A 55,588-nucleotide genomic window follows, 5' to 3' on the forward strand; every position below is an offset into this window, starting at 1 on the left:
CCGGGCAGGCTGCCCAGCGGGGTCAGCGCGCGCTGCGCCTCACCGGCCTTGGCGACCTGCATCCGGGCCAGGTTGGCCAGCTGCCGGCCGGGGCCGCACTCGACGAGCGCCCAGGTGCCCTCGGCGAGCAGCGTCGCCACGCACGCGCCGAAGCGGACCGGGCGGCGCAGGTGCGCGGCCCAGTACGCCGGGTCGGTGGCCTGTGCCTCGGTGATCCAGGTGCCGGTCACGTTGGAGACGAACGGCACCGCCGGGGCGCGCAGCGGCACGGTGGCCATCAGCGCGGTGAACTCGTCCAGGATCGGGTCCATCATCGGCGAGTGGAACGCGTGCGAGGTGCGCAGCACCTTCGACTTGTTCTTGCCGCCGAGGCTCGCCGCGAACTCCTCCACGAGCGCCGTCTCACCGGCGACCACGCAGGTGCCGGGGCCGTTGACGGTGGCCACCGACAGGCCCTCGGGCAGCTTGCCGGTCACCTCCGACTCGTCGAGCGTGACCGCCAGCATCGAACCGGCGGGCAGGGAGTGCATGAGCCGGCCCCGGGCGGCCACCACGCGGAGCGCGTCGGCGAGGTCGAGCACCCCGGCGACCGTCGCGGCCACGTACTCGCCGATGGAGTGGCCGATCATCGCGGCCGGGGTGACCCCGGCGGCCCGCCAGGCGGCGGCGAGGGCGTACTCGACGGTGAACAGGGCGGGCTGGGTGTAGCGGGTCTGCGTGAGCTTGTCCGCCGCCTCCGGGTCGCGGCCCAGGATCAGGTCGCGGATGTCCAGGCCCAGCTCGGGGCGGAGCAGCTCGGCGCACTCGTCGACGGCGGCGGCGTACGCGGTGTCCTGCGCGTACAGCTCGGCGCCCATCCCGGCGTACTGCGAGCCCTGACCGCTGAACAGGAACGCCACCCGGGGTGCGGCGCCCTCGGCGGCACCCCGGTGGCCCTTGCGCCGCTCGCGCAGCGCGGCGGCGGCGGACGCCGGGTCACCGGCGACGACGGCGGCGCGGTGGGCGTACACCTGGCGGCCGACACGCAGCGTGTGCGCCACGTCGGCGAGCGCCACGTCGCTGCCGCTCTCCAGGTGGTCGGCGAGCCGCCGCACGGCGGTGTCCAGCGCGGTCGGGGTCTTCGCCGACACCTGGAGCAGCTGCGCCGGGCGGGCCGGCGGCTCGGGCCGGCCGGCGGCCGGGGCCTCCTCCAGCACCACGTGCGCGTTGGTGCCACCGATGCCGAAGGAGCTGACGCCGGCGCGGCGCGGTCCGCCGTCGGTGTCCCACTTGGTCAGCGTGTTCGCCACGTAGAACGGGGTGTCGGCGAAGTCGATGGCCGGGTTCGGCGACTCGTAGTTGATGGTCGGCGGGATCAGCCCGTGTTCCATCGCCAGCACCGTCTTGATCACGCTGACGATGCCGGAGGGCTGGCTGAGGTGGCCGATGTTCGACTTCACCGAGCCGATGCCGCACCAGCCGCGCTCGTCGGTGTCCTTGGTGTAGACGGCGGACAGCGCGGCGACCTCGATCGGGTCGCCGAGCGCGGTGCCGGTGCCGTGCGCCTCGACGTAGCTGATGCTGCGCGGGTCGACGCCGGCCAGCTCGACGGCCTGGGCGACGGCCTCCATCTGCCCGTCGATGCTGGGGGCGGTGAAGCCGACCTTCCCGGCGCCGTCGTTGTTGATGGCGTTGCCGAGCACTACCGCGCGGATGGTGTCGCCGTCGGCGATCGCGTCGGAGAGCCGCTTGAGCAGCGTCACGCCGACGCCGCTGCCCCACACCGTGCCGTTCGCTCCGGCGTCGAACGGCCGGCACCGCCCGTCGGGCGAGGTGAAGCCGTCCATGCCGAGGTAGCCGACGTGCGGCAGCTCGATGTTGACACCGCCGGCCAGGGCCATGTCGCACTCGCCGTTGCGCAGCGCCTCGCAGGCCAGGTGGAACGCGACGAGCGAGGTCGAGCAGGCGGTGTGCACGGTCATGCTGGGCCCGCGCAGGTCCAGCCGGTACGACACGTTCGTGGCCACGTAGTTCGGCGAGTTCCCGGTGGCCAGCGAGACCGCGCCGTGCGGGTTCCCGCCGACGCGCTTGTTGCGGTACACGTTGCGGTGCAGGTACGTGTTGCCGCCGGTGCCGGCGTACACGCCCACCGCGCCGTCGTAGCGGCCCGGGTCGTAGCCGGCGTTCTGCAGGGCGGTGTAGCAGGTCTCCAGGAACAGCCGGTGCTGCGGGTCGGTGATCTCGGCCTCGCGGGCGGTCATCCCGAACAGGCCGGCGTCGAACTCGTCGTAGCCGTCCACCAGCGGGGCACGGTTGACCCACCCCGGGTCGTCGACCTCCTGCGGCTGGGCGCCGCGGGCGAGCTGCTCCTCGCGGGTCAGTTCGGTCGTCGACTCCACGCCGTCGACCAGGTTGCGCCAGAACTCGTCGACGTCGGCCGCGCCGGGCAGGCGGGCGGCGAGCCCGACGATGGCGATGGGCTCGACGCCGTCGTCGGCGGGAATGTCGTTCTGCATGGGGGTTCCTTCATTCACAAGGGATCGCGTCACGGGTGAGGTCGGCGTGGTGGCGGGGTGCGGCGGGCGCGTCCCCGCCGGGCGGCGGCGCGCATCGCGGCGCGGGCCAGTTCCGGCCGGTCGGCGGCCCCGTCGAGGCTGGCGGCGAGCGCCCGCACGGTCGGGTGGCGGAACAGGTCGAGCATGGTGATCGAGCGGCCGGTGGCCTCGGTGAGGCGGGCGTGCACGGCGGCCAGGGCCATCGAGTGGCCGCCGATGTCGAAGAAGTTGTCGCTCACGCCGACCGCGTCGCGGCCGAGCACGTCCCGCCAGATCCCGGCGATCAGCTCCTCGGTCGCGGTGAGCGCGTCCGACCCGGCGGGCAGCGGCGCGCGGGCCGGTTCGGCGGTGGCGACGCTCATCGCGCCGAGCGCCGCGACCCGTACCGCCGGGCGGGGCAGCTCGGGCGCGACCTCGGCGGCCGGGGCGTCCGGGTCGGCGGCGAGCGCGCCGACCAGGGCGGCCAGGTCGGTCAGGAGCGCTTCGATCCGGTCGCCGGTGAACAGGTCCGGGTTGTGCACCACCTCGACGCCGGCCCGCCCGTCGCGCTCCACCACGTAGACGGTCAGGTCGAACGGCGACCCGGGCTTGGGCACCGGCACCGGCTCGACGGCCAGGCCGGTCAGCGTCAGCCGGGGCGCGACGAAGTTGAGCACGTTGAACAGCACCTGCACCAGCGGGGCGCGGGAGGTGTCCCGGCCCACGCCGAGCGCCTCGACGATGCGTTCCAGTGGCGCGCCCGGGTGGGCGGTGACCTCGTGCAGCTCGGCGGCGGCCCGGTCGACCTGCTCGGCGAAGCTCGCGCCGCCGGAGCGGACCCGCACCGGCACGGTGTCGATGAAGAACCCGATCACCTCGTCGAACGCGGCCAGCCGCCGGTCCGCGACGATCGCGCCGAGCACGTGCTCGTCGTCGCCGGTGACCCGCCGCAGCAGCTCGCCGAACGCGGCCAGCAGCACCGCCGCGACAGTCGTGCCGCGCCGGCCGGCCAGGTCGCGTACGGCCCGGTCGGCGGTCTCGTCCAGCCGCACCGCGGCCTCCGCGCCGGCGTACGTCTGCACGGCCGGGCGGGGACGGTCGCGGGGCAGGTCCAGCACCGTGGGCGCACCGGCCAGGTGCGCGGCCCACCAGGCCAGGTCCGTCTCGCCCCGGCGCCGGTCCCGGTCGGCGCGCCACACCGCGTAGTCGGCGTACGTGGCGGGCAGCGGCGGGCGGCCCGGCACGGACCGGCCGAGCGCGCGGGCGTACGCGAGCGCCAGCTCGTCGTAGAGCAGCGCCTCCGACCAGCCGTCGAAGACCGCGTGGTGCACAGTCACCGCGAGCACGTGCTCCTCGGCGGCGAGCCGGTACACGGCCACCTGCCAGGGCGGCCCGGTGGCCAGGTCGAACGCGTGCCCGGCGCCGGCCGCGAGCATGCCGGCCAGTTCGGCGTCCGGGTCGGCGGCGCCGGTCAGGTCGACCACCGGCACCGCCACGTCGGTGGGTTCCTCGCGGACCGCGTACGGCACGCCGCCGTTCTGCGGTATGCGCCAGCGCAGCACGTCGTGCCGTTCCGCGACGGCCCGCAGCGCGGCACCGAGCGCGGTGACGTCCAGCGGCCCGCGCAGCTGGTGCGCGACGGCGATGTTGTACGGCGCGCTGGACGGGGCGAGCTGGTCCATGAACCACAGCCGCCGCTGCGGCGGGGACAGCGTCGGCGGGTTGCCGGTGGTGAGCCCGTCGGCGTCGGCGGGGTCGGCGGCGCGGACCCGGTCCACGAGCGCGGCGAACGTGCGGTCGGCGAACAGCACCCGGGTGTCGACCTGCCGGCCCAGCTCGGCGCGCAGCGCGGCGACCAGCCGCATCGCGGCGATGGAGTTGCCGCCGGCGGCGAGGAAGTCGCTGTCCGGGGCGGGCGCGGCGCCGAGCAGCCGGGTCCAGACGCGCCGGACCGCCGCCGTCACCGGGTCGTCGTCGCCGGGCGCGTCGGCGACGGCGGCCGGGGCGGTCGCGGCCAGCTCGCGCAGCGCCGGCCGGTCCAGCTTGCCGGTGGTCGCGCTGACCGGCAGCGCGTCCAGCCGCACCGTCCGGGCCGGCAGCATCGCGGTGGTCAGCCGCGTCGCCGCGTACGCCCGCAGCTCGTCATCGTCCGGCGCGCCGGCCGGGGTGAGGAACGCGACCAGCTCGGCGCCGGCCGGGCCGGGCACCGCCTCCACCGCGACGCGCTCGACGCCGGGGCAGGCGGCCAGCACCGCCTCGATCTCGCCCAGCTCGATGCGCTGGCCGCGCACCTTCACCTGCCGGTCGGCGCGGCCGAGGTAGACGATCCGGCCGTCCGGGCCCTGCCGGACCAGGTCACCGGTGCGGTAGAGCCGCTCGCCGGGTGCCCCGCCGAACGGGTCGGGCACGAACCGCTCGGCGGTCAGGCCGGGCCGGTTCAGGTAGCCGTCGGCCAGGCCGGGCCCGCCGATCAGCAGCTCGCCGGTCTCCCCCGCCGGCACCGGACACAGGTCGGCGTCGACCACGTACGCCCGGTGGTTGGGCAGCGGCCGGCCGATCGGCATCGGGTCGGTGTCGACCGGGGTGAGGTCGCAGGTGACCGCCAGCACGGTGGTCTCGGTCGGGCCGTAGCCGTTGAGGAACCGGCGGCCCGGCGCCCAGCGGGCGACCAGTTCGGCCGGGACCGCCTCGCCGCCGCAGAGCAGCACCCGCCACGACGGGAACCCGGCCGGGTCCAGCAGCGACAGCACGGTCGGGGTGATGAAGCCCCAGGTGACCTCGTGTTCGGCGACGAACCGGGCCAGCCGTACCGGGTCGGCCCGGTCGTCGGCGCCGAGCAGCTGCACCGCGCCGCCGAGCGTGAGCGGCACGAACAGGTCCATGGTGGCCGCGTCGAAGCCGAGCGAGGCGATGCCGAGGCTGCGCACCGAGGCGTCGGCGCCGGTCAGCGCGCTCACTCCGGTGACGAACTCGACCGCGTTGCGGTGGGTGGTCAGCACGCCCTTCGGGCGGCCGGTGGAGCCGGAGGTGAACAGCACGTACGCCGGATCGCCGGGTCGGGCGGGGCAGGGTGCGAGCGGGGCCGGGCCGGGCAGGCCGAGCGCCGTCACGCCGGGCTCGTCGCCGAACTCGGCCGCCGCCGCGTCGCCGACCACCACGCGGACGCCCGCGTCGCGGGCGATCCCGCGCAGCCGGGCCCGGGGGCCGCCCGGCTCCAGCGGCACGTACGCGGCGCCGGCGAGCAGCACGCCGACGACTGTGACCACCAGGTCGGGGGTGCGCGCGCCGCACACGCCGGCCCGGTCGCCCGGGCCGACGCCGTGCTCACGCAGCGCGGCGGCCACCCCGGCGGCCCGGTTGACGAGCTGCCGGTAGGTGAGCCGGGTGTCCCACTGGCGCACCGCCACCGCGTCCGGGGTGCGGGCCGCCTGCGCGGTGATCAGGTCGGCCAGGGTGGCGTCCGGCCACGGCAGGTCCGGGCCGTGGACGGCGCTGACGGTCAGGGTGTCGGTCACCGGAGTGCTCCAAGGTGCTCGGCCGGGTCGGTGATCTGGAGGCGCAGTTCGCTGACGTAACCGCGGCCCCGGGCGTCGGGCACCCACGCCTCGGTGGGTGCGGGCAGCAGTTCGGAGACCACCACCGGCACGTCCGGGCCGGTGCGCAGCGCGGCGTCGACCATCGCGCACAGCGACTGCGCGTACAGCGGGCCGGTCAGGTCCACGTAGCAGGGTTTGATCTCGGTGCCGACCTTGACGAACACCCGCTCGGGCAGGCCGGTCCCGGCGCGCCAGCGGCGTACCGCCAGGTAGCGGGCGGTCTCGTCGGCGTGGCCGCCCAGCCCGCACGCCCCGGCCGTGGTGCGCCAGGTACGCCGGGCCACGACCAGCCGGTCGATGGTGATGCGGGGGGTGTACGCGGCGGCGCCGAGCAGCTTGAACGCGTCGAGCAGCAGCGAGCCGAGCAGCGTGGCGAAGACCTCCATCAGCGGCCAGCGGGCGCCGTCGGGGAAGACCGCGGTGAGCTGGTCACCGGTGCGCTCGACCAGCACTGCGGTGGCCGGGACCAGGCGGTCCACGTCGGCGCCGTGCGCGGTGTCGATGCCGAGCTGGCGGTCCGCCGGGCCGGTCAGCGCGTACGTGGTGCGGGTGGTGCGGCGGGGGAAGCTGTCCGGCCAGAGCACCCGCAGCCGGACCGGACCCAGGTCGGCGTCGAGGTCGGCGCGCAGCGCGGCCGGGTCCGGGTGGAACGGGCTGAGCACCGCGCTGTCGAAGGCGACCGAGGCGGGGTGCAGCTCGCCGAGCACCAGCAGGAAGTCGCCGCGCTCGACAGCCTCCGGCGAGGCGGCGCTGAGCTGCACGTCGGGGTTGTGCAGCCGGGCCGACGGCCAGCCGGGCCGCGTCGCCGGGAACAGTTCCCGGGCCCGCTCGGTCAGGTCCGCGGCGCGTAGCCGCAGCTCCGCCTGCCCCTCGGGCAGGTCGGCCAGGCCGAACAGCTCGGCCCAGCGCGCGGTGAGCGTGGCGCCGGCCCGGCCGATCGGGCCGTCCGGGGCGACGAGCGTGCCCTGGGCCAGCAGCCACAGGTCGGCGAGCCGCACCGGGCCGTCGGCGGCCAGTTCCTCGTGCAGTTCGGTGAAGAGTTCGCCGCAGCGGGCGGCCACCTCGCCGGTGAACCAGCGGGCGGTACGCAGCACCACCGCCATCGGCTCGGCGAGCGCGTCGATGACCGCCGACCCGATCCGGAACTCCAGGTCGCGGGCGGTCTCCTCGTAGCAGACGGTGCGGGCGGCGTACATCTGCCCGCTGTGCCGGGTGGCCGGGCGCCCGGTGACGGCGGTGAACCCGGCGTTGAGCGCGGCGAGCGCGGCGCCGAGCCGGTCCGGGTCGCCAGCCGCGGCGGCCACCTCGTCGCGGGCGGCGCGCAGCCGGCCGAACTCGGCCGCCGTGGCGGCGCGGACCGGCTCGTCGCCGATCGCGGCGATCCGCGCTTCGAGCACCCGCTCGGCGTCCGGCGCGATCGGCAGGTTCGCGCCCCAGCTGAGCCGGCCGCGCTCGACCCAGCGGTCGAGCAGCAGGTAGACGTCGTCGGCGCCGTGTACCTCGCCGGCGTCGCACAGGCGCTGCGCCAGTTCCACAGCGGGCGTCCGCCCGTCGCAGGCGCTGAGCACCAGCGCCTCGACCGGGGTCAGCGCGATCGGCGGGTGCAGCGGCCAGCGCAGTTCCCGCCCGGCGACGGTCAGGTGCGGTTGCAGGGCGGGTGCCCACCAGCGGCGCACCGCGAGGTCGTCGGCGAGCCGGTCGGCGTACGCGATGAGCGCCCACGCCTCGAAGTACACCCGCCGCCGGTGCACCAGCGCGTCGCCGGGCACGGTGTGCACCCCGCGGAGGGAGGTCTCGAACGTGCCCCAGCAGACCGGGCCGAAGAAGCCGATGGTCTCGGCCTTGCCGCAGTAGCGCTGCCAGTAGCGCAGCAGGCTCAGCTCGCGCTTGCGGCGGCGCACGTTGCGGACCTGCGGGTCGGTGCGCAGCAGCCCGTCCAGCGCGATCAGCATGTCCGGGTTCTGCCAGGTGACCGCCTCGCGCAGCAGCGGGTCGGCGGCCAGCTCACCGGCTACCGCGGAGGACTCGGCGAACGCCTCGGCCAGCGCCTTGCCGAACACCTCGGCGCCGGTGTCGCCGGCGAGCAGCGCGTCCGCGGCGGCGGCGCAGTCCGGCGCGGCGAACCGGTCCAGCCCGGCGGCCGGGAACCCGGCGGTACGCAGCACCACGTCCCGCCACACCGACCAGCCGGTGTCGCCCAGGGGCAGCAGGTGGCTCACCGGTGGTCCTCCCGCCCGGCGTCGGTGATGTGCAGGCGCAGCTCGCTGAAGTAGCGGCGGCCCGCCCCGTCGGGCACCCACGCCTGCTCCGGTGCGGGCAGCATCTCGCTGACCGTAAACGACACGTCGTCGCCGCCGTCGACCCGGGCGGCGCGCACCATCGCGCACAGCGTGGTGGCGAACGCCGGCGCGGACAGGTCCACGAAGCACGGCTTGGTCTCGGTGCCGAACTTGACGTACACCTGCTCGGGCAGGCCGAGGCGGCGCCGCCAGTCCCGGACGGCGAGGAAGCGGTCCCGCTCGCCGTTGGGCACGGCGAGGCCGCTCTCGCCCACTGTGGTCCGCCACGTCTGCCGGGCCAGCACCAGCCGGTCCACGGTGATCCGGGGCGTGTACGGCGCGGCGGCGACCAGCTTGAACCCGTCCACGGCGTGCGCGCTGAGCGGCTCGGCGAAGATCTCGACGAGCGGCCAGCGCTGACCGTCCGAGGCGGTGGCGACCAGTTCGCCGTCCACCTCGTCGACGACGAGGTCGACGGTGGGCAGCACGCGGGCCGGGTCGGCGCCCGGCGCGTCGAGGAACGCCAGGTGCCGGTCGGCCGGGCCGGTCAGCGACTCGGCGGTACGGCTGGTCCGCCGCGGCCAGTCGGCCGGGAACAGCAGCCGGACCCGCCGCTGCCCCATGTCCACCGCGAGCGCGTCGCGCAGCCGCTCCACGTCCGGGTGCGACGGAGTGAACACCGCGCAGTCGAACGACGACCAGGCGGCGTGCAGCTCGCCGAGCACCACCGTGTAGTCGCCGCGCCGCAGCGCTTCCGCGTCGGTGGCGCAGATCTGCAGGTCGGGGCTGTGCATGGCGGCGTTCGACCACTCGGGCCCCTCGCCGGGGAACACCGCGTTGATCCGGCCGGCGAGGTCGGCCGCGCGCAGCCGTACGTCGGTGGTGCCGGCGGGCAGCGTGTCCAGGCCGAACAGTCCGGCCCAGCGGGTGGCGAAGTCCGCCGCCACCGCGTCGACCGGCCGCTCCCCGTCGCCCCAGAACATGCCCTGGGCCAGGAACCACAGGTCGGCCAGCGGCACCGGGGCACCGGACTCGGCGCGCAGCTCCTCGTACAGGCCGCGCAGCACGTCGAGGTAGGCGCGGGCGAGCGCGTTGGCCAGCCAGCGGGCGGCACGCAGCAGCACGTCCAGCGGGGCGGCCAGCTCGGACAGCAGCGGCGCGCCGAACACCACGTCGAGGTCGCGGGCGCTGTCCTCGTAGCAGACCGTGCGGCCGGCGTACATCTGCCCGGCCCGGCGTACCGCGGGCACGCCGGTCAGCTCGGTGAACGTGGCGTCGAGCGCGTCCAGGGCGGTCCGCAGCCGGTCCGCGTCACCGGCCGCGACGGCGACGTCGTCGCGGGCGGCACGCAGCCGGTCGAACCCGGCGCGGGCGGCGGCGCGGGCCGGCTCGTCGCCGATCGCGTCGATCCGGTCGGCCAGTACCCGCTCGGCGTCCGGGCTCACCGGCAGGGCCGCGTCCCAGGTGATCAGTTCCCGCTCGACCAGCCGGTCGAGCAGCGCGTAGCCGTCCTCCGGGCGGCGCAGCCCGATCGCCGGGTCGGCGACCAGGTCGGCGGCGCCGCGCCGGCCGTCGGCCGCGCGCAGCAGGGCGGCCTCCACCGGGGTCAGCGTCAGCGGCGGCCGGCCGGGCCGCAGCACGTCGCGGTCCCGGACCGCCAGGTGGGCCCGCAGCATCGGCGGCCACCACCGGCGTACGGCCAGGTCCGCGCCGAGCCGTTCGGCGTACGCGGACAGCGCCCACGACTCGAACCACACCCAGCGCCGCCGGGTCAGGCTGTCGCCGGGGTTGACCCGGGCAACCTCCGGCTGCGCGGGATCGACAGTGACCCAGCAGCTGGGGCCGAAGAAGCCGACGGTCTCGTTCTTGCCGCAGTAGCGCTGCCAGTACTTCAGCAGCGCCCGTTCCCGGTCGCGTCGGCGCACGTTGCGGGCCGCGTCGGCGCCGCCGCGCACCAGCCCGTCGAACGCCACCAGCGCGCCCCGGTTCTGCCAGGTGACCGCCTCGCGCAGCAGCGGATCGGCGGCCAGCTCGCTGAACCGCTGCGCGCCGGCACGCAGCGCCTCCTCGAACTCCTTTGTGAACCGGTCCTCATCCGCGCCGGTGGTCAGCAGCTCGTCGGCCGCGGCGGCGGCCCGGGGCGCGGCGAACAGCTCCAGCCCGTCGGCCGGGAAGCCGGTGGTCCGCAGCACCGCGTCGCGCCACACCGACCAGCCGGTGTCGCCGAGCGGAACCCGGTGCGCGGCGCCGGCGGTCCCGCGGCCGGCGGCGCGCACCGGGTCCGGACCCGCGTCCGGCGTGCCGGGGCGGGTGTCGGTGGGCGCGGCGGTCAGGTCGGCCCGGATCAGCGCGGCCAGCTCGGTCAGCCGGTCGTGCAGGAAGAAGTGCCCGCCGTCCAGCTCGTGCAGGGTGAACCCGGCAGCGGTGTGCTCGGCCCAGGCGGCGCTCTGCTCCCGGCTGACCGCCCGGTCGGTGCGGCCGGCGAACACGACGATCGGCACCGGCAGCGGCTCGCCGGGGACGTGGCGGTAGTCGTCGACCCGGCCGAAGTCGGCGCGTAGCAGCGGCAGCAGCAGCTCCACCAGCTCCGGGTGGTCGAGCAGCTCGGCGGGCAGGCCGCCGCCCTCGCCGAGGCGGCGCAGCAGCTCGTCGTCGCCGGCCCGGGACAGCCCGTCGAACGGGCCGGGCGTGGCGACGTGCGGGGCGCGGGCGCCGCCGACGTAGAGCCGCAGCGGCAGCGGGCGGCCGGTACGGCGCAGCTCGCGGACCACGTCGAAGCCGAGCCGTCCGCCCATCGAGTGGCCGTAGATCGCGTACGGGCGGTCGGCGCGGGAGGCGATGGCGTCGGCGACCTCGGCGACGCTGAAGCGCGGGTCCTCGGTGATCCGGTTCTCCCGGCCGGGCAGTTGCACCGGCACCACGTCGACGCTCGCACCGAACTCGGCCGCCCAGCGCCGGAACGCGCTGGCGCCCGCTCCGGCGTAGGGCAGGCAGAACAACCGCACCGGCGCCTCGGGTCGGCTTCCGGCGGAGACGAACCAGTTCACCGCGGACCTTTCTGCACGGGGTCGATCCAGTGCCGGCGGCGCTGGAACGGGTAGGTGGGCAGTCCGGTGCGCCGGACCGTGCCCTCGGGGTGCAGCGCGTGCCAGTCGACGTCGCGCCCGGCGACCCACTCGGCTGCCGTCTCGCGCAGCGGGCCGCCGTCACCGGCGATGCGGGCGCCGGTGTCCAGCAGCACGTCCAGCGCGGTCAGCGCGGCCGGCAGGTCGGCGGCGATCACCGCCGCGCGGTGGGCGAACGCCCGCCGGCCCAGCGCCAGCGTGGCGGCCACGTCGGACAGTGCCGGGGCGACCCCGGCCAGGTGGCCGCGCAGGCGGGCGAGCGCGGCCCGCAGCGCCGCCGGGGTACGCGCGGAGACCGGCAGCAGCCACGGTCCCTCGCCGGGCGGGTCGGCCGGTTCGGCGGGCGGCGGCTGTTCCACCACGACGTGCGCGTTGGTGCCGCCCAGGCCGAACGCGCTGACCCCGGCGACCCGGCGCGCGTCGTCCGGCCAGTCCCGCGCCTTGGTGGGCACGTAGAACGGCCCGGCGGCCAGGTCGATCTCCGGGTGCGGGCGGGTGAAGTGCAGGTTCGGCGGGATCACCCCGTGCCGGACGGCGAGCACCGTCTTGATCAGCCCGGCGATGCCGGCCGCGGCGTCGAGGTGACCGATGTTGGTCTTCACCGAGCCGAGCGCTGTGGACTCGGCGGGCGCGGCGCCCGCGTACACCTCGTGCAGCGCGGCCACCTCGATGGCGTCGCCCAGTGGCGTACCGCTGCCGTGGCCCTCGACGAAGCGGACCTCGCCGGGCGCGACCTCGGCGGTGGCGAGCGCGCCCGCGACGGCGGCGGCCTGTCCGGCCGGGCCGGGCACCGCGAAGCCGGCCCGGTCCGGGCCGTCGTTGGTGACCGCCCAGCCGGGCAGGATCGCGTAGATGCGGTCGCCGTCGGCCTGCGCGTCGGCGAGCCGGCGCAACGCCACCACGCCCGCGCCGGAGCCGAACCCGGAACCGGCGGCGCCCTCGTCGTAGGCGCGGCACCGGCCGTCGGGCGAGGCGAGCCCGCCCGGCGTGGCGCGGTGCCGGGGCCACATCACCGTGGAACCGCCGGCCAGCGCCAGGTCGCACTGGTAGTCGGCGAGGCTCTGCGCGGCCACGCACACCGCGACGAGCGAGCTGGAACAGGCGCTCTGCACGGCCATCGCCGGGCCGGTCAGGCCGAGCCGGTAGGCCACCTGACCGGGCAGGTGGTCGGTGAACTGGCGGCCGACGAGCCGGGCCTCCCAGTCGTCCGGGTCGACGTCGCCGACCACCGCCGGGTTGTCCATGAGGTGGAACAGGAAGTAGCGGTTGGCCGAGGTGGCGGCGTAGACGCCGACCAGCCCGGGGAAGCGCTCCGGGTCGTGCCCGGCGTCCTCCAGCGCCTCCCAGGCGGTCTCCAGGAACAGCCGGTGCTGCGGGTCGGTACGGGCCGCCTCGTCGGCGGCGAAGCCGAAGAACTCGGCGTCGAAGTCGGCCACCCCGTCGAGCCGGCCGGCGGCGCGGACGTGCCGGGGGTCGGCGCGCAGGCCGGGGCCGACGCCGAGCGCGGCCAGCTCCTCGTCGGTGTGGTCGTGCACCGAGTCGACGCCGGTGCACAGGTTCCACCAGAACGTCGCCACGTCGGGCGCGCCGGGGAAGCGCCCGGCGACGCCGACCACGGCGATCTCGTCGCCGGTGTACTCGCGGGCGGCGCGCACCGGCGCGGCGGGCGCGGGCAGCACCGGGGCGCGGACCGCCTCGGGCGGGGCGTCCAGCAGCGCCGCCTGGGCGGCGACGGTCGGGTGGTCGAACAGGCGCAGCATCGGCAGGCGTACGCCGAACCGCTCGGCGAGGCGCTGCTGCACCTGGCCCAGCAGCAGCGACTGCCCGCCGACGTCGAAGAAGCTGGCGGTGCGGGCGACCGCGTCGCGGCCGAGCACCGCGCACCAGATGTCGTGCACGGCGCGTTCGGTGTCGGTGGCCGGTGCCTCCTCGGCCGGCACCTCGGTCACCGGGCCGGGCAACGCCCGCTCGTCGACCTTGCCGGTGACGGTGAGCGGGAACTCGTCGACCACCACCACCGCTCGGGGCACGGCGTAGTCGGGCAGCGCGGCGGTCAGCGCCGCGCGCAGCGCCGCCGGGTCGGGGCGGGCACCGGCCGGCCGGGCGTACGCGAGCAGTTCGCCGTCGCGCACGATGGCGCGGACGCCCGCGACGCCGGGCTGGGCGGACAGCACGGCTTCGATCTCGGTCAGCTCGACCCGGTGGCCGCGCACCTTGACCTGCCGGTCGAGCCGGCCGAGGCAGACCAGTTCCCCGCCGGGCAGCAGCCGGCCCAGGTCACCGGTGCGGTACGACCGCAGCCCGTCGGCGTTGACGCCGAACCGGTCGCTGTCCTGGTTGAGGTAGCCGGGGGCGAGGTGGCGGCTGCGGACCACGATCTCGCCGGTGTCCGGGGCGAGGTCCAGGCGGTAGCCGGGGAACGCGACGCCCACCGGCAGCGGCCCGCGGGCGTCCGGGTCCACCTCGGACAGCGGCTGCACGTGCCGGGCGGCGAACGTCATCTCGGTCGCGCCGTAGCCGTTCACGAGCACGCACTCGGGGGCGAACCGGTCCCGGCCGCGGGCCGCGTCGGCCCAGGTGGCCTGCTCGCCGCCGAGCAGCACCGCCCGCACCGTGGGCAGCCGGCGCGCGCCGAGCGTGTCGAGCAGGAAGCGGTACACGGTGGGCGTGCAGTGCAGCACCGTGGCGCGGTGCCGGTCGAGCTGCTCGACGGCGTACGCGAGCCCCTGACGGCGCAGGTCGACCGGGACGACGGCGGCGCCGGTGAGCAGCGCCGGGTAGAGGTCGGGGATGGCGGCGTCGAAGCTGAACGACGCGAGCAGGCTGAGCCGGTCGTCGGGCCCGACACCGAGCGCGGCGATCTGGTTGTCGACGACGTGGGCCAGGTTGCGGTGGGTCTGCCCGACCGCCTTGGGCACGCCGGTGGAGCCGGAGGTGAACAGCACGTACGCGAGCGCGTCCGGGTCGGCCGCGACCGGGTGCAGCGGCGCCGGCGGCACCTCGTCCAGCGGGACGACCGGCCGCTCGCCGGCCAGTGTGGACGCCAGGTCGCGGTGCTCGGCGGCGCAGGCCACTGCGGTGACGCCGGCGGCGTCGACCATGTGGCGCAGCCGGGCGACCGGGAAGCCCGGATCCAGCGGCACGTACGCGCATCCGGTCGCGAGGGCGCCGAGCATCGCCGCCACGGTCGGTGCACCGTGTGCGGTGAGCAGCGCGATCCGGTCTCCGGCGCGCAGGCCCGCGGCGGCGAACACGGCAGCGTGCCCGCCGGCCGCCCCGGCCAGCTCGGTGTAGGTGACCTCGTGGGTCTCACCGAGAAGTGCCGGACGTCCGCCGTGTACCGCCGTGATCGCGCCGAAACGATTGATGATCATCGTCTCTGCCATGTCAGGATGCGGGTCGCGCTCCACAGAGGGCAGGCAGGCAGCAATCGACGAATGTGATCATTGATCCCCCCCAGGACTTCACATTGGAAGCAGAATATGGCTCGATTCCTGCGCCGGAAGAGCGGCGACGAGGCTCGAGCCGAAGAGGGGACGGCACCTTGGAACCTCGGACGGAGGAATTCGTCCGATCATCCCTCTAGCGCGTAGACGATTTACAGCGTAGGTGACCGGCGACAAGTTATTTTACGGTGAAAATACTTCCAGGCCGTGGAATCTTCGCCGCAGACGGCCTCGGTGCCGCAGCTCGACCCGGGTCGCGGGGAGCCTGCTCAGACATCGTACGGCGGTCGCGGGATGGGGTCCACCATGGCGTCGAAGCCCTTCGGGAGCTGCGCGACGAGGTCGTGGAACTCCCCCACCGTCACCGTGTCACGCAGGGTGGCGAGCACCGCGACGGCACCCACCTCGGCGACCGCCGGGTCCACCGCCGCGCGTTCGGCCACCCGGTACAGGAAGTCGACAGCGCCACCCGTGGTGGCGGTGCCGGCGGGCTCCAGATAGCCGCCCACGTCGTCCGGCAGCTGCGCGGCCAGGTCCGTCGCCTCGTCCGCGGTGATCCGGTCGGCGAGGGTCTGCAACACGGCACGGGACACCGTCGCGGCCTCGTCGGCGGGCAACTCGGCCCGCCGCGCCACCGCCTCGACGAACAGGGGGAACCGCATCCCACCCCTCCCCTCGCCGGCGGCGGGCACCACGCCCACCCCGCTCGGCCCCGGCGGGTACCCGCCGGCGCCCCGGCCAAACGCCCCCGGCCACGACGAGCGGCGGCAGTACCACGAACCGGGGGTAGCATCCGCCCATGGCCCCCGTCACCACCCACCCCGGTGCCTGCCCGCTGGACTGCCCGGACACCTGCGTCTGGCAGCTCACGGTGGAGGACGGCCGGGCCGTCGCGCTGCGCGGCGACCGCGACCACCCGTTCACCAGGGGCGCGCTCTGCGGCAAGGTGAACCGCTACCTGGACGCGGTGAACGGGCCGGACCGGCTCACCACGCCCTGGGTCCGCACCGGCCCGAAGGGCGCCGGCCGGGTCGCGTACCGGCCGGCGAGCTGGGACGAGGCAGTCGAGCGGGTGGCCGCCGGACTGCGTGCGAGCATCGAACTCCACGGCCCGGAGTCGGTGCTGCCCTACTACTTCGCCGGCACGATGGGCCTGGTCCAGGGCTGGACCATGGGGCCCCGGCTCTTCGCCCACCTGGGCGCGTCCCGGCTGGACACCACCATCTGCACGGCGGCGGCACGGGCGGCGCTGCGCTCGCTCTACGGTGCCTCGGTCGGCTTCGAACCGGAGTCGATCGTCGAGGCGAACCTGATCGTCCTCTGGGGCGCCAACCCGCTCGTCACCAACCTGCATCTGTGGCCGTTCGTGCAGCAGGCCCGCGAGCGCGGCGCGTACGTGGTGACGATCGACCCGCTGCGCACCGAGACGGCGGCCCGCAGCGACGAGCACGTCGCGCCGCTACCCGGCACCGACGCGGCGCTCGCGCTCGGGCTGATGCGGCACGTCCGCGACGCCGGGGCGGCCGACGAGGAGTGGCTGGCCGCGCACACCACCGGCTGGCCGGAACTGCGCGCCCGGCTCGACGACTGGCCGGTGGAACGCGCCGCCGCCGAGTGCGGCCTGCCCGCCGGGACGATCCGCCGCCTCGGCGACCGGATCGCCACCACCCGGCCGACAGCGGTACGGGTCGGGCTGGGCCTGCAACGCCACCACGGCGCCGGGCAGGCGATCCGGGCGATCTGCGCGTTGCCGCTGGTCACCGGCGACTTCCGGTACCCCGGCGGCGGTGCCCTGGTCACCACCAGCGGCCACCACCCGGTCGACAACGGCCCGGTGATCCGGCCGGCCGGCATGCCCGCCCCGCCGGCCCGGTCGCTGAACATGAGCCGGCTGGCCGCCGTGCTCACCGGGGAGGCCGACCCGCCCGTCACCTCACTCGTGGTGTTCGACGCCAACCCGGCGGCGACCGCCCCGGACCAGGCCCGGCTGCTGACCGGGCTCGGCCGCGCCGACCTGTTCACCGTGGTGCTGGAGCAGCGCTGGACCGACACCTGCGACTACGCCGACGTGGTGCTCCCGGCCACCATGCAGCCCGAGCACCTGGACCTCCAGACGTCCTACGGGCACCACTACACGACGCTGAACCTGCCGGTCACCCGCGCGCCGGGCGAGGCGCTGCCGAACACCGAGATCTTCCGGCGGATCGCCGCCGCGCTCGGGATCGACCACCCGGCGTTCTCCGACAGCGACGAGGACCTGGCCCGGCAGTTGCTGGCCGGCGCCCCGATCACGTACGAGGAACTGCGCGAGCGCACGTACGCCCGGCTCACCGGCGTGCCGGTGGGTTCCGCGCCGTACGCCCAGGGTGGTTTCCCCACAGCGGATGGGCGGGCCCGGCTGCACGATCCGGCGCTGGCCGCGCTCGGGGTGGACCCGCTGCCCGGGTACACGCCACCGGCCGAGGCGGCCGACCCGGAGCTGGCCCGCCGGTTCCCGCTGACGCTGCTCACCCCGGCCAACCGCTACCTGATGAACTCCACGTTCGCGTCGCTGCCGTGGCACACCCGCCGCGCCGGGCCGCCCCGGGTGCACCTGCACCCGGCCGACGCGGCGGAGCGCGGGCTCGCCGACGGCGACGCGGTACGCGTGCACAACGACAGGGGCGCGTTCCTCGCCGCGGTGGCGGTGGACGAGGCGGCCCGGCCCGGGCTGGCGTTCACGTACAAGGCGTACTGGGCGCGGCGCAGCCCGGGGCGGTCCACTGTCAACGCGGTCACCGGCGTCCGGGACACCGACCTGGGCGAGGCGCCCACGTTCCACGACTGCCGGGTGGAGGTCGAGCCGGTGCCGGCCGGCCTGCTGACCGCCGAGCCGCCCCTCGACGAGGTCGCGGAGCCCGTCGCGGCTGGGTGATTCGGGACCTCCGGCCCCCTGACCTGGTCTTTGCGCCCCTGCTCCGGCCCGTCGCCGCCGCCTAGCGTCGGAGGCGGACAACAGGGAGGTTCGCCATGCGTACGTGGCAGGTGCAGGACGTGATGACCAGGGACGTGGCGTCGGTACGGGAGGGCACGGAGTACCGGGAGATCGTCGACGTGCTGACCGACCGGCACGTCACGGCGGCACCGGTGGTGGACGAGACCCGCCGGGTGCTGGGCGTGGTGTCCGAGGCGGACCTGATGTACAAGGTGGAGTTCCTGGGACAGCCCCGGGAGCGGCGGATCCTGCCGGACCGGCACCGCCGCGAGGCGCGGGCGAAGGCCGGCGCGACGCTCGCCGCCGACCTGATGACCGCTCCCCCGGTCACCATCACCCCGGACGCCACGATCGTCGAGGCGGCCCGGCTGATGGACGCGCGTGGCGTGAAACGCCTGCCGGTGGTGAACGACCTCGGCCGGCTGGTCGGGATCGTCACCCGCGGCGACCTGCTCAAGGTGCACCTGCGCCCGGACGCCGGCGTCCGGCGGGACGTGGTCGAGGAGGTGCTGTGGCGCAGCCTCGGCGTCCGCGACGGCGTGGTGGACGTGACAGTGGACCGGGGCGTGGTGACGCTCACCGGCCAGGTGGAGCGCCGGTCCACCGCGCAGCTCGCGGTGCGGCTGGCCCGGCAGGTCAGCGGCGTGGTCGAGGTGGTCGACGCGCTCGGCTACGCGATCGACGATTCGCCGATGTCGGCGCTGCGCACCGGCGGCGGCACCCCGGCCGGCATCGCCTGAGCCCTGACGGCCCGGTGGGCGCCGGCATAACCGGCGCCCACCGCCGTCACTCCTGGGCGAGCGCGTCCAGCACCAGCGCGGCGGTCCAGCTGAACGCCGGTGAGCCGAGACCGGCGCCGGTGTCCGGGTGGAAATACTCGTGGCAGCCGGCCCGGTCGACCAGGTCGAGCAGCGACTCGCGCAGCCCGGCGGCCAGGTCGGCCCGGCGGTGGGTACGCAGCCCCTGCCAGAGCAACCACCCGGTGTTGATCCAGCTCGGGCCGCGCCAGTAGCGCAGCGGCTCGAAGTCCGGCGCGGTGCGGTCGTACGTGGGCAGCGGCCGGTCCATCCGGGCGGCCAGCCCGAAGCGCGGCGAGCACGCCTCGGCCAGCAGCGCCGACACCTGCGCGGCGGGCAGTTCGGGCAGCGCCAGCGGCATCAGCCCGAGCACGGTCCGGGCCGGCACGAGCCGGTCCGCGCGCACGTCGCGGGGACGGAACGTGCCGGCCACCGGATCCCAGAGGCGGCTGACGAGCGCCTCGGTGATCCGGGCGCCCCGGTCGCGGTGCGGTCCCGGGTCGGCGCCGATCACCGCGGCGATGCGCGCGAGGGCGTACTCGGAGACGCCGAGCGCGGCGTTGACCAGCGGGCACTCCACCAGGAACGGGTGCCGGCCGAGCAGTCCCTCGTCCCGGTAGCGGCCGGCCCGGTAGCTCTCCACCAGCGCGACGTAGCGCGCGTAGTCCAGGTCGGTGGGGCGCTGCGCCGCGTCGGCGTGCGCGGTGTCGTGCCGGCGGTACGCGCGCATCACCGCCTCGTCGGCGGGCACGCCGGCCAGTGGCGCGTCCCAGGCGGGGCTGTTGTCCAGCCCGGACTCCCACGGGTGCACGATCGACGCCAGTCCGCCGCCCCCGGCGTCGCGCCGACCGGTCAGGTAGCGCTGCTGCGCGACCAGCCTCGGATAGAGCCGCCGCAGCGCGGCCACCGACGCCTCGCCGGGCGCGCGGCGGTGCACCAGCCAGGCGGCCGGAGCGTGCACCGGCGGCTGGACGATCCCGGAGGTGGCTCGGGCCGGCGAGCCGTCGGCGCGGGCCGAGTCCCAGAACTGCGGCCCGGGAAAGTACGGCCCGGCGCGCGAGGCCGGGTTGAACACGATGTGCGGCACCCGCCCGTCGACCCACTGCGCGGCGAACAACGTGCGCAGTTCCCGCCAGGCCCGGTCCGGGCGGACGTGGGCCAGGCCGATCGCGATGAACGCCGAGTCCCAGCTCCACTGGTGCGGGTAGAGCGTGCGCGACGGGACGGTGTGGTCGTGTTCCCAGTTGGCGTCCAGGGTGGCCAGCGCGAGGCGGCGCAGCCGGGCGTGGCGGTCGGCGTCGGCGCGTACCCCGGTGGTCAGCGTCATGCGGCGGCCCGCCGGGGACGGGCCTGGGCCAGCGCTGTGGCGGCCTGGCGCAGCGCGGCGACCGGCTCGCCGCGCAGCCGGCACTCCAGCGCCAGCCAGCCGGTGTAGCCGATCGCGTCGAGCGTGGCCAGCAGCGCGCCCCAGTCCAGGTGCCCGGCGCCGGGCTGGTGCCGGTTGGAGTCGCTGACCTGGACGTGCCCGAGGTACGGCGCGGCGGCGCGCAGCGCGGCGTGCGGGTCGTCCTCCTCGATGTTCATGTGGTAGGTGTCGGCGGCGACCCGCAGCGCCGGTGACCCGACCGCGCGGCACAGCTCGACCGCCTGGTCGAGCCGGTTGACCATGTGGTCCTCGTACCGGTTGAGCGGTTCCAGGAACAGGGTGACCCCCTCGGCGCGGGCGTGCCCGGCCAGCTCGCCCAGGGCGTCGACGAGCACCCGCCGGTCGTCGTCGGCCGAGCGTGGCGGGTCGAACGGGGGCAGCCGGCGGGAGAACATGCCCCAGGCGGCAGGGGTCATCGCACCGACGCCGCCCAGTTCGGCGATCACCGAGAGCTGGGAGCGCAGGTTGTCCACCGCGTCGCGGGAGCGGCCCGGGTCGAAGTCGCCGATGAAGTGGTCCATCTCGACACAGACGGTCGGCACGACCACGCCGGCGGCGCGGGCGCGGCGCAGCTCCGGCAGCCGCCGGGCCAGCGCGAGGTCGCCCCGCCCGCGCAGCTCGATGCCCTGGTAGCCGAGGGAGACGGCGAGGGCGTACTTCCGGGTCAGGTCGGTGCCGGGAAGCAGCTGCTCCTGGCAGGCAAGCGGAATGTCCATCAGAACCTCAGCACCACTTGGAGGACGTCACCGTCACCGCGGTCGAGCAACGCCAGGGCGTCGGCCACCGCGCCCGCGTCGACGACGTGGCTCACCAGCGGCAGCGGGTCGACGCTGCCCTCGGCCACCAGGTCCATGAAGGTGTGTGCGATCCGCGTCCCGGACCACCGGCCGGCCGTGCCGGGTGCCGGATCGGACCCGGAGACCTGGGCGGCCACGAGCTGGATCCGGTTGTGGTGGAACTCCTCGCCGAGTTCCAGCCCGTGGGCGTACCCCTGGTAGAAGCCGGCCGCGACGACGCGCCCGGCGTGCGCGGTGGCGCGGATCGCCTCGTGCAGCGCCGGGTACGACCCGGACAGCTCCAGGCAGACGTCGGCACCCCGGCCGTCGGTGGCGGCCCGCAGCGCGGCGGCGGGCGAGTCGGCGGCGGCGTCGACCACCCGGCGCGCGCCGAGCCGCACGGCGTGCGCGAGCCGGCCCGGCATCCGGTCGACGGCGACCACGCGGGCGCCGGAGAGCGCGGCCAGACGCGTGCCGAGCAGCCCGATCACGCCCTGCCCGAACACGCCCACCCAGTCGCCCAGGTGCAGGTCACCGGCGAGTACGGCGGTCAGCGCGATGGCGCCGGGCCGGGCGAACACGGCGGCGAGCGGGTCGAGGCCGGACGGCAGCGGGTGCGCCGCCGTCGCGGGGAGCACCGCCTCGGCGCGGTGCCCCCAGATGCCCCAGACGAGCTGGCCGGGCCACCGCCCGGCCACGTCGGGGGCGACCTCGACGATCTCGCCGACCTCCTCGTATCCGAAGCCCACCACCGGGTACGCGGGTGTGGCCTGGCGGGGGACGAACATGCGGCTGCCGGCGTCCCAGTCCTTGCGCAGGCGCGGGTTGCTGCCCCGGTAGAGCGTCAGCTCGGTGCCGGCGGAGATGCCCGAGTAGCGGGTGCGGACGCGGACCTGGCCCGGACCGAGCCGGTCCGTGGGGCAGGGCTCCAGGCGTACGTGCCGGGGCCCGGCCAGAGAGACAACCCAGTTACTCATGGCGTCGCTCCGAAGAAAGTGCCGACCTCGATTCTAACCCAAAAAATGGGCATATGTGATTACATTGATGAATCGATGGGTATTGGCGGAAAGCCGTACTCTTTCGAGAGGAGTGCCACCGATGTCATCACCCTCCACACGGCGGCTCGCACTAGGCCTGATCCTGGCACTGGCCGGGACCGGCGTGGCCGCATGCAGCGACGACGGGCAGAAATCCGACAGTTCGCAGATCACTGTCTGGAGCCTGGAAGACGTGGCGGACCGCGTCGCCGCCACCAAGGCGATCATCGCCGACTACACCGCCAGGACCGGCGTCAAGGTCAACCTGGTCACCGTCAACGAGGACCAGTTCCCGTCCCTCATCGCCTCCAGCGCCGCCGCCGGCGACCTGCCCGACGTGGTCGGCTCGGTCTCCCTGGCCGGGGTGCGGACGCTGTCCGCCAACGAACTCCTCGACGTCGACGCCAACGGCACTGTCGTCGACCGGCTCGGCAAGGACACGTTCACGCCCCGCGCGCTGGAACTCACCAGCGACGGCGGCAAGCAGCTCGCCGTACCCAGCGACGGGTGGGGTCAGCTGCTCGTCTACCGCAAGGACCTGTTCGCCGCCGCCGGCCTGCCGGCGCCCGACACGTACGAGAAGATCGCCGCCGCGGCGGCGAAGCTGAACACCGGCGGCGTCGCCGGTATCACCGCGGCCACCTCTCCCGGCGACGTGTTCACCCAGCAGACGTTCGAGCACCTGGCGCTGGCGAACAACTGCCGGCTCACCGACGACTCCGGGAAGGTCACGCTCGACTCCCCCGAGTGCGTCGAGGCGTTCCGCTTCTACGGCGACCTGATGCGGAACAATTCGGTGAAGGGCGCCCAGGACGTCGACACCACCCGGGCCACCTACTTCGCCGGCAAGGCGGCCATGCTGATCTGGTCGCCGTTCATCCTCGACGAGCTGGCCGGGCTGCGTGCCGACGCCCGGCCCACCTGCCCGCAGTGCCAGTCCGACCCGGCGTGGCTGGCCAAGAACAGCGGCTTCGTCACCGCGATCAAGGGCCCGAACGGCACCGAACCGGCCCAGTACGGCGAGGTCAGCTCCTGGGCCGTGCTCGACGGCGCGGTCGACCCGGCGAAGTCGTTCGTGGAGTACATGCTCTCCGACGGCTACCCGCGCTGGTTCGGCATGTCCCCCGAGGGGCGCTTCCCGGTGCGCACCGGCACGCCGGAGGACAAGCAGAAGTTCCGCACAGCCTGGAACACCAGCCCGGCCGGCGTGGACACCAAGAAGCCGCTGTCCGAGGTCTACGGCGAGGACGTGCTCGCCACCCTGCGGAAGAGCCCGGACACGTTCCAGCGCTGGGGCCTGACCGAGAACCAGGGCAAGCTCGTCGGCGCCATCCTCGGTGAGCTACCAGTGCCCAAGGCGCTCGCCGACGTCGTCGGCGGCAGGTCCGACGCCCGCGCCGCCGCCGAACGCGCCCGCAAGGACGTCGAGGCGATAGCCAAGGGCGTCAATTGACCACCACCGCGCCGGAGGCCGGCCGCTCCCCCGCACCGGAGCGACCCCGCCGACCCGGCCGACGTCCGCTGACGCTGCGCCGCCGCGAGTCCCGCGCCGGGCTCGCGCTGGTCAGCCCGACCCTGCTCGTCGTGGTCGCGGTGATCGGCATACCCATCGTCTGGACCGTGGTGCTGGCCTTCCAGCGGGTACGCCTGGCGACACTGCGCAAGACCGGCCTGTTCGGCGAGCTGACGCTGGACAACATCGACCGGGTGCTGCACACCCCCGGGTTCGCCGACACGCTCTGGACCACTGTGCTCTACAGCGTCGGCGGCACCGCGGGTTCGATAGTGGTCGGCCTGGCGGCGGCGCTCGCGGTACGCGGGCCGTTCCGGGGCCGCACCCTGGTCCGCGCGTCGATGCTGCTGCCGTACGTGGCGCCGGTCGTCGCCATGACGTTCGTCTGGCAGGTGATGCTGGACCCGCAGCTCGGCATCGTCAACGACTGGGGGCGGCGCTTCCTCGGCTGGGACCAGCCGGTGCCGTTCCTGTCCCAGGAGTCCACCGCGCTGTGGACGGTGATCACGTTCGAGGCGTGGCGCTACTTCCCGTTCGCGTTCCTGTTCCTGCTCGCGCGGCTCCAGGCGGTGCCCGGCGAGCTGGAGGAGGCCGCTCGGGTCGACGGGGCGACACCCACCCAGCGGTTCCGGCACATCCTGCTGCCGCAGCTCATGCCGGTGATCGCGCTCATCGGCGTGCTCCGCTTCATCATGACGTTCAACAAGTTCGACGACGTCTACCTGCTCACCGGCGGCGCCGCCGGCACCGAGGTGGTGAGCGTCCGGGTCTACCAGTTCCTCACCGCCCGCACCGACATCGGCGCGGCCGCCGCCCAGGCCGTCGTGCTCGCCGTGGTGCTGCTCGTGTTCGTGGCGATCTACCTGCGCTTCTTCGGCGCGCGACGGGAGGCGTGATGGATCGGGACCGGATCGAGACGGTCAGCCTGCGCTGGCTGCGCCGGCTGGTGATCGCCGGGTTCCTGGTGGTCACGCTGCTGCCGTTCTGGTACATGCTGGTGCTGTCGGTACGCCCGATCGAACGCCTGCTGCTCGAACCCGGCTCGCTCTGGGTGCCGTTCGGCGAGCTGACCGTCGCCACGTACGCCGAGGTGCTGAAGTCCGTCTCCGACGGCGGCCAGGGCTTCCTCACGTTCATCCGCAACAGCGGCCTGGTGGCGCTCGCCGCCACCGCGCTCACCCTGGTGATCGCCATTCCCGGCGCGTACGCGGTGTCCCGCCTGCGGTTCTTCGGCCGCCGGCAGGTCAGCGCGCTGTTCCTGGCGGTCTACCTGTTCCCGTCGATCGTCATCGCGATCCCGCTGTTCGTGGTCTTCACCCGGGCCGGGCTGCGCGGGTCGCTGACCGGCCTGGTGCTCGTCTACATCTCGCAGACGCTGCCGGTGTCGGTCTACATGCTGAAGAACTACTTCGAGACGATTCCGGTCAGCCTCGAGGAGTCGGCGGCGATCGACGGCGCGGGCCGGCTCGGCATCATCCGCCGGGTCAGCCTGCCCCTCGCGGCGCCCTCGGTGATGGCCGTCGCGCTGTACGACTTCATGATCGCCTGGAACGAGTACCTGTTCGCGCTGCTGTTCATGGTCGACCGGCCGGACCGGTGGACCGTGTCGCTGGGCCTGTCGCTGCTCGCCGACGGCGTCGAGGTGCCCAAGACGGTGCTGATGGCCGGCTCGGTCATCCTCACGCTGCCGATCGTGGTGCTGTTCTTCGCCGGGGAACGCCTGCTCACCGAGGGACTCACCAGCGGGGCAGAGAAGGGCTGAGCGTCCGTGCCAGGATGATCGGGTGCGAGCATCACGGGAGCGCCGGGCCGGCGCGCGGGCGGCCCGGCTGCTCACCGAGGCGCTCGCCCCGACCGTCCTGGTCACGGCGCTGCCGCTGATCGCCGCCGCCCGGGTCAGCCGCTCGGCGGGCCAGTTCCTGCTCTGGGGCGGCATCGCGCTGACGTTCTGCGCCGTCATCCCGATCGGCGTGCTCGCGCACGGCGTCCGCCGGGGTCGCCTCACCGACCGGCACGTCGGCGACCGCACCCAGCGCGCCCGGCCGCTGTCGATCGGGCTGGCCTCGGTCGCGGCCGGGGTGCTGCTGCTGGCGGCGGTCCGCGCGCCGGCCGAACTGTTCGCCGTGATCGTGGTGATCTTCGTGGTCGGCGCGGCCTGCGCGCTGGTGAACCACTGGTGGAAGCTGAGCATCCACGCGGCGGTCGCCGCCGCCACGGTCGCCGTGCTGGTGCCGCTGGCCGGCCCGGCCGCGAACCTCGGCTGGGTGCTCGTCGCGGCCGTCGGCTGGTCCCGGGTACGGCTCGACGACCACACCTGGCCGCAGGTGCTGGCCGGCGTCGCGCTCGGCGGGCCGCTCGCCGCCGGCACGTTCCTGGCGCTCGCCTGACCCGCCGCCACAAGATCAGCTACGGTGGCCTCATGGGCAAGCCGACCCGCTGGGTGACCGACACGAATCCCGGCCACTCGCAGTGGTACGTGGACCGGTTCCGTCAGCTCGCCGCCGAGGGCGCCGACCTGGCCGGTGAGGCGCGGCTGCTGGACGCGCTCGTACCGCCGGGCGCACGCGTCCTGGACGCCGGCTGCGGCACCGGCCGGGTCGCCGCCGCGCTCGCCGCGCGCGGGCACACCGCCGTGGGCGTGGACGCCGACCCGACGCTGGTCGAGGCGGCCCGCGCCGACCATCAGGGTCCCCGCTTCCTGGTCGCCGACCTGGCCGAGCTGGATCTGGCCGCCCAGGGTGAGGCCGAGCCGTTCGACGCCGCGGTGCTGGCCGGCAACGTGATGGTCTTCGTCGCCCCCGGCACGGAACGCGACGTGCTGGCCCGCGTCGCCGCGCACGTCCGGCCGGACGGCCTGGTCGTAGTCGGCTTCGCCACCGACCGCGGCTACCCGGTGGCCGAGCTGGACGCCGACGCGGTCGCCGCCGGGCTGCGCCCCGAGCACCGCTTCGCCACCTGGGACCTGCGGCCGTGGCGCGACGACGCCGACTTCGCGGTCACCGTGCTGCGCCGCCCCGCCGACTGACCCGCTCCCCCACCTGACGGGCCGTGGCGGGCTCGCCCGCCGGCTGGCTGCGCGCGCTGCCGGACGGGCTGGCCACGGCGGTCGGCGAGGGCGGCCACTGTGCGGCCGAGGCGGACGCCCGCCGCCGGGCCGGTCAGGCGGGTGCGGCGACAGTTCGGGCGGCCTCCGGGTCGAGCGGGCTGCCCGCCGGCAGGAGGTCCACCAGGCCCGCCGGCAGCCGCGCCGGACGCACCCCGGCGTAGCCGAGCATGCCCGGCACGTCAGCGCCGGTCAGCGCATACCGCCGGCCCAGGTCGGTGACCACGCAGACCGTGCCGCCAGTGGCGCCCGGCGCGGACACCGCCTCCACCAGCGCGCCACGTCCCGGCTCCACCACCACCTCGTCGGCGAGCCCGGCCCGGCCGCCGGGCGTCCGCGTGGCGGCGGCGAGGTCCGGCGCGGTGACGCCGACGCGGATCTCGCGTACGCCGGCGTCGTCCCCGGCCAGCGCGCAGACCGCACCGTTCTCGGCGGCGGCCAGCCGGGGCGGCACGGCGGGCGGCGCGGTCGGTCCGCCGGGCACCAGACCGGGCAGCTTCGGCAGTGCGGCGAACCGGCCGAGCGTGATCGGTTCGGGCTCCCCCTGGCCGGTGCGGGCCAGCAGCAGCGCCGCCTGCAACTCGGTGATACCGGCCAGCCCGCCGCGCTGCGCCACCGCGTACTGCCGCCCGCCACCGGAGTTGCGCACCAGGTACATGTCACCCACGCTCGCGCCGGTGACCCGCTCGGACGGCTCACCGAGGTCGTCCACCGGCGGCGGGGCCAGGTCGGCGCCGGCCGGCAGCGTGTTGAGCAGCGCCGCCGCGACCGGCACCGCCCGTTCCCGGGTGGCGGCCAGCGCGGCGAGCACCCGGTCGGTGTCGCGCAGCAGGTAGCGCCGGTCGTGCCAGAGCAGGTGCAGGCCGCCGTCCGGGTGCCGTGCCAGCAGCCCCTGGTCGCCGAGCGCCCGGCCGCCGGTGGCCTGCCGCCCGATCAGCAGCACCGACCGGGGCGCGCCGCGCACGGCCTCCCCGCGCCCCGTGTCGTCGCCCGGCACCGAGCAGAGCGTCCAGGCGTCGCGGACGAGCCGGTTCGACACGGGCAGCGAGTCCGGCGCGTCGGCGATGCCCAGCGGCAGGCCGCGCGGCACTCCCTCGATGGCGCGGCGGCCGACAAGCACCGTCTTCGGCTGCTCCGCCCCGATGATCAGCAGCGCGGAGGCGTAGTTCAACACCGGGTGCAGCTTCTCGTCCCGGTAGACGAACCGCGCGCCCGACTCCTTCTCCACGATCACCGCGCCGGTCTCGCGCCACGAGTCACCGCCGCCGGTGAACAGGCCGTAGAGGGCGACGCCGCCGAGCGCGATCGCGGCGACCAGGACGCTGGCCAGACCGGCGCCGGCCAGCCGGCGGAACGGGGACTGCGGCGGGTCCGTCTCCCGCATGACGAGCGCGGCGACCGCCCGCTGGACGGTGAACTGGTACGAGTGCAGCTGGTCCTGCCGCGACGCCATCGTGTCCCTTCCCGCCGGGATGGTCGGCGCACAGGATAAGCGCTCCGTCGATGCCCCGGCGACCCTGCGTGTCCCTCACCGCCCCTTCGTCGTCCCCCGCTCCGCCAGTACGCCGAGGTGGCTGCATCCCACCGCCCCGGACCCCACCACTTCCCCGAACTGGAGTCGATCAAGCGCACCGGGTCGGCCGGTCCGCTGGGCACGCTCACCGACGCGCACCACGCGATGTGCCGCCCGCCCACTTCGCACGAACACCGCCACAGTCGCGCCCTCGCCTCAATCCCTCGCCTCAACCCGGCGCCAGTACGCCGAGGTGGCTGCATCACACCGCCCCGGACCCCACCACCTCCCCGAGCTGGAGTCGATCAAGGCGGCCAGGACCCGTCAAGCCAGGCGTCGATCAAGGCGGCCAGGACCACCCCGCCCGGAATGGATACCCCCGGGGGTGTGTTACACATGGCGGAACCCGAACCGACGGAGGTACCGATGGCCAGCGTGGCGTTGACCACCACCGACTTCGCAGAGACGGTCAACCGGGACGGCATCGTCCTGGTCGACTTCTGGGCCGGCTGGTGCGGCCCCTGCCGGGCGTTCGCGCCGGTCTACGAGAAGTCCAGCGAGCAGCACCCGGACATCGTCTTCGGCAAGGTCGACACCGAGGCCGAGCCGGCCCTCGCGGCGGCCGCCCAGATCCGGTCGATCCCGACACTGATGGCGTTCCGGGACGGCGTGCTGGTGTTCGCCCAGCCGGGCGCCCTGCCGACGGCCGGGCTGGAGGAGCTGATCCGGGCCGTGCGTGACCTCGACATGGACGAGGTCCGGACCAAGACCGCCTGACGGGTGGCGGCACAGGTACCCCCTGGGGTATCTTCGAGCGCAGGAGGTACGACGTGAATCTTCGACCGGAGATGACAGGCGAGGCGCTGACCCGGCTCAAGCGGGCCCGGGGGCAGCTCAACGCCGTCATCGAGATGATGGAGAACGGTGAGGACTGCCGCGCCGCGCTGACCCAGCTCGCCGCGGTCTCCAAGGCCATCGACCGGGCCGGCTTCAAGATCATCGCCTCCGGCATGCGCTACTGCGACGCCGCCCGCCAGGCGGGCGAGGAGCCGGAGATGACCGAGGAGGAGCTGGAGAAGCTCTTCCTGTCGCTGGCCTGACGGCACCCGCCTGACCGACTGAGCCCCGTCCGCGCCGTGTGACCGCGACGCGGGCGGGTAAACACCTGCCTGGAGAACCCAGGCCGCAGACTGTCCGACGCATACCCCCGGGGGTATATAGGCAATGAGAGGAAACGGCATGACTCTCGACGTGTCCGTCATCGCGACCTCCTCGCTCGGCGACCGCAGCTACCTCGCCTCAGACGGCCGGGTGGCGATCGTGGTCGACCCGCAGCGCGACATCGACCGCGTCCTGTACCTGGCCGGCCACAAGGGCGTACGGATCACCCACGTGGTGGAGACGCACATCCACAACGACTACGTCTCCGGCGGCCTGGAGCTGGCCCGGATCACCGGCGCGCAGTACCTGGTGGCCGCCGCCGACACGGTCGAGTTCGACCGGACCCCGGCCGCCGACGGCGACACCGTGCCGGTGTCGGACACCATGCGGCTGCGGGTGATCGGCACCCCGGGTCACACGTTCCACCACCTGTCGTACGCACTCGACGAGGCCACCGACGGCGGCTGGACGGCGGCCGGCGTGTTCACCGGCGGCTCGCTGCTGTTCGGCACCACCGGCCGTACCGACCTGCTCGGCCAGCAGTACGCCCACGAGCTGGCGCACCACCAGTACGCCTCCGCGCGCAAGCTGGCCGACCTGCTGCCCGACGGCGCGCAGGTCTGGCCCACGCACGGCTTCGGCAGCTTCTGCTCGGCCAGCCAGGCCGACGCCCCCGAGTCGACGATCGGCCGGGAGAAGGAGGCCAACCCGGTGCTGCGGCTGGCCGCCGACCAGTTCGTCACCGAGACGCTGGCCGGGCTGGACGCCTACCCGGCGTACTACGCCCACATGGGCGTCGCCAACGCCGCCGGTCCTGCCCCGGTCGACCTCACGCCGGTGGCCCGCGCCGACGCCGGCGAGCTGCGCCGTCGTATCGCCGCCGGCGAGTGGGTGGTCGACCTGCGCCACCGCAAGGCGTACGCGGCCTCGCACCTGGCCGGCACCGTCAGCCTCGGCCTGGACGGGCCGATGTCGACGTGGCTCGGCTGGCTGATCGACTGGGGCGTGCCGATCACGTTCCTGGCGCAGACCCCGGAGCAGGTCGCCGATGCCCAGCGGGAACTGGTCCGCATCGGCATCGACCGCCCGGCCGCCCAGGCCACCGGCGAGCCCGAGCAGTGGACCACGGACCCGTCGCAGCTGCGGGAGATGGCGGTGGCCGACTTCGCCGCGCTCGCCGCCGCGCAGGCCGGGAAGACCCCGGCCGGACTGCCCGCGCCGCAGGTCGTCCTCGACGTGCGGATGACGAACGAGTGGAAGGCCGGACACATCGACGGTGCGGTGCACGTGCCGTTGCCGGACGTGCCGAAGCGCCTCGCCGACATCCCCGCCGGGACCGTCTGGGTGCACTGCGGCTCCGGCTACCGGGCCACCGCCGCCGCGTCCCTGCTCGCCAACGCCGGCCGTGACGTGGTGCTGATCGACGACTCGTACGGCCGGGCCGAGGCGGCCGGCGTACGCATGACGCCCACCGCCTGACCTCTCCCCGAGCGCCCGGCCGGCGTGCCCCTGCGCCGGCCGGCGCCCGACCCTGCCCGAAAACACCCGCTGAAGGAGACCGAAGCATGACCACGACCACCCCCACCACCATCGACGCAGCGACCCTGCGCGAGCTGATCGCCGCCGGCCGTACGCCCCGGATGCTCGACGTGCGCACGCCCGGTGAGTTCGAGGCGGCGCACATCCCCGGCGCGTACAACGTGCCGCTGGACCTGCTCCGGGAGCACCGCGCGGAGCTGCGCAGCCACCTGGACGAGGACGTGGTGCTGATCTGCCGCTCCGGTGTCCGGGCGAGCCAGGCCGGTCAGGCGCTCGGCACCGTCGGCCTGCCCAACGTGAAGGTGCTCGACGGCGGCATGCTGGCCTGGCAGGCCACGAACGCCCCGGTCAACCAGGGCCGGCCGCGCTGGGACCTGGAGCGCCAGGTACGCCTCGTCGCCGGCTCGATCGTGCTCGCCGCGATCGTCGGTTCGGTGTTCGTCCCCGGCCTGAAGTGGGTCGCCGCGTTCATCGGCGCGGGCCTCACGTTCGCCGCGCTCACCAACACCTGCGCCATGGGCATGCTGCTGAGCAAGCTGCCGTACAACCGCGGCGCGAGCTGCGACCTGGACACGATCGTCGGGCAGTTGCGGGACGGGAGCCGCAAGTGACGACTCTCGTCCTGACGCTGGCCGGCGCGGTGCTGATCGGCGTGACGCTGGGCCTGCTCGGCGGCGGCGGGTCGATCCTCGCCGTGCCGCTGCTGGTCTACGTCGCCGATCTGCCCGCCAAGGAGGCGATCGCCACCTCGCTGCTGGTCGTCGGCGTGACCAGTGCCGTCGCCGTACTGCCGCACGCCCGGGCGAACCGGGTCCGCTGGCGTACCGGGCTCATCTTCGGTGTGGCCGGGATGACCGGCGCGTACGCGGGCGGCCGGCTGGCCGAGTTCGTCCCGGCCGGCGTCCTGCTGACCGGGTTCGCGCTGATGATGCTCGCCACCGCGGTCGCGATGCTGCGGGGCCGCCGGTCCACCGAGGGCCGCCCGGTGCCGCACGAGCTGCCGATGCTGCGGGTGGTCGGGGACGGCGTGGTCGTCGGCCTGGTCACCGGCCTGGTCGGCGCCGGCGGCGGCTTCCTGGTCGTACCGGCCCTGGCCCTGCTGGGCGGGTTGCCGATGCCGGTAGCGGTAGGCACCTCGCTGGTCGTCATCGCGATGAAGTCGTTCGCCGGCTTGGCCGGCTACCTGTCCAGCGTGCAGATCCACTGGGGTCTGGCCGCCGGGGTCACCGCCGCCGCCGTCGTCGGCAGCCTGCTCGGTGGCCGGCTCGCCGGCCGGATCCCGGCCGACCTGCTGCGCCGGGTGTTCGGCTGGTTCGTCGTGGTGATGGGCGTGTTCGTGCTCGCGCAGCAGTTGCCGCCGGTGTGGGGACTCGCCGTGGGAGCGCTTGCCGTGGCCGGTACGGTCACCGTGGCGGTGTGGGGCCGCCGGAGGAGGGGACACAGTGGACAGCAGCGCCTGGGACAGCCGGTACGCCGACACGCCCGGACTGGTGTGGAGCGCTGAGCCCAACCGCTTTGTGGTCGAGTCGGTCACCGGGCTGACTCCCGGGTCAGCGCTGGACATCGCCGCCGGCGAGGGCCGCAACGCGGTCTGGCTGGCCGGTCTGGGCTGGCGGGTCAACGCGGTGGACTTCTCCGCGGTGGCCGTCGACCGGGGGCGGGAGATGGCCGCCGCGCGGGGCGTCACAGTCGACTGGCGGGTCGCGGACGTGACCGCGTACCGGCCGGTGCCGAACAGCTACGACCTGGTGCTGATCAGCTACCTGCACCTGCCCGCGCCGGAGTTCGCCGGGGTGCTCGCCGCGGCGAAGTCCGCGCTGCGCCCCGGCGGCACGCTCGTGGTGGTGGGCCACGACCTGGCCAACCTCTCCGGCGGCATCGGCGGCCCGCAGGACCCGGACGTGCTGCTCACGCCGGAGTCGGTGGTCGACGGGCTGGCCGGGCTGCGCGTGCAGCGGGCCGAGACGACCCGCCGGCCGGTCCCGGGCACCGACGGCGGGAGCGTCGACGCGCTGGACACGGTGGTGGTCGCCACCCGCCCCGCCGACTGACCGCCGTCCGCCGCCGTTTCGCCGGGCCGGGGCCGGGACCGGCCGGTAGCATCCGGGGACGGATCAGCGGAGAGGACACCGGGTGGGCGCGCGTTTCGAGGAACTGGCCTGGCGGGAGACGCCGATCGGCGAGATCAGCCTGCGGCGGCGCCGCGACCCGGCACTGGACTCCGAGGTCTACGAGGTGAAGCTCGACGACGAGTACCTCATGTCCAGCGCTTTCCCGGTCGCGGAGATCGAACTGGCCCGGCTCGGGCTGGCCCCGCTCACCGGTGACGCGCTGGACGTGGTGGTCGGCGGGCTCGGCCTCGGCTACACCGCGCGTACCGCGCTGGAGGATCCCCGGGTGCGCTCGCTGGTGGTGGTCGAGGCGATCGAGGACGTGATCGACTGGCACCGGCGGGATCTGCTGCCGTTCGCCGCCGGGCTGGCCACCGATCCGCGTACCCGGTTCGTCCGGGCGGACTTCTTCGCCGCGGTGGCCGGCGACGGTCTCGACCCGGACGAGCCCGGCCGCCGCTTCCACGCGGTGCTGCTGGACGTGGACCACTCCCCCCGCCAGGTGCTGCACCCCAGCCACGCCCCGTTCTACACGGTCGACGGGCTGCGGCGGCTGGCCGCGCTGCTGCACCCGGAGGGCGTCTTCGCGCTGTGGTCGAACGACCCACCGGATCCGGCGTTCCAGCGCACGCTCACCGAGGTGTTCCCGACCTCGGTGGCGCACGTCGTCCGGTTCCCGAACCCGTTGCAGGGCCGGGAGGCGGCGAACACCGTGTACGTGGCCCGGCACTGATCCACCAGGCGGCGGCATGCCCGCCGGTCCAGCGGGAAAGCGGGCGGCCGACCGTACGACGGGAGGCTGGGACATGCGCGCGTTGCTCTGGGTGGTCGGCGTGGTCGCCGGGGTGCTCATCCTGCTCGGGCTGCTGCTGGAGGCGGTCCGCTGGCTCGTCATCATCGGCGTGATCGCGCTCGCCGCGGTCATCATCTTCGGGATCGTGAAGGGCCGGCGGGTGGTGCACCAGCATTCGACCCGCCGCCGCTGACCTGCGGCGGATGTGACCGACCCGGCAACCTACGTGAGCGTAGGTTACCGGGCGGTCAAGTTAGGCTGGGGGCGTCAACCGCGCGACGAGGAGTAACGGCGATGGACGCGACCGCCCAGCGACCCTGGACCCGCAGCTACGCACCCGGCGTACCGGCCGAGATCGCCGAGCCGGACGGCTCGCTCGTCGACCTGCTGACCGAGGCGGCCGGACGTTTCGGGCCCCGGGTCGCGCTCGACTTCTACGGCGCCACCACCACGTTCACCGAGCTGGCCGACCAGGTGGCCCGCGCCGCCGAGGCGCTGCGCCGGCTCGGCGTCGGCCCGGGCGACCGGGTGGCGCTGGTGCTGCCGAACTGCCCGCAGCACGTGGTCGCGTTCTACGCCGTGCTGCGCCTCGGCGCGGTGGTCGTCGAGCACAACCCGCTCTACACGGCCGACGAACTGGACCGCCAGCTCACCGACCACGGCGCCACGGTCGCGATCGTGTGGGACAAGGTCGCGCCGCTGGTGGCGGGACGCGGCGCCGTGCGTACCGTGGTGGCGGTCGACCTGACCGCGGCGCTGCCGCGGCTCAAGCGGTGGGCGCTGCGGGTGCCGCTGCCGAAGGTCCGCGCCGCGCGGGCCGCGATGACCGCCCCCGCGCCCGGCGCGCTGCCCTGGTCGGAGCTGGTCGCCGCCGCCGGGCCGCTGCCCGCCGGGCATCCCGCGCCCGAGGCCGGGGACGTGGCGCTGCTCCAGTACACGGGTGGCACCACCGGCGAGCCGAAGGGCGCGGTGCTGACCCACCGCAACCTGCGCGCCAACGCCGCGCAGGGCCGGGCCTGGGTGCCGGGCCTGCGCGACGGCGCGGAGACCATCTACGCGGTGCTGCCGCTGTTCCACGCCTACGGCCTGACGCTCTGCCTCACCTTCGCGGTGAGCATCGGCGCGACGCTGGTGCTGTTCCCCCGCTTCGACGCCGACCAGGTGCTCGACGCGGTCCGTCGCCGCCCGCCGACGTTCCTGCCCGCGGTACCGCCGGTCTACGCGAAGCTGGCCGCCGCCGCGCGCGAACGCGGCGTCGACCTCACCTCCATCCGGTACGCGATCTCCGGCGCGATGTCGCTGCCACCGGGCACCGTGGAGCTGTGGGAGCAGGTGACCGGCGGCCTGCTGGTCGAGGGGTACGGGATGACCGAGACGTCCCCGATCACCGTGGGCAACCCGGTCGCCCCCACCCGCCGGCCGGGCACCGTGGGCGTGCCGTTCCCCTCCACCGACGTCCGCATCGTCGACCCGGAGGACCCGTCCCGGGACCGAGCCCCGGGCGAGGCCGGTGAGCTGCTGGTCCGCGGGCCGCAGGTGTTCACCGGCTACTGGCACCGGCCCGAGGAGACGGCCAAGGTGCTGCTGCCGGGCGGCTGGATGCGTACCGGAGACATCGTCATCATGGACGCCGACGGCTTCGTGACGGTGGTGGACCGGATCAAGGAGCTGATCATCACCGGCGGCTTCAACGTCTACCCGTCCGAGGTGGAGGAGGCGCTGCGCCGCGTCCCCGGCGTACGCGAGGCCGCCGCCGTGGGCATGCCCACCGACGACGGCGAGGAGGTCGTCGCCGCCGTGGTTGTCGACCCGGCGGTGGCCGCCACCCCGGAGTCGATCCGGACGTCGTGCCGCACCCACCTGGCCGGCTACAAGGTGCCCCGCCGGGTCGTTGTGGTCGACGAACTGCCGTACTCCCAGATCGGCAAGATCCTGCGCCGCGAGGTCCGCGAACGGCTGCTCGCGGCTCGCTGACCCGATCCGCCCGTTTGCCGGCGCGGCGGCGGGGGCAGACGGGCGTACATGGTGGATTCACGGGGCAAGTCAGTCGGTCGTTACCTCATGCGCCTGGTCGGCGGCGTGGCCGTCATCTTCGGCCTGCTCGGCATCTTCGCCACGCTCGCCGACGGCAACCTGGTCGGGATCGTGCTCAGCGTCCTGTTCATCGGCGGCGGCGTGTTCCTGCTCAAGCGCTCCGGCCCGGACCGGCGGACGGACCCCGCGCCGCGCGCCGCCCGCTGACCGCACGCGGCCACGCCGGTCGGCGCTCCGCGCCGGACATGTCGGTGCTGCCGCCTACGCTGTGGCGATGATCGACAGGCGTCAGGTGCTGGCCTTCCGCATCCGCGCTCAGCAGCTCGACCGGGCGCGGGGCTCGCTCGCCGACACCGCTGTGCTCGACATCGGCGTGCAGGACACCGGTCCCGACGGCGGCCGGTGGGCGCTCGCCACGCGCGGCGTCGACGTGGCCCCGCTGACCGGTGACGACCTGGTCCTGCTCTGGACCGTACGCGGCGCCCCGCACCTCTACCGCCGTGCCGACGTGGGCGTGGTGGCCGCCGCGGTCGAGCCGTTCTCCGACGCCGACGCGGGCAAGCGCATCTACGACGCGGCGAAGCCGTTGAAGGCGGCCGGCATCGGCATCGTCGCCGCGCTCGACGAGGTGGCCGCGCGGATGCGGGAGATCGTCCGCACGCCGACGGTCAAGGGCGCGGTCTCCGGGCGGCTCGCCGAGGTGATGCCGGAGCCCTACCTGCGGTTCTGCCGGCCGTGCGACGCGATCCACCTCTACGAGATGCCGTTCCGGCTGGCCGCCGTGCGCGCCGGCCTGGAGCTGCGGCTCGACACGTCACCGCCGATCCTGGAACGCATCCGCGGCTTCCGTGCGGCCGCCGCGCCCGACGACCGGTTCGAGCTCATCCGCGCCTACCTGCGGCTGCTCGGCCCGGCCACGCCCAAGCACGTCGCCGACTACCTCGACGCCCCGGTCAAGGAGGTCAAGGCCCGCTGGCCGCACGACGCGGTCGAGGTGAGCGTCGACGGTGAGACGCGCTGGCTGCTCGCCGCCGACGAGGCGGCGCTGGCGTCGGCGGACGCCACGACGACCCGCCTGCTCGGCCCGTTCGACCTGTTCCTCCAGGCGAAGGACCGGGCGACGCTCGTGCCGGACGCGGCCCGCGTCAAGGAGCTGTGGCCGGTACTGGGCCGCCCCGGCGCCGTGCTGGCCGACGGTGAGCTGGCCGGGACCTGGCGGCCCCGCAAGTCCGGCCGGTCGTTCACCGTCGCGGTCCAGCCGTGGCGAGAGCTCACCGGCAGCACCCGCGACGCGGTCGTCGCGCAGGCCGAGCGCCTCGCCGCGTACCGGGGCGTGCCGCTCGCCGGCGTCGACTTCGCCGCGTGATGGCATCATGATCGCGTGATCGTCTGGATCAACGGCGCGTTCGGTGTCGGCAAGACGACCACCGCGCGGCTGCTCACGGAGTCGCTTCCGGACGCGCGGCTGTTCGACCCCGAGTTCCTCGGTTCGATGCTCACCGCGTTCGTCACCCCGCCGACCGGCGACTTCCAGGACCTGCCCCTGTGGCGTCACCTCGTCGTGCAGACGGTCACCGGGCTGGACCGGCACCACCCGGGCGTCTGGATCGTGCCGATGAGCCTGCTCGACCCGGCGTACCGGGCGGAGATCCTCGGCGGCATCCGCGCCTGCGGCATCGACGTCCGCGAGGTCGTGCTCACGCTCCCCGAGGACCGGCTGCGGGCCCGCATCGACGCCGACCAGATCGAGGCAGGCGCGCGCGGCTGGCGGCACGACCATGTCGCCCGGGCGCTGGCCACTTTCGCGTCGGTGACCGACACCCACCTGATCGACGCCACCGTGCCGCCCGAGCAGGTGGCCGACGCCGTCGCCGCGCACGTGACCGGGGATCCGGAAGCGTAGGGCGAGGGCCTGATCTCACCGGTGGGCGAAGACGAAGCCGCCTTCGACGTCCGGGGCGGGGTGATGCGTCATCTCGGCCTCGACGGTGAAGCCGGCGTCGGTCAGCCAGGCCGCGACCCGCTTCGGTGGACGGCGGGCATCTCACCGTCCGGGACGTGGATGAGGGAGAACCAGGCGAGCAACCCGGTCAGGCACTCGTCGGTGAGGTCGAGACGGGTCATCGAACCCACCTCGAAACGGAGGTCCGGGTGGTCGCGCCGCGCCAGGTCGATCATCGCCGGTGACAGGTCGATGCCGAACGCGCTCAAGCCCAGATCGTGGAGATGCCGGGTGATCCGGCCCGGTCCGCAGCCGACGTCCGCGACCGGCCCGCTCCCCCGCGCCCGGACCAGCTCGGCGAAGAGCGCAAGGATGCCGCGCTGGAACGGCTCGTTCGCCAGGGCGTCGCGCAGCAGGTCGGCATAGCTGGACGCCACCGTGTCGTAGGAGGTGCGGGTGTCGTCCAGCCAGCCGGGTTCGCTCACGCCGCGCACGATAGCCGCGAACGAAGGACCGATCGTGGGAGGATGGCCGGCATGCCGGATCGCGCGTTGAGCTTCGGGGCGGCAGCGCAGGCGTACGAACGGTTCCGGCCCGGCTACCCCGAGGAGCTGGCCGACCTGGTGCTGTCGTACGCGGACCGGCCGGTCCGGACCGCACTGGAGATCGGCGCCGGGACCGGCAAGGCGACCCGCCTGTTCGCCCGGCGCGGCATCGCGGTCACCGCCACCGACCCGGATCCCGCGATGCTCGCCGAACTGCGCCGGCACGTGCCCGCGGACGTGCGGGTCCGGCAGGCCGCGTTCGAGCAGTTGCGCGCCGGCGAGCACCACGACCTGGTGTACGCGGCGGCGGCGCTGCACTGGACCGACCCGGACCGGCGGTGGGATCGGATCGCCGGGCTGCTCGCGCCCGGTGGTGTGTTCGCGTCGTTCGGCGGGCCGCTGCGGCTGGCCGACCCGGCGCTGCGCGACGCGGTGGCTGCGGCCCGGTCCGAGTTCCTCGCCGACGACGAGATCCCGTCGCCGGACGGGACGCCGCCGGAGGCCGGCATGCAGTGGCCCGGCACGGAGCTGCGCGCGTCCGAGTGGTTCACCGACGTACGCCAGTCGGAGATCGAGCGGCGGATCACGATGACCGCCGACGACTACCTCGGTCTCCTGTCGACCGTCTCGGCCTATCTCGAACTGCCGCCGCACGTACGCGAGCAGGTGTTCCCCCGCGTCCGGGACGTGCTGCCCGGCACGGTCGAGGTCACCTCGGACGTCACGGTCCACCTGGCTCGGCGGACGTCGCAGCCCTGATCACCCGGGCCAGGCGGGCAGCCAGACCGGCCCGGGCAGCGGCGGCAGGCCCGCGAAGTGGCGGATCACCGGCCGCAGCCCCGGGTGCGGGCCGGTCCGGGGCAGCATGAGGTTGATCGGGTACGCGAGCACCGGATCCGTGATCGGGATGCGGCGCAGGTCGTGGCCGGTGGACCAGACGTAGCGGTCCCGGGCGCCGACGAGCGTCGCCACGTCCGCGGAGTCCGCGAGCTCGTCGAGGAGCACCTCGGTGCCGAAGTTCGGCCCGGTCGCGTCCACCCACAGGTCGAAGGCGTCGGCGAGTTGCTCGTAGAACTCGCCCCACTCGCTTCCGGGCACGATGCCCGGCACCCGCAGCCGGTGTCCGCGCAGCTCGGGCGGCGTGAGCGTGGGCGCGGACGCGAGCGGGTGCCGGGGACCGGCGAGCAGTTGCAGCGGCGAGTCGAAGGCGCGGACCATCAGTACCTCGGGCGGCAGCGCAGCCGGGTCGGTGACGGTGCGGAACGCGGCGTCGACGTCGCCGGCCCGGACCGCGGCGGCGACCTGCCGGGGGTCGTCGACCCGCAGCGTCACCACGTCGAGGTCGACGCCCGGGTGGGCGCGCCAGTAGTCGTGCAGCAGGACGGCCTGCGCGCTGCGCAGGCCGAGCACGTCGATGCGCGGCGCCCGCGCGCCGGGCCGGACCGCGGCGACCGCGCGGTCCGCGCCGGCGACGACGCCCCGGGCGTGCGGAAGGAACGCCCGGCCGTCGTGTGTCAGCTCGACCCCTCGCGGTGTACGGGTGAACAGGCGCACCCCCAGCTCCCGCTCCAGCGCGGCGATCCGCTTCGACACGGCCTGCTGGGTGACGCCCAGATCGTCGGCGGTGTGCCGGAACTGCCCGAGCTCGGCCGCCCGCACGAACGACCGCACCGCCTCGCTGTCCATCGGCCCACAGTAGGCGGGTCCAGCCGATGGTTGTGGCGCGCCGGGCGGCGGTTGTTTGCCCCGGCGTCCACGTGGCCGATCTGATGCGCGGGGCATCGGTGACGGGGGCGGTGTGCGGAAGCTGGGTTCGGATTTCGGGTGGCTGTGGTCGGCGTACGCGGTGAGCACGTACGGCACCTGGCTGGCGTTCGGCGCGTTCCCGCTGATCGCGGTGCGGGTGCTGGACTCGTCGGCGTTCGCCGTGTCGCTCCTGGAGGCGGCGGGACTGGCGGTGGCGGCAGGGCTGGCGATCCCGCTCGGGCCGTGGGTGGCCTACCGGCCCAAGCTGCCGGTGATGATCGCGACGGATCTGGTCCGGTTCGCGGCGCTGGCGAGCGTGCCGGCCGCGTACGCGCTCGGGGTGTTGTCGTACGGCCAGTTGCTCGTCGTCGCGGTGGTCTGCGGGACGGCCGGCATCACGTTCACCGCCGCTTCCGGGGCGTACCTGAAGAGCCTGGCCCGGGGTGATCGGCTGCTGGCGGCGAACGGACGGTTCGAAGCGACGAGCTGGGCCGCGACGGCGGCCGGGCCGCCGCTCGGCGGTGCGCTCGTCGGGCTGCTCGGCCCGGTCGTCACCATCACCGCCGACGCGGTGAGCCACCTGCTGTCGGCGCTCGCGGTCCGGCGGATCCGGGCCGCCGACACGGCCGCGCCCCGCGACCCGTCGGGTGCCTCACGCGTCGCCGACCTGGGCGCCGGCTGGCGGTTCGTGCGCCGCGACCCGGTGCTGTGGCGGCTGTTCCTCAACTCGGTGCTGGTCGGCGGCCTGATCATGGCGACCGCGCCGCTGCTCGCCGTGCTCCTGCTGGGTGAGTACCGGGTGGCGGCGTGGCAGTACGGGCTGGTCTTCGGTGTCTCCGCGCTCGGCGGCGTGCTCGGTGCACGGCTGAGCCCTCGTCTGGTGCGGCGGTACGGGCGGCAGCGCGTCATGACGGCGTCCGGCTGGCTGCGGTCGATCGTCCCGCTCGGTCTCGCGTTCACCCATCCGGGGATCATCGGGCTGCTGACCGTGATCGCCGTCGAGTCGGTGCTCATCACGTGCATGGGCGTGTTCAACCCGATCTACGCGACCGAGCGCCTGCGCCGCACCCCGCAGGCGCACACCGCGCAGGTCCTGACCGCGTGGAGCGTCACCGGCCGGCTCACCCGGGCCGCGCTGACGGCCGGGTGGGGCGTCCTCGCCACCGTCGTCGGCCCGCTCGCCGCGATCACCGTGTCCGGGGTGCTGCTGCTCGCCACGCCGCTGCTGCTGCCGACGCGCCGGCACACGCGCGAGCCGGAGCCCGCGCGCCCGGCCGCCGCCGTCTCCTGAAGCCGGCGCCCGGACGGTCAGGACGCCAGGTAGGCGGTCAGCCGCTCGGCGAGCGGGCCCGGACGGCTGAGCGCCACCGCGTGGCCGCCGTCGATCTCGTCCGGCACCACGCCCAGCCGGTCGGCGGCCACCCGGCGCTGGAAGTCGGCGGGGAAGAATCGGTCGTCGCGGCCGATGAGCACCCTCGTCGGCACGGCCGGCCAGGTGGGCAGTGGCCACGGCTCGTCCCACTCCGCGCTGACCTGCTCCCGGCCGTGCGCGGGCGCCTCGGCGACGATCCCGGCCGGCACGCCGTTGTAGAACTGCTGCTCCTCGCTGAGCCCTTCCGGCTCGCGGTAGCCGGTGTCGCCCCACCAGTCCCCCGGCTTCTCGCCCGGTCGCGGGATCATCGGCGTGAGCAGGACCAGCAGGCGCACCGGCAGCCGGTCGACGACCAGCGGTGCGGTGAACGCGCCGTACGAGTGCCCGACCACCACGAGGTCGTCGCGGTCGCCGACCGCGTCGATCACCGCCTGGCCGAACTCGGCGAACCCCGCCGACCGGTCACCGATCGGCAGCTCCGGCACCACCGCGTCGTGACCCCGGGCGGCCAGCTCGGGAACCAGCAGATGCCAGTCCCACGCGCTGCCCCCGCCACCGTGGATGAGCACGAACGTCGTCATGCCCGGACCCTCCCACACCGGTGCGACATGCCGTGGCCGTCAGTGCGGGTACGCCCGGGGCACCCGGGCGGCCCGCAGCTCGTCGCGGAACGCCTCGATGCGGGTGATGACCTGACGCCGCCCGATCGTGTTCTCGATCCGGTCGAGGTAGAGGCAGCGGGCGGCGAGCCGGGGCAGGTCGACGGAGAAGTAGATCGCCATGAGGGGGTTGACGAACAGGTCGCCGTGGCCGGTGCGCCGGCTGAAGCGTACGTCTCCGAACGCGCCGCCGATGGCGGCGGCGATCTGCCCCTGGACGATGCTCGGCCGGTGCGGGGTGGCGGCCTGGGCCTGCGCGACCGCCTCGCGGTAGAGCACCGCCTCACGGCTGGAGCCGGGAATGGACAGCGCGCCGAGGTAGCCGCCCTCCCGGTCCAGCGCGGCCAGGTTCTCCAGCACCTCGACGTGGTTGACGCCGTCGTGCGCGTCGATGCCGAAACCCAGGCTGCTCACCAACCGGACCGGCACGTCCAGCCCGGCCACGGCGGCCAGGCTGGTGATGTCCTCCACCGGGGTGCCCAGGCCGCTCTCGTCGCCGCGCAGCAGGATGTCGGTACCGCCGTCGACGAGCACGATCGCGTCGAGGTCGAGCCGGTCGACCAGGTACCGGTACGCCTCCCGCAGCGGCTGCACGCCCAGCGGCGGGAAGGCGTACACGGTCGACGGCAGGTCCCGGCCCGCGAGCCAGCGGGCCAGGTGCGCCTCCGGGAAGTACCAGTCCGGGCTGAGGGTGTCCGGCCGGATCGCCGCGACGTGCTCGTCCACCCACACCTGCCGGTCGAGCAGTTCCAGCTCCGAGAAGGAGAGGCTGGCCAGGTGCACCCGCTTGCCGGCCTGCCACAGCGCGAGCGCCAGCGGCAGGCCGGCGTAGACGTCGAAGCCGCCACCGGCGCCGGCGATCAGGACGTCGCGTGCCGGGGCCAGGGCGGCGAACAACGGCGGAACGGCCAAGGTGTACGCGGCGGTGTCTGTCACCGGATGATGATCTCCGCTCGCGTGGCGGCCCGCTGTCCCGTGGCCGCGGGGCAGGCCCGCTCGCTCAGACCGGCCGGCCGAACGTCACCGCCTCCCGGACGAGCCGTGGCGCCTTCTCCGCCAGTTGCGCGTCCGGCCGAGCGCCGAGCGCGTCGTTCACCGTGGAGAAGGCCAGCCGGAACGCGATCAGCGTGGTCGCCTCGAAGATCTCCCGGTCGCTCAGGCCGGCGTCGCGCAGGCGTCGCGTGTCGGCCTCGGTGGTGGCGTTCGGATCCGTCACGACCCGGCGGGACCAGTCCGCGAGCGCGGTCTCCCGCTCCGAAAGATCCGCCTCGTCGCCGCGCAGCACCGCGGCGGCCGTCTCCTCGTCGCTCATCCCGGCCAGCCGGGCGCCCCAGGCCAGCGAGCAGTACGAGTCGCCCCGGGCGGCGGCCGTGGCGGCGACCAGCACCGCCACCTCACGGGAGGACAGCGTGGACTCGGACAGCAGCTCGGTGCGGGTGTTCTGGAACGACATCAGCACGTCGGGCCGCCAGCACCAGACGCGGGTGAGGTTGTTGACGTAGCCGTCGGACGCGAGGTCGTCCTCGTACGCGGCTTTCGCCGCCGGGCTCTGCGGCGGTTCGGGGAGGAAGGCGGGATTCATGCGGGCAGTCTGCGCCACCCGGGCGGCCCCCACTGGCCGATCAACGACAGTACGATCCGCTGATGATCCGGGCGGTCTTCTTCGACGTGGGCGGGACGATCCTCGACGAGACGCGCGAGTTCGCGACCTGGGCGGACTGGCTCGGCGTACCGAGGCACACGTTCTCCGCGGTCTTCGGCGCGGTGATCGCCAGAGGCCTGGACTACCAGGAGGTGTTCCGGGCGTTCCGGCCGGACTTCGACCTCACCGCCGAACTCGCGCGCCGGGTCGCCGCCGGTGACCCGGAGTCGTTCGGTGAGGAGGATCTGTACCCGGACGCACGGGCCTGCCTGGCCGCCCTGCGGGAGCAGGGATTGCGCGTCGGCCTGGCCGGCAACCAGCCGGAGCACGCCGAGGCGACGCTGCGGGCGCTCGACCTGTCGGTGGACGTGATCGGCACGTCGGCGGCCTGGGGCGTGGCGAAGCCGGCGCCGGAGTTCTTCGCCCGGGTGGTTCGCGAGGGCGGCGGCGACGCGTCGGCGCTCCTTTACGTCGGTGACCGGCCGGACAACGACGCCGCCCCGGCGATGGCCGCCGGCATGACGGCGTGCCTGATCCGGCGCGGACCGTGGGGCCACATCCTCGACATGCCGGACGTCGCCGACCGGTGCCTGTTCCGCATCGACTCGCTGGACGAGCTGCCGGCCCTGGTCGCGCGGCACAACGCGGCGGGCGGCTAGCTCGGCAGGTCCCCGAAGACCGAGACCCGGGTGCGGTGGTGGCGCGGTGACTCGATCTCGTCGACCACCGCGACCGCCAGATCGGCGTACGACAGGTACGCGAGCGCCGGGGCCTGCTCGCCGCCGAGACGGTACCGGCCGGTGCGGGGACCGTCCACGTCGAGCGCGGCCGGCGGGGTGAGCACCAGCCAGTCGACTGTGGTGTCCGCGCCGCGGAGCCGGTCCAGGCCGGCGGCGTGGCTGAGCGCGAACGGCCGCAACTCGGCGGGCAGGACGGCCGGGTCGTCGTGGAGGGGCCGGCCGTGCGCGTCGGTGAGCGTGGCGAACAGGCCGATCGCCACGAGCCGCGGCACGCCGGCGCGGGCCAGGCCGTGCAGCAGCGCGTCTGCGGCCCGGACGAAGAACTCCGGATCGAGGCCGGCGGCGGCGAGCGCCTCCGGCCCGGACGCCGGGCTGACCGCGTGGACGACGGCGTCGTGCCCGTACCCGATCGAGGTGACGGCCTCCGGGTCGGTGACGTCGCCGCGTACCGCGGAGGTGAGGTCGGGATGGCGGGCGGGGTCGCGGACGACGGCTGTGACGCGGTGGCCGCGGCGGTGGGCCTCGGCGGTGACGGCGCGGCCGGCGCGGCCACCCGCCCCGAGGACGGCGATGCTGGTCATGGCGCGACGCTAGAGCGCCGGGTGCCGGTTACCGCAACGGTACCGGGGTTACGCTCGGGCGGTGACGCCGCTCGATCCGGACATGTTCGATCCCGCCTGTCCGTCGCGGATGATGCCGTTGCAGATCGGCGACAAGTGGACCGCGATGGTGGTGCTGTGCCTGGAGCACGGGCCGCGCCGGTTCACCGAGCTGCGGGTGCCGCTGCGCACGATCACGCCGAAGGTGCTGGCCGAGACGTTGCGGGCGATGGAACGCGACGGGCTGGTCACGCGGAGCGCCTACGACGAGAACCCACCGCGCGTGGAGTACGCGCTGACGCCGCTGGGCCGCAGCCTGCTGACGCTGGTCGCGGCGGCCCGATCGTGGAGCGAGCGGCACCTGGACGAGGTGCTGGCGGCCCGGAGGTCGCACGACTCACGGATGCCGTGACCACACCTGTCGGCACCGGGCGTTGTGCCGGGCCGACCGGTCGCCCTAACCTCGCTCTGGTAGGCATCGACGGCGATCGGGGGACGCCATCAGCGGCAACGACACCGGGCGCGGCGGCCTGCGCAGGTTCGCCGCGAACGTGATGACGAACGTCCTCGCGAACCTCATCGCGGCGGCGATCATCTACGTGCTCGCCGCGGCCGCCGGGCTGCTCCCGCGCGACCCCGCGCTGATCGTCGCGGCGCTGATCCTCGTCAGCCTCGCCGCGGCCGTCGTGCTGACGTTCCTCATCACCACGAACGCCTTCGCCGACAAGGGGGACGTCCTCGCCGGGTGGACGGCGATCGCCCTCGGCACGCCGATCCTCACCTCGGCCGTGGGGTACGCGTTCCGTGAGGGCCGTCCGGCGACGGGGATCGGAGGCGGTCTGATGGGCGCGGGGCTCGCCGGCGCAGGCGTGGCGATGCTGGTGGCCGGACGGCGGATACGGCGGGCGGCCGACGCGTCGCCCGACGGGGATCAGCGGGCGGCTGAGCCGGGCGTCCGGCAGTAGCGTCGTACCCCCGGCATAGCCTGCTTGTCATGGGAACCGCTGAGCTGGACGAGCTGATCGTGCCCGACGCGGACGCGCTGCGCGCGTGGTTGTCCGCCCATCACGACACGTCTCCCGGCGTCTGGCTCGCCCTGACCCGCGAGGGCGGCACCGTCACCACGCTGACCTGGCAGCAGGCGGTCGACGAGGCGTTGTGCTTCGGCTGGATCGACGGGCAGGCCCGCAAGCGCGACCACGAGAGCTCCTGGATCCGGTTCACCCCGCGCCGGGCCCGTAGTTCGTGGTCGCAGCGCAACGTCGGGCACGTGGCCCGGCTGGAGGAACAGGGGCGGATGACGCCGGCGGGCCGGGCCGCGGTGGAGGCCGCGAAGGCGGACGGCCGGTGGGCGGCGGCCTACGCGCCGCCGTCGGAGGCCGAGGTGCCGGCCGACCTGCTCGCCGCCATCGCGGCCGAGCCCGCCGCCCAGGCCATGTTCGATGTCCTGACCAGCGCCAACCGGTTCGCGCTCATCCACCGGCTCAACGCGGTCAAACGCGCGGAGACCCGGACGCGCAAGGTCGGCGAGTTCGTCGCCATGCTGGCCCGCCACGACACGTTCCACCCGCAGAAGGCGAAGCCACCGACCGCTCCGTGACGTGCCGCGCCCGTACGGCCGATTCCGGCAGCCGCGACGACCCCGCGCCCGGCGACCGGCGGGGTGAGCCGGGCGTACGCTCGAACGAGCCGACGGCAGGAGGTCGCCCGCGATGATCCCGGTGCTGATCCTGTTCGGGCTTCTCCTCGGGCGCTGGTGGCGGTCGTCGCTCGTCACCGCCGCGCTGGGCTGGCCGGTCCTCCTGGTCGCGACCGGCGTGATGGACGTCGGCGCCGGGCTGCTCGGCGCGGCCGGGCTGGCCGTCGCGAACACCGGTGCCGGCGTGCTGCTCCACCACGGAGCCCGCCTGGCGATCCGGAGCCTTCGGGCGTCCTGAGTCGGGCCCGTGCGCTACCCGGTGCCGCCGGTGTTCCGGATCATCCGCCGGAGCACCTTGAGGGTGGTGACGTAGTCGGCGTCGTTGACGCCGTCGTGGATGCGGGCCCGGATCCCCGGCGCGTGCTGCTTGAGGCGGAGCCGGGCGGCCTCCCCCGCCTCGGTGATCCGCAGCCGGCCGTCCGCGTCGCGGGTCAGCCAGCCGCGTTCGCGCAGCACCTCCGCCTCGGCGTCCAGGTCGTCCTCGGCCCGCAGGTACGAGCGCATCGCGTGCCGCAGCTCGGGCACGGTCAGTCCGCCGCCACCGGGCAGGAGGTCGTTCGGGGACAGGTTGCGCAGGAGCCAGAACTGGGGCTGGGTGAAGCCGTGCGCGGCCTGCTGGGCCCGGGTGAAGGCGATGAGCGACTCGTACGCGACGCCCGTCCAGTAGGCGGCCGGCTGGCCCGCGAGTTCGGCGTCGGACAGGTGCGGTGTCGTCATGGTGCGCTACCTCCGGCGGTGATCGGGTGAGCACGACGCTAGGACCTCAACCGGGCTTCAGATCAAGCCGCGCGGGACATCGCGTTCCGGCCGGCCCCGGCATGATGAGCCGATGCGGGTAACGATGGCGACCGACGCGGGGCATCCCGGCCGGGCCAATGAGGACTTCGCCGGCGCCGTACCGTGCGGCATGGTGCTGGTCGACGGTGCCGGCGGCATCGCCGGGGCGGGCGAGGTCTGCCACCACGGCATCGCCTGGTACGCGACCCGGCTCGGCGGCGCGTTGCTCGGCGCGCTGGCGCAGGGGCGGAGCCTGCGCGACGTGCTGGCCGAGGGCATCGAGCGGGTCACCGACGCGCACCGCGACACGTGCGACGTCGCCCATCCGATCAGCCCGTTCGCGGCGGTCGCGATGCTGCGGTTCTCCGGCGACATCGTCGAGCACCTGGTCCTCGGCGACGCGGTCGCGGTCGTCGGCCGGGCGGCGGGTGATCCCGTCGTCGCCCACGATCCGCGGGAGGTGGTGATCGCCCGGTCCTTCGAGGAGCGGCTGAAGGACGTGCCGGAGGGCGGCGACGAGTACCGGCGGCTGCTGCTGGATCTGCGATCCCGCCGTAACAGTCCCGGCGGCTTCTGGGTCGCCAAGGACGACCCGACGGTGGTGGCCGAGGCGGTCACCGGCGAGTGCCCGGCCGGCGAGGCGGGCACGGCGGCGCTGCTCAGCAACGGTGCGAGCCGGCTCGTGGACACGTTCGGGCTCTCCGACTGGGCCGGGCTGCTGCGCCTGCTGGAGACCGACGGCCCCGCGGACGTCATCCGCCGGGTCCGCGAGGCGGAGGCACGCGGGGGCGTCGCCACCGACGACGCGACGATCGTCTGCCGCACCTGACCGGCACGACAATCCGGTCGTGCTCGTGTTGACTGCGACGATGGACCGTCGACGGCTCAGCAGCATCGCGCACTCGCACCACCCGATCGCGGCCCCGCTCTCCGGTGTCAACGTCAACCGGCTGCTGCGCCGGGCCGGTCGCCGGCCTGCGGCCCGGATCCTCGACCTGGGCTGCGGTGAGGCGGCGTGGGCGTTGCAGGCCCTCGCGCACTACCCGGACGGGCACGCCGACGGCGTGGACCTCAACCCGTACGCGCTGGAACGCGCCGCCGAGGCCGCCGCCGTGCGCGGCCTCGCCGAACGGCTCACGCTGCACGAGCGCGACGCCCGGTCGTACGTCCCGGACGGCGACCACGACCTTGTGCTCTGCGTCGGGTCGACGCACGCGTTCGGCGGGTTCGGTGAGACGCTGGAACTGGCCGGCCGGCACGTGAACGCCGACGGCATCCTCATGGTGGGCGAAGGCTTCTGGCAGGTGCCGCCGACGCCGGAGGCACTGGCCGCGCTGGGCGCGAAACCCGACGACCACACCGACCTCGCCGGTCTGGTCGCGGCCGCCGAGCAGGCCGGCTGGACCCCGGTGTACGCGCACGTCAGCGACACCGCCGAGTGGGACGACTACGAGTGGTCGTGGACCGGTTCGCTGACCGAGTGGGCGCTTGACAACCCGGGTCACCCGGATGCCGCCGACGCGCTCGCCGCCGCCCGGGAGCACCGGGACCAGTGGCTGCGCGGATACCGCGGCGTGCTCGGGTTCGCGACGCTGGTGCTGCGCCGGACCTGACCGGCCGCGCGGGTCCGGCTCGGCACAGGCGGGCGGGGCACTATCGTTCGGGCGTGCAGATCCGTTTCGCCGTACCGGCCGATCCCGCCTATCCGGCCCGCGTGGCCGCCGCGCTCGCCGCCGCCCGGCTGCGCCGGTTCGGCTACATCGGCGCGGCCCTCGCCGCGATCGGGGTGATCGGCTGGATCGCCTCCCAGGCGTCGGCGCGGTTCGCGTCGCTGTGGACCGCGTTGATCGTGGCCGGCGTGCTGTCGATGCTGTACGCGCCGTGGGTGCGGTGGCGGGCCCGGCGCCGCTCCGGCGGGTACGCCGTCGAGGGCGGCTACGACATCGACGACCGCAACATCATGATGCGCAGCGGTTCGGAGTCCGGCGGCATCGCCTGGGACGGCGTCACGCGGGTCACCGAGACCCCCGACTTCTGGATCGTGTACGTGGGAGGCATGCCGGCCACGGTGATCCCTCGGTGGCTGATGTCCGCCGAGGACGCCGGGACGCTGCGCGCCTTCATGGCCGAGCGGCGACTGCTCGGCCACCGTTGACCATGTATTGATCGGCTGTATATGTTGCCTCGGTGAATGAGATGCGCGAGGCGACCTTCCTGATCCTGACCGCGCTGGCCGACGAGCCGCGCCACGGCTACGGGATCATCCAGGAGGTCACCGGCCTGTCCGGCGGTCGCGTCAACCTGCTGCCGGGCACCCTCTACGCCGCCCTGGACCGCCTCGTCGCGCAGGGCCTCGCCGAACTCAGTCACGAAGAGGTCGTCGACGGCCGGCTGCGCCGCTACTACCGGCTGCGCGCCGACGGCCGGGCCGAGCTGGCACGCCAGACCGAGCGGCTGCGACAGCTCGCGTCCGCCGCCGAGTCCCGGCTGCGCGCCCTACGGCCCCGCACCGCCTGACCCCCACCGTCGCGGCTCCCGAGGGAGAAACCCATGCATCGCTGGCTGCTGCTGGCCTACCCCCGCGACTACCGCCGGGCGCGCGGGGCCGAGATCCTGGAGACGGTATGGGACGTCGGCCCGGCCCATCGGCGTACCCGGATCGCGGCGAATCTCGTACGTCATGGTCTGCGTGCCCGGCTGGGGCGGCCGGCGAGCCGTACCGTGGTGGCCTGGGCGGCGGTCTTCGCGGTGGTCTGCGGTCTGTTCGCCGCGTCGTTCGGCACCTGGCTCGCGTGGCTCGGCTCCCGCCCGCTCGACCACCGGGACCTCGCCGCCGTGGTCGGGCAGCTCTACCCGGACCGGCAGGTCAGCCACATCGACCGGGACGACCCGCCCGCCGTGTTCCTCATCTACGGCCACCCGCTGAACGAGGACCTCCTGTCCGAGCTGCTCCTCGGTGACGGCGGCGAGTACGCGCTGGCCGAGCTGACCGCGTCGTTCGACCAGACGCCGGCCGGCGGCCCCACCGACCTGCGGCAGCGCCTGCACGCCGCCGGGTGGGAGCGGAGCGAGCCCGTCAGAACCGACGCGTACGGCTGCGTCCCCGGCAGTCCGCAGTGCGACCCGGCGTCCATCCCCTCCGACATCACCGTGTACGCCGGACGCGGCGACCACATCCTCGCCGCGGAGCTCAACGCCGAGGGTTCGATGAACCTCACCCTCAGCCGCGCCACCCCCGGCGCCGCGTATCCCGCCGGTCTGCTCGGCTTCGTGCTGGGCACGCTGGGCGGCTGGGTGCTGTTCGGCTGGGCGAGCCGCCGCACCGAGGGACGAAGCCCGCTGGTGCAGGGCCCGGCGAAGGTTCTGTACGGCGTCGCGATGGTGTTCTGGGCCGCGCCGACCCTGCTCGGCGCGCCGATGATGCTCACGCATCACCTGAGCGAGCCGCATCCCCGCTGGCACGTGCCGTGGGAGTGGCTCGGCCAGCCCACCCTGTCGTTGCCGTTCCTGCTCGGCGCGGTCCTGCTGATCGTCGCGCTGGGGCTGGCGGCGCTGCCGCACCGGCGCCCGGCGGGCCGCACGCTCGCCGGGGCGTCGGACCCGGCGGTCTAGCGCCGCCGGGTCAGCTCGCCGGGCATCGCGTGCCGGTGGCGGGCACCGTCAGATCGACGAGGTACCTGTCCACCACGGCAGTCGTGCAGTCGTTGCGCTGGTAGGTGCCGTGGCCCCAGCCCTCGTAGGTGACCAGACGCCCGTGCCGGCCGAGTTGCCGGGCGACGTTCGCCGCCCAGGCGTGGCCGGTACGGGGATCGTGCCGGGAGTTGAGCAGCAACAGCGGCGTGCGGGTGTGCACGTTCAGCTCGTGCGGCGGATTGCGGACCGGGGACGGCCAGCCCAGGCAGGTCTGCACTGCGAGCAGACCGGCGCCGTACCGGACGTCCGGGGCGGCAGCAGCGGCGTCCCGGACCAGTCCGGCGTACTCGGCGTAGTCGCGTACCTCGGCGGGCCAGTCCGCGCAGAACGCCGCGACCGAGATCGAGAGGTTCACAGCCGGTGGCGGCGTACCGGCGTCCATGTCCCGCACGATCGCGGCGAGTTGCGGCCAGCGCGGGCCGGCGAGCATGCCGAGTGCCACGGCGGTGACGTCGAAGGCGGTACGGGGGGCGTACTCACCTCGGTCCGCGCGGGCCAGCACCCGCGCCCACACCGATCGCACGTCCCGTTCGTGGAGCACACAGTCCGCCGAGCTGTCGCACCAGGAGACGAACTCGTCGAACGCGTCCTGCAACGCGGCGGCCTGCGTCCGTACGAAGGACCGCACGTCGAGGCTGTGGTCGAACACGCCCTCCAGCACCACCGCCCGCACGCGGCCGGGGTACCGCTCGGCGTACTGCTGACCCAGCAGGGTGCCGTACGAGCTGCCGTGGAAGGACAGCCGCCGCTCCCCCAGCGCACGCCGCAACGCCTCGAGGTCACGGACGGTGCTGAGCGTGTCGGCGTGGTCGAACACCGGGCTGGTCGGGCGGCACCTGCTCCACAGCGCCCGGTTGTAGGCCACCGCGGCGTCGAAGTCGGCCTGGCCGGTCAGTGGGACGGGCGGCTTGCGCAGCGCCGGGTCCGGCGTGCAGACGGGCGCGGCGGTGCGGGCCACGGCACGCGGGTCGAAGCTGACCAGGTCGAACCGGTCCAGCAGCTCGTCGCTGAACCGGTCGCCCCTGCGGATGCGTTCCACCCCCGAGTCGCCGGGGCCGCCCGGTCCGAACACCAGCGTGCCCACCCGCTGCTCCGGCAGGCGCGCGGACCGGCGTGCCACGGCGAGGTCGAACGTCGGGCCGTTCGGCCGGGCCCAGTCCACCGGCAGTCGGAGCCGGGCGCACCGCACGCGCGGATCCGGCGGGACGTCCGGCAGGTCGTCGGCGCACTCGCCCCAGGCGAGTCGCGGCGGCGGAAGACCGGCGCGCGCCGCGCCGGGCAGTCCCGCCAGGACGGTGAGCGCGGTCAGAGCGAGGGCCACGGTACGTCGGAACACGGTGCCTCCCGGTGTCTGGATGCTCATCGATTCTTCAGCGGCGTCCCACCCGAGTCATATACGGAAACGCCCCGATATGCCCGTCGGGTATTTCCCCCATTCCGTCCCTGACGCCGAGGTACGGCAGGCGAGCCGTACCCGTGGCGGTCTAGCATCTGGCGATGGCCTCGCCCCTGGATCGCCTGCCGAAGATCGGCGCACCGGCCACGCGGGCGCTGACCGCCGCCGGCTACACCACGCTGCGCCGGCTCGCCGGGGTGCCACGCGCGGAGCTGGCGCGGCTGCACGGCATGGGGCCGAAGGCGCTGGCCGTCATCGAGGCCGCCCTCGCCGAGCACGACCTGCGGCTGAGCTGACGGGGTGACCGCTGTGCCATTCGGGCGACTCCACCACCTGATCGTCGACTGCCCGGATCCGATGGCCGAGGCACGGTTCTGGAGCGCGGTCCTCGGCGACCCGATCACGTACGCGGACGACGACTTCACCGTGGTGTCGGCGAGTACGGCGACGTCCGGGCTGGCGTTCCAGCGCGCCCCCGGCCTGACGCCGCCGACATGGCCGGATCCGGCGGTGCCGCAGCAGATGCACCTCGACGTGATGGTCGACGACCAGGACGCGGCGGGCGAGGCGGTGCTCGCGCTGGGCGCACGGCGGTTGCCGGGCGACCACGTGTACGCCGACCCGGCCGGTCACCCGTTCTGCCTGATCAGGCGCCCCACCTGGGCGTCGCCGGTGGGCGGGTCCGCGTGACCGGCGCGCGCGGCGGCCGGCCGGCCGACCGCTGGACGAGGAACGCCTGGCGGACCCTGCACATCGGGGTGGCGATCACCGCGGTGTGTCTGCTCTGGTCCGTCAGCGTCCCCGGCTTCGTCTTCGTCGTGATGCTCGGCGTGGTCTTCCTGTTCGCCGTGGCCGGCCTGGGCTGGGCCATCCTGGTGGGCTTCTTCGTGGTCGAGCGCCGCCGCTGGTCCTGGCGGTTCCTGGTCGCCCCGGTGATCGTCGTGCTCACGGCGGCGCTGGTCGTCGCAGGAGCGCCGTTCCAGGCCCGCTGGGCGGTGAGCCGTGGTGCGTTCGACCGGGTGGTCGCCGCGCTGCCCGCGGCGAGCGCGCAGGACGCCGAGTGGTCGAAGGTGCGGGTGCCGCACCGGATCGGCGCCTACATCATCACCTCGGCCTACACGGTGCCCGGCGGAGTGGTGCTCTACGAGAGCAACGGGTACATGCTGGACGACGCCGGGTTCGCCTACCTGCCGCAGGGCCCCACCGAGGACCTCGCTAACGAGGACTTCGAAGCGCCGAGCTTCACGCATCTCGGTGGTCCCTGGTACAGCTGGACCGCGAGCTGGTAGGCGAACATCCGGCGTCCCTGCCCTACCTCAGGTGCCGGGCGAAGAACCGGTTCGCGGGTTCCCCCTCGAACCACGGCACGCCGGTGTGCCCGCCCATGTTGGCGTGCAGCGTCTTCTCCGCCGAGCCGAAGGCGTCGAACAGGTCCAGTGCCATCTGCCGGTCGTTTCCCTCGTCGTCCCACTGGAGCAGGACGTGCAGCGGGATGGTGACCTGCCGGGCCTCCTCGATGATGGCGCGCGGCACGAAGCTCCCGGCGAACAGGAGCGCGGCCACGATGCGGGGTTCGACGAGCGCCAGCCGTACGCCGATCGAGATCACGCCGCCGGCGTAGCCGACCGGGCCACCGATCCCGGGCAGCGCGAGCAGGGCGTCGAGGGTGGCCCGGCACTCCGGGACCGCCTTCTCCACCAGCGGCAGGACGAGCCGGTCGACCACCTCGTCGGCGACCGGCTCACCGGCTCCAAGTGCCCGGCGCAGGTCGGCGCGGGCCTGCTCGGCGGCGGCGGACGCGGGCCGGTCGCCGCTGCCGGGAAGTTCGACTGTGGCGGCGGCGAAGCCCTGCGCGACGCAGCCCTCCGCCCGGGCCAGCAGGCGGGGATACATCCGGCGCAGTCCGCCGGGGTGGCCGAGCAGGATCAGCGGGACCGGGGCGGACGCGGACGCGGGCGTCCACAGGAGGCCGGGGATCCCGCCGAGGGTGAACTCGCGTTCGCGGACGTCGTCGGCGAGGCGTTGTTCGGAGGTGAAGCGCATGGTCGTGCCTTTCGGGAGTGCGTCGGCGCTCCCGGACGACCTATCGCCCGGCCGTGACCCCCGAGGGGAGCACCCATGTCGATACTGCGGTCACGGGTACCACCTCCCTCGTTCTCCGGCACGGCCACCGGCAAGCTAACAGCGTCCGCCGGGGCCGGCCAACCGGTTTTGTCGCGGCGTGATCCGCGCCGGACCGTCAGCCGCGCTCGAAGCCGGCGAAGACGACAGCCAGCGTCCGGGCTTGCAGATGCTCGTCCCAGCCCCCGTGCAGGGCGCCCTGGCACATGCCGGTGAGCAGCGCCATCACCTCGGGTAGCCGTACCGAGCCGGCGACGGCTCCGGCGGCCTGGGCCTGTTCCAGCAGCCGGCCCACCGCCTCCTCCAGGTGACCTACCGCGTCCGGAAGCCGGATGTCCACCCCGGATCCGGCGAGCAGCTCGACTGCGGTCTTCTTCGCGGCGGCCTGCGCCACGGTGTATCTGAAGAACCCGAAGAGGTCGTGTCGTCCCGCCTCGTCGGCGAGCTGCGCGAGCAGTCGCTTCATGAGCGCGACGAGCAGGTCCTCCTTGGTGGGGAAATGACGGAAGACCGTGCCGATGGCCACGCCCGCCCGGCGAGCCACCTGCTCGGTCGAGGTACGGGTGCCGAACTCGGCGAAGACCGCCTCGGCGGCGTCCAGGATGCGTGCCCTGTTGCGTTGCGCGTCGGCGCGCAGCGGCGGACCCTCTACCAAAATGAGCCTCCACTCATTATTCTCACGGACACAAGTCGAGTCACGACTCATTATCTCGGAGGCCGGCATGACACCACAGGAGATCTTCGAGAGCATGCGCGCCAGATGGCTGGCCGGTCTGCCCGCCTTCGACGCGGATTCGCTGGCCGACGACGTGGTGGTCGAGACACCCTTCGCCGCGCCCGGCCAGCCGACGCGCACCGAGGGGAAGCAACCCGTTCTCGACTACACGCGGGCGGGCCGGGCGGTGTTCCCGGTGCGGTTCG

The 55,588-nt window shown here is 74.4% G+C and carries 55 protein-coding genes (2 of these 55 only partly in view); 35 read left to right on the forward strand and 20 right to left on the reverse strand.

The features are described 5' to 3' along the window. From IRY44_RS19500 to IRY44_RS19525, 6 genes are all read right to left on the reverse strand, one after another. A protein-coding gene (locus IRY44_RS19500; protein ID WP_194801720.1) for a type I polyketide synthase crosses the window boundary here: on the reverse strand, positions 1–2,495 show its 5' end (the start). The gene continues 2,956 nt to the left of window position 1, outside the view; 2,495 of the gene's 5,451 nt are visible here — the first part of the coding sequence; its start codon is at positions 2,493–2,495; the stop codon falls past the left edge of the window. 29 nt (positions 2,496–2,524) lie between these two features. Then, positions 2,525–6,028 carry a non-ribosomal peptide synthetase gene (locus IRY44_RS19505; protein ID WP_194801721.1) on the reverse strand — a complete coding sequence of 1,168 codons (3,504 nt, stop codon included), beginning with the start codon at positions 6,026–6,028 and terminating at the stop codon, positions 2,525–2,527. Further along, positions 6,025–8,328: a lantibiotic dehydratase gene (locus IRY44_RS19510; RefSeq protein WP_194801722.1), complete on the reverse strand. Its 2,304-nt coding sequence runs from the start codon at positions 8,326–8,328 to the stop codon at positions 6,025–6,027. Before IRY44_RS19510 ends, IRY44_RS19505 begins: the two co-directional genes overlap by 4 nt. Further along, positions 8,325–11,435: a thioesterase domain-containing protein gene (locus tag IRY44_RS19515; protein ID WP_194801723.1), complete on the reverse strand. Its 3,111-nt coding sequence runs from the start codon at positions 11,433–11,435 to the stop codon at positions 8,325–8,327. Before IRY44_RS19515 ends, IRY44_RS19510 begins: the two co-directional genes overlap by 4 nt. Further along, a complete protein-coding gene (locus IRY44_RS19520) occupies positions 11,432–14,899 on the reverse strand; it encodes an AMP-binding protein (RefSeq protein WP_194801724.1) in 3,468 nt (1,155 codons plus the stop codon). The genes IRY44_RS19515 and IRY44_RS19520 overlap by 4 nt, the downstream gene beginning before the upstream one ends. 329 nt (positions 14,900–15,228) lie before the next feature. Further along, a complete protein-coding gene (locus IRY44_RS19525; RefSeq protein ID WP_194801725.1) occupies positions 15,229–15,621 on the reverse strand; it encodes a DUF2267 domain-containing protein in 393 nt (130 codons plus the stop codon). Between the two features lie 137 nt (positions 15,622–15,758). On the opposite strand from IRY44_RS19525, the gene IRY44_RS19530 reads away from it, so the two are divergent. Both IRY44_RS19530 and IRY44_RS19535 read left to right on the forward strand, forming a co-directional pair. After that, complete coding sequence (locus tag IRY44_RS19530) at positions 15,759–17,873, forward strand: molybdopterin-dependent oxidoreductase (RefSeq protein ID WP_194801726.1); 2,115 nt, start codon at positions 15,759–15,761, stop codon at positions 17,871–17,873. 95 nt (positions 17,874–17,968) lie between these two features. Beyond that, the gene (locus tag IRY44_RS19535) at positions 17,969–18,673 is read left to right on the forward strand and encodes a CBS domain-containing protein (RefSeq protein ID WP_194801727.1); all 705 of its coding nucleotides are present in this window, start codon (positions 17,969–17,971) and stop codon (positions 18,671–18,673) included. Between the two features lie 46 nt (positions 18,674–18,719). On the opposite strand, the gene IRY44_RS19540 is transcribed toward IRY44_RS19535, so the two are convergent. The 3 genes from IRY44_RS19540 to IRY44_RS19550 are packed head-to-tail and all read right to left on the reverse strand — an operon-like array spanning position 18,720 to position 21,909. Beyond that, positions 18,720–20,057: a hypothetical protein gene (locus IRY44_RS19540; RefSeq protein ID WP_194801728.1), complete on the reverse strand. Its 1,338-nt coding sequence runs from the start codon at positions 20,055–20,057 to the stop codon at positions 18,720–18,722. Further along, positions 20,054–20,872, reverse strand: a complete 819-nt coding sequence (locus IRY44_RS19545) for a sugar phosphate isomerase/epimerase family protein (protein ID WP_194801729.1) — start codon at positions 20,870–20,872, stop codon at positions 20,054–20,056. Before IRY44_RS19545 ends, IRY44_RS19540 begins: the two co-directional genes overlap by 4 nt. After that, entirely contained in the window at positions 20,872–21,909 is a 1,038-nt protein-coding gene (locus tag IRY44_RS19550; RefSeq protein ID WP_194801730.1) for a zinc-binding dehydrogenase, read from the reverse strand. Before IRY44_RS19550 ends, IRY44_RS19545 begins: the two co-directional genes overlap by 1 nt. Positions 21,910–22,030: 121 nt before the next feature. Between IRY44_RS19550 and IRY44_RS19555 the strand changes: the two genes are divergently transcribed. The 5 genes from IRY44_RS19555 to IRY44_RS19575 are packed head-to-tail and all read left to right on the forward strand — an operon-like array spanning position 22,031 to position 26,507. After that, positions 22,031–23,422, forward strand: a complete 1,392-nt coding sequence (locus IRY44_RS19555) for an ABC transporter substrate-binding protein (RefSeq protein ID WP_194801731.1) — start codon at positions 22,031–22,033, stop codon at positions 23,420–23,422. After that, complete coding sequence (locus IRY44_RS19560; protein ID WP_194801732.1) at positions 23,419–24,378, forward strand: carbohydrate ABC transporter permease; 960 nt, start codon at positions 23,419–23,421, stop codon at positions 24,376–24,378. The genes IRY44_RS19555 and IRY44_RS19560 overlap by 4 nt, the downstream gene beginning before the upstream one ends. Beyond that, positions 24,378–25,244, forward strand: coding sequence for a carbohydrate ABC transporter permease (locus IRY44_RS19565; protein ID WP_194801733.1), 867 nt, complete (start codon positions 24,378–24,380; stop codon positions 25,242–25,244). The genes IRY44_RS19560 and IRY44_RS19565 overlap by 1 nt, the downstream gene beginning before the upstream one ends. 22 nt (positions 25,245–25,266) lie before the next feature. Continuing rightward, positions 25,267–25,869, forward strand: coding sequence for a phosphatase PAP2 family protein (locus tag IRY44_RS19570; protein ID WP_194801734.1), 603 nt, complete (start codon positions 25,267–25,269; stop codon positions 25,867–25,869). 32 nt (positions 25,870–25,901) lie between these two features. Beyond that, a complete protein-coding gene (locus IRY44_RS19575) occupies positions 25,902–26,507 on the forward strand; it encodes a bifunctional 2-polyprenyl-6-hydroxyphenol methylase/3-demethylubiquinol 3-O-methyltransferase UbiG (RefSeq protein ID WP_194801735.1) in 606 nt (201 codons plus the stop codon). Positions 26,508–26,640: 133 nt separating this feature from the next. Here IRY44_RS19575 and eccB read toward each other — a convergent pair whose 3' ends face one another. Further along, positions 26,641–28,038, reverse strand: a complete 1,398-nt coding sequence (gene eccB / locus IRY44_RS19580) for a type VII secretion protein EccB (RefSeq protein ID WP_194801736.1) — start codon at positions 28,036–28,038, stop codon at positions 26,641–26,643. Between the two features lie 486 nt (positions 28,039–28,524). Here eccB and trxA point away from each other — a divergent pair, with 486 nt between their 5' ends. The 12 genes from trxA (at position 28,525) to IRY44_RS19640 (ending at position 37,639) form a co-directional block, all read left to right on the forward strand. Beyond that, entirely contained in the window at positions 28,525–28,875 is a 351-nt protein-coding gene (gene trxA / locus IRY44_RS19585; RefSeq protein ID WP_128137484.1) for a thioredoxin, read from the forward strand. Between the two features lie 53 nt (positions 28,876–28,928). Further along, a complete protein-coding gene (locus IRY44_RS19590; protein WP_013285930.1) occupies positions 28,929–29,198 on the forward strand; it encodes a metal-sensitive transcriptional regulator in 270 nt (89 codons plus the stop codon). Positions 29,199–29,337: 139 nt separating this feature from the next. Next, positions 29,338–30,738 carry an MBL fold metallo-hydrolase gene (locus IRY44_RS19595; RefSeq protein ID WP_194801737.1) on the forward strand — a complete coding sequence of 467 codons (1,401 nt, stop codon included), beginning with the start codon at positions 29,338–29,340 and terminating at the stop codon, positions 30,736–30,738. Between the two features lie 86 nt (positions 30,739–30,824). Next, complete coding sequence (locus IRY44_RS19600) at positions 30,825–31,409, forward strand: rhodanese-like domain-containing protein (RefSeq protein WP_194801738.1); 585 nt, start codon at positions 30,825–30,827, stop codon at positions 31,407–31,409. After that, positions 31,406–32,302, forward strand: coding sequence for a sulfite exporter TauE/SafE family protein (locus IRY44_RS19605; RefSeq protein ID WP_194801739.1), 897 nt, complete (start codon positions 31,406–31,408; stop codon positions 32,300–32,302). The genes IRY44_RS19600 and IRY44_RS19605 overlap by 4 nt, the downstream gene beginning before the upstream one ends. After that, positions 32,241–32,849, forward strand: a complete 609-nt coding sequence (locus tag IRY44_RS19610) for a class I SAM-dependent methyltransferase (RefSeq protein ID WP_194801740.1) — start codon at positions 32,241–32,243, stop codon at positions 32,847–32,849. The genes IRY44_RS19605 and IRY44_RS19610 overlap by 62 nt, the downstream gene beginning before the upstream one ends. Before the next feature lie 82 nt (positions 32,850–32,931). Further along, the gene (locus tag IRY44_RS19615; protein WP_194801741.1) at positions 32,932–33,642 is read left to right on the forward strand and encodes a spermidine synthase; all 711 of its coding nucleotides are present in this window, start codon (positions 32,932–32,934) and stop codon (positions 33,640–33,642) included. Positions 33,643–33,715: 73 nt separating this feature from the next. Continuing rightward, on the forward strand, positions 33,716–33,895 hold the full coding sequence (locus IRY44_RS19620) for a hypothetical protein (RefSeq protein WP_018787202.1): 180 nt from the start codon (positions 33,716–33,718) through the stop codon (positions 33,893–33,895). A gap of 101 nt (positions 33,896–33,996) precedes the next feature. Continuing rightward, the gene (locus IRY44_RS19625; RefSeq protein ID WP_194801742.1) at positions 33,997–35,676 is read left to right on the forward strand and encodes a long-chain-fatty-acid--CoA ligase; all 1,680 of its coding nucleotides are present in this window, start codon (positions 33,997–33,999) and stop codon (positions 35,674–35,676) included. Positions 35,677–35,724: 48 nt separating this feature from the next. Beyond that, complete coding sequence (locus tag IRY44_RS19630; protein WP_194801743.1) at positions 35,725–35,943, forward strand: hypothetical protein; 219 nt, start codon at positions 35,725–35,727, stop codon at positions 35,941–35,943. A gap of 67 nt (positions 35,944–36,010) precedes the next feature. Then, a complete protein-coding gene (locus tag IRY44_RS19635) occupies positions 36,011–37,102 on the forward strand; it encodes a DNA glycosylase AlkZ-like family protein (protein WP_194801744.1) in 1,092 nt (363 codons plus the stop codon). A gap of 15 nt (positions 37,103–37,117) precedes the next feature. Next, entirely contained in the window at positions 37,118–37,639 is a 522-nt protein-coding gene (locus IRY44_RS19640; RefSeq protein WP_194801745.1) for an AAA family ATPase, read from the forward strand. A gap of 101 nt (positions 37,640–37,740) precedes the next feature. On the opposite strand, the gene IRY44_RS19645 is transcribed toward IRY44_RS19640, so the two are convergent. Beyond that, positions 37,741–38,163 carry a trans-aconitate 2-methyltransferase gene (locus IRY44_RS19645; RefSeq protein WP_370584971.1) on the reverse strand — a complete coding sequence of 141 codons (423 nt, stop codon included), beginning with the start codon at positions 38,161–38,163 and terminating at the stop codon, positions 37,741–37,743. 51 nt (positions 38,164–38,214) lie between these two features. Here IRY44_RS19645 and IRY44_RS19650 point away from each other — a divergent pair, with 51 nt between their 5' ends. Next, entirely contained in the window at positions 38,215–38,982 is a 768-nt protein-coding gene (locus tag IRY44_RS19650; RefSeq protein WP_194801746.1) for a trans-aconitate 2-methyltransferase, read from the forward strand. Here IRY44_RS19650 and IRY44_RS19655 read toward each other — a convergent pair whose 3' ends face one another. Next, on the reverse strand, positions 38,983–39,909 hold the full coding sequence (locus tag IRY44_RS19655) for a LysR family transcriptional regulator (RefSeq protein WP_194801747.1): 927 nt from the start codon (positions 39,907–39,909) through the stop codon (positions 38,983–38,985). Between the two features lie 112 nt (positions 39,910–40,021). On the opposite strand from IRY44_RS19655, the gene IRY44_RS19660 reads away from it, so the two are divergent. Beyond that, positions 40,022–41,260, forward strand: coding sequence for an MFS transporter (locus IRY44_RS19660; protein ID WP_194801748.1), 1,239 nt, complete (start codon positions 40,022–40,024; stop codon positions 41,258–41,260). Between the two features lie 17 nt (positions 41,261–41,277). Here IRY44_RS19660 and IRY44_RS19665 read toward each other — a convergent pair whose 3' ends face one another. From IRY44_RS19665 to IRY44_RS19675, 3 genes are all read right to left on the reverse strand, one after another. Beyond that, positions 41,278–41,922 carry an alpha/beta fold hydrolase gene (locus IRY44_RS19665; protein WP_194801749.1) on the reverse strand — a complete coding sequence of 215 codons (645 nt, stop codon included), beginning with the start codon at positions 41,920–41,922 and terminating at the stop codon, positions 41,278–41,280. Between the two features lie 39 nt (positions 41,923–41,961). Further along, positions 41,962–42,936: a DUF1152 domain-containing protein gene (locus IRY44_RS19670; RefSeq protein WP_194801750.1), complete on the reverse strand. Its 975-nt coding sequence runs from the start codon at positions 42,934–42,936 to the stop codon at positions 41,962–41,964. A 64-nt stretch (positions 42,937–43,000) separates the two neighbouring features. Further along, the gene (locus IRY44_RS19675) at positions 43,001–43,582 is read right to left on the reverse strand and encodes a carboxymuconolactone decarboxylase family protein (protein ID WP_228532399.1); all 582 of its coding nucleotides are present in this window, start codon (positions 43,580–43,582) and stop codon (positions 43,001–43,003) included. A gap of 62 nt (positions 43,583–43,644) precedes the next feature. On the opposite strand from IRY44_RS19675, the gene IRY44_RS19680 reads away from it, so the two are divergent. Next, entirely contained in the window at positions 43,645–44,301 is a 657-nt protein-coding gene (locus tag IRY44_RS19680) for an HAD family hydrolase (protein WP_194801752.1), read from the forward strand. On the opposite strand, the gene IRY44_RS19685 is transcribed toward IRY44_RS19680, so the two are convergent. Continuing rightward, positions 44,298–44,963: an NAD(P)-dependent oxidoreductase gene (locus IRY44_RS19685; protein WP_194801753.1), complete on the reverse strand. Its 666-nt coding sequence runs from the start codon at positions 44,961–44,963 to the stop codon at positions 44,298–44,300. The two genes, IRY44_RS19680 and IRY44_RS19685, sit on opposite strands and share 4 nt — an antisense overlap. Positions 44,964–45,024: 61 nt before the next feature. Between IRY44_RS19685 and IRY44_RS19690 the strand changes: the two genes are divergently transcribed. The 4 genes from IRY44_RS19690 (at position 45,025) to IRY44_RS19705 (ending at position 46,918) form a co-directional block, all read left to right on the forward strand. Next, a complete protein-coding gene (locus IRY44_RS19690) occupies positions 45,025–45,393 on the forward strand; it encodes a helix-turn-helix domain-containing protein (RefSeq protein ID WP_269696821.1) in 369 nt (122 codons plus the stop codon). Between the two features lie 142 nt (positions 45,394–45,535). Beyond that, positions 45,536–45,946 (forward strand): diguanylate cyclase, encoded by a 411-nt coding sequence (locus tag IRY44_RS19695; protein ID WP_194801754.1) that lies wholly within the window; start codon positions 45,536–45,538, stop codon positions 45,944–45,946. A 29-nt stretch (positions 45,947–45,975) separates the two neighbouring features. Continuing rightward, a complete protein-coding gene (locus tag IRY44_RS19700) occupies positions 45,976–46,581 on the forward strand; it encodes a YdeI family protein (RefSeq protein ID WP_194801755.1) in 606 nt (201 codons plus the stop codon). A gap of 112 nt (positions 46,582–46,693) precedes the next feature. Then, on the forward strand, positions 46,694–46,918 hold the full coding sequence (locus IRY44_RS19705) for a hypothetical protein (RefSeq protein ID WP_194801756.1): 225 nt from the start codon (positions 46,694–46,696) through the stop codon (positions 46,916–46,918). Between the two features lie 14 nt (positions 46,919–46,932). Here IRY44_RS19705 and IRY44_RS19710 read toward each other — a convergent pair whose 3' ends face one another. Then, entirely contained in the window at positions 46,933–47,397 is a 465-nt protein-coding gene (locus IRY44_RS19710) for a MarR family winged helix-turn-helix transcriptional regulator (protein WP_194801757.1), read from the reverse strand. A 112-nt stretch (positions 47,398–47,509) separates the two neighbouring features. Here IRY44_RS19710 and IRY44_RS19715 point away from each other — a divergent pair, with 112 nt between their 5' ends. From IRY44_RS19715 to IRY44_RS19735, 5 genes are read left to right on the forward strand one after another with little or no spacing between them, the layout of a single operon-like run. Continuing rightward, a complete protein-coding gene (locus IRY44_RS19715; protein ID WP_228532400.1) occupies positions 47,510–48,286 on the forward strand; it encodes a hypothetical protein in 777 nt (258 codons plus the stop codon). A gap of 19 nt (positions 48,287–48,305) precedes the next feature. After that, the gene (locus tag IRY44_RS19720) at positions 48,306–49,070 is read left to right on the forward strand and encodes a cyclopropane-fatty-acyl-phospholipid synthase family protein (RefSeq protein ID WP_269696818.1); all 765 of its coding nucleotides are present in this window, start codon (positions 48,306–48,308) and stop codon (positions 49,068–49,070) included. 53 nt (positions 49,071–49,123) lie between these two features. After that, positions 49,124–49,612 carry a YcxB family protein gene (locus IRY44_RS19725; RefSeq protein ID WP_194801758.1) on the forward strand — a complete coding sequence of 163 codons (489 nt, stop codon included), beginning with the start codon at positions 49,124–49,126 and terminating at the stop codon, positions 49,610–49,612. 41 nt (positions 49,613–49,653) lie between these two features. Further along, positions 49,654–49,974: a PadR family transcriptional regulator gene (locus IRY44_RS19730; RefSeq protein WP_194801797.1), complete on the forward strand. Its 321-nt coding sequence runs from the start codon at positions 49,654–49,656 to the stop codon at positions 49,972–49,974. 33 nt (positions 49,975–50,007) lie between these two features. Further along, complete coding sequence (locus tag IRY44_RS19735; RefSeq protein WP_194801759.1) at positions 50,008–51,069, forward strand: hypothetical protein; 1,062 nt, start codon at positions 50,008–50,010, stop codon at positions 51,067–51,069. 10 nt (positions 51,070–51,079) lie between these two features. Here IRY44_RS19735 and IRY44_RS19740 read toward each other — a convergent pair whose 3' ends face one another. Further along, the gene (locus IRY44_RS19740; RefSeq protein WP_194801760.1) at positions 51,080–52,486 is read right to left on the reverse strand and encodes an alpha/beta hydrolase; all 1,407 of its coding nucleotides are present in this window, start codon (positions 52,484–52,486) and stop codon (positions 51,080–51,082) included. A gap of 161 nt (positions 52,487–52,647) precedes the next feature. Here IRY44_RS19740 and IRY44_RS19745 point away from each other — a divergent pair, with 161 nt between their 5' ends. The 3 genes from IRY44_RS19745 to IRY44_RS19755 are packed head-to-tail and all read left to right on the forward strand — an operon-like array spanning position 52,648 to position 53,835. After that, positions 52,648–52,842, forward strand: coding sequence for a helix-hairpin-helix domain-containing protein (locus IRY44_RS19745; RefSeq protein WP_194801761.1), 195 nt, complete (start codon positions 52,648–52,650; stop codon positions 52,840–52,842). A 4-nt stretch (positions 52,843–52,846) separates the two neighbouring features. Then, on the forward strand, positions 52,847–53,236 hold the full coding sequence (locus IRY44_RS19750; protein ID WP_194801762.1) for a VOC family protein: 390 nt from the start codon (positions 52,847–52,849) through the stop codon (positions 53,234–53,236). Beyond that, on the forward strand, positions 53,233–53,835 hold the full coding sequence (locus IRY44_RS19755; protein ID WP_194801763.1) for a hypothetical protein: 603 nt from the start codon (positions 53,233–53,235) through the stop codon (positions 53,833–53,835). Before IRY44_RS19750 ends, IRY44_RS19755 begins: the two co-directional genes overlap by 4 nt. A 22-nt stretch (positions 53,836–53,857) precedes the next feature. Here IRY44_RS19755 and IRY44_RS19760 read toward each other — a convergent pair whose 3' ends face one another. Next, positions 53,858–54,589 carry an alpha/beta hydrolase gene (locus tag IRY44_RS19760; protein ID WP_194801764.1) on the reverse strand — a complete coding sequence of 244 codons (732 nt, stop codon included), beginning with the start codon at positions 54,587–54,589 and terminating at the stop codon, positions 53,858–53,860. Between the two features lie 196 nt (positions 54,590–54,785). Beyond that, positions 54,786–55,322 (reverse strand): TetR/AcrR family transcriptional regulator, encoded by a 537-nt coding sequence (locus tag IRY44_RS19765; protein ID WP_228532401.1) that lies wholly within the window; start codon positions 55,320–55,322, stop codon positions 54,786–54,788. Positions 55,323–55,389: 67 nt separating this feature from the next. Between IRY44_RS19765 and IRY44_RS19770 the strand changes: the two genes are divergently transcribed. Next, positions 55,390–55,588, forward strand: partial view of a nuclear transport factor 2 family protein gene (locus tag IRY44_RS19770; RefSeq protein WP_194801766.1) — the start only. It continues 206 nt past the right edge of the window; the window shows 199 of its 405 coding nt (coding positions 1–199); the start codon lies at positions 55,390–55,392; its stop codon lies beyond the right edge, outside the window.

It is taken from the genome of Micromonospora sp. ANENR4, from assembly GCF_015354395.1.
Classification (GTDB): domain Bacteria; phylum Actinomycetota; class Actinomycetes; order Mycobacteriales; family Micromonosporaceae; genus Micromonospora; species Micromonospora aurantiaca.

What these genes read in the sequence shown, in the direction of transcription:
- IRY44_RS19600 (WP_194801738.1), top strand. Translation starts at nt 30,825, where the DNA reads ATGACCACGACCACCCCCACCACCATCGACGCAGCGACCCTGCGCGAG.
- IRY44_RS19700 (WP_194801755.1), top strand. Translation starts at nt 45,976, where the DNA reads ATGGGAACCGCTGAGCTGGACGAGCTGATCGTGCCCGACGCGGACGCG.
- trxA (WP_128137484.1), top strand. Translation starts at nt 28,525, where the DNA reads ATGGCCAGCGTGGCGTTGACCACCACCGACTTCGCAGAGACGGTCAAC.
- IRY44_RS19565 (WP_194801733.1), top strand. Translation starts at nt 24,378, where the DNA reads ATGGATCGGGACCGGATCGAGACGGTCAGCCTGCGCTGGCTGCGCCGG.
- IRY44_RS19665 (WP_194801749.1), bottom strand. Translation starts at nt 41,922, where the DNA reads ATGACGACGTTCGTGCTCATCCACGGTGGCGGGGGCAGCGCGTGGGAC.
- IRY44_RS19735 (WP_194801759.1), top strand. Translation starts at nt 50,008, where the DNA reads ATGCATCGCTGGCTGCTGCTGGCCTACCCCCGCGACTACCGCCGGGCG.
- IRY44_RS19620 (WP_018787202.1), top strand. Translation starts at nt 33,716, where the DNA reads ATGCGCGCGTTGCTCTGGGTGGTCGGCGTGGTCGCCGGGGTGCTCATC.
- IRY44_RS19540 (WP_194801728.1), bottom strand. Translation starts at nt 20,057, where the DNA reads ATGACGCTGACCACCGGGGTACGCGCCGACGCCGACCGCCACGCCCGG.
- IRY44_RS19520 (WP_194801724.1), bottom strand. Translation starts at nt 14,899, where the DNA reads ATGGCAGAGACGATGATCATCAATCGTTTCGGCGCGATCACGGCGGTA.
- IRY44_RS19545 (WP_194801729.1), bottom strand. Translation starts at nt 20,872, where the DNA reads ATGGACATTCCGCTTGCCTGCCAGGAGCAGCTGCTTCCCGGCACCGAC.
- IRY44_RS19530 (WP_194801726.1), top strand. Translation starts at nt 15,759, where the DNA reads ATGGCCCCCGTCACCACCCACCCCGGTGCCTGCCCGCTGGACTGCCCG.
- IRY44_RS19695 (WP_194801754.1), top strand. Translation starts at nt 45,536, where the DNA reads ATGACGAACGTCCTCGCGAACCTCATCGCGGCGGCGATCATCTACGTG.
- IRY44_RS19710 (WP_194801757.1), bottom strand. Translation starts at nt 47,397, where the DNA reads ATGACGACACCGCACCTGTCCGACGCCGAACTCGCGGGCCAGCCGGCC.
- IRY44_RS19625 (WP_194801742.1), top strand. Translation starts at nt 33,997, where the DNA reads ATGGACGCGACCGCCCAGCGACCCTGGACCCGCAGCTACGCACCCGGC.
- IRY44_RS19650 (WP_194801746.1), top strand. Translation starts at nt 38,215, where the DNA reads ATGCCGGATCGCGCGTTGAGCTTCGGGGCGGCAGCGCAGGCGTACGAA.
- eccB (WP_194801736.1), bottom strand. Translation starts at nt 28,038, where the DNA reads ATGGCGTCGCGGCAGGACCAGCTGCACTCGTACCAGTTCACCGTCCAG.
- IRY44_RS19635 (WP_194801744.1), top strand. Translation starts at nt 36,011, where the DNA reads ATGATCGACAGGCGTCAGGTGCTGGCCTTCCGCATCCGCGCTCAGCAG.
- IRY44_RS19575 (WP_194801735.1), top strand. Translation starts at nt 25,902, where the DNA reads ATGGGCAAGCCGACCCGCTGGGTGACCGACACGAATCCCGGCCACTCG.
- IRY44_RS19705 (WP_194801756.1), top strand. Translation starts at nt 46,694, where the DNA reads ATGATCCCGGTGCTGATCCTGTTCGGGCTTCTCCTCGGGCGCTGGTGG.
- IRY44_RS19730 (WP_194801797.1), top strand. Translation starts at nt 49,654, where the DNA reads ATGCGCGAGGCGACCTTCCTGATCCTGACCGCGCTGGCCGACGAGCCG.
- IRY44_RS19630 (WP_194801743.1), top strand. Translation starts at nt 35,725, where the DNA reads ATGGTGGATTCACGGGGCAAGTCAGTCGGTCGTTACCTCATGCGCCTG.
- IRY44_RS19595 (WP_194801737.1), top strand. Translation starts at nt 29,338, where the DNA reads ATGACTCTCGACGTGTCCGTCATCGCGACCTCCTCGCTCGGCGACCGC.
- IRY44_RS19525 (WP_194801725.1), bottom strand. Translation starts at nt 15,621, where the DNA reads ATGCGGTTCCCCCTGTTCGTCGAGGCGGTGGCGCGGCGGGCCGAGTTG.
- IRY44_RS19745 (WP_194801761.1), top strand. Translation starts at nt 52,648, where the DNA reads ATGGCCTCGCCCCTGGATCGCCTGCCGAAGATCGGCGCACCGGCCACG.
- IRY44_RS19675 (WP_228532399.1), bottom strand. Translation starts at nt 43,582, where the DNA reads ATGAATCCCGCCTTCCTCCCCGAACCGCCGCAGAGCCCGGCGGCGAAA.
- IRY44_RS19685 (WP_194801753.1), bottom strand. Translation starts at nt 44,963, where the DNA reads ATGACCAGCATCGCCGTCCTCGGGGCGGGTGGCCGCGCCGGCCGCGCC.
- IRY44_RS19535 (WP_194801727.1), top strand. Translation starts at nt 17,969, where the DNA reads ATGCGTACGTGGCAGGTGCAGGACGTGATGACCAGGGACGTGGCGTCG.
- IRY44_RS19550 (WP_194801730.1), bottom strand. Translation starts at nt 21,909, where the DNA reads ATGAGTAACTGGGTTGTCTCTCTGGCCGGGCCCCGGCACGTACGCCTG.
- IRY44_RS19715 (WP_228532400.1), top strand. Translation starts at nt 47,510, where the DNA reads ATGCGGGTAACGATGGCGACCGACGCGGGGCATCCCGGCCGGGCCAAT.
- IRY44_RS19760 (WP_194801764.1), bottom strand. Translation starts at nt 54,589, where the DNA reads ATGCGCTTCACCTCCGAACAACGCCTCGCCGACGACGTCCGCGAACGC.
- IRY44_RS19680 (WP_194801752.1), top strand. Translation starts at nt 43,645, where the DNA reads ATGATCCGGGCGGTCTTCTTCGACGTGGGCGGGACGATCCTCGACGAG.
- IRY44_RS19655 (WP_194801747.1), bottom strand. Translation starts at nt 39,909, where the DNA reads ATGGACAGCGAGGCGGTGCGGTCGTTCGTGCGGGCGGCCGAGCTCGGG.
- IRY44_RS19555 (WP_194801731.1), top strand. Translation starts at nt 22,031, where the DNA reads ATGTCATCACCCTCCACACGGCGGCTCGCACTAGGCCTGATCCTGGCA.